At 73.0% G+C, this 56144-nt stretch carries 53 protein-coding genes and 1 pseudogene (2 of these 54 cut by a window edge); 45 read left to right on the forward strand and 9 right to left on the reverse strand.

The annotated features are described in order from the left end of the window. The 15 genes from secY to glmM form a co-directional block, all read left to right on the forward strand. A protein-coding gene (secY, locus tag A6F73_RS19485; protein WP_063348973.1) for a preprotein translocase subunit SecY crosses the window boundary here: on the forward strand, positions 1-499 show its final stretch. Its footprint begins 812 nt before the window's first position; 499 of the gene's 1311 nt are visible here — the last part of the coding sequence; its start codon lies beyond the left edge, outside the window; the stop codon is at positions 497-499. After that, positions 499-1152 carry an adenylate kinase gene (locus A6F73_RS19490; protein ID WP_063348974.1) on the forward strand — a complete coding sequence of 218 codons (654 nt, stop codon included), beginning with the start codon at positions 499-501 and terminating at the stop codon, positions 1150-1152. Before secY ends, A6F73_RS19490 begins: the two co-directional genes overlap by 1 nt. A 108-nt stretch (positions 1153-1260) precedes the next feature. Then, complete coding sequence (gene map, locus A6F73_RS19495; RefSeq protein ID WP_063348975.1) at positions 1261-2100, forward strand: type I methionyl aminopeptidase; 840 nt, start codon at positions 1261-1263, stop codon at positions 2098-2100. A 152-nt stretch (positions 2101-2252) separates the two neighbouring features. Further along, positions 2253-2678, forward strand: a complete 426-nt coding sequence (gene mscL / locus A6F73_RS19500; RefSeq protein ID WP_063348976.1) for a large conductance mechanosensitive channel protein MscL — start codon at positions 2253-2255, stop codon at positions 2676-2678. A gap of 205 nt (positions 2679-2883) precedes the next feature. Then, positions 2884-3105: a translation initiation factor IF-1 gene (infA, locus tag A6F73_RS19505; RefSeq protein WP_014047798.1), complete on the forward strand. Its 222-nt coding sequence runs from the start codon at positions 2884-2886 to the stop codon at positions 3103-3105. Positions 3106-3137: 32 nt separating this feature from the next. Beyond that, on the forward strand, positions 3138-3251 hold the full coding sequence (gene rpmJ, locus A6F73_RS19510; protein ID WP_003956441.1) for a 50S ribosomal protein L36: 114 nt from the start codon (positions 3138-3140) through the stop codon (positions 3249-3251). 178 nt (positions 3252-3429) lie between these two features. Then, complete coding sequence (rpsM, locus tag A6F73_RS19515) at positions 3430-3810, forward strand: 30S ribosomal protein S13 (protein WP_063348977.1); 381 nt, start codon at positions 3430-3432, stop codon at positions 3808-3810. 72 nt (positions 3811-3882) lie between these two features. Continuing rightward, positions 3883-4290 carry a 30S ribosomal protein S11 gene (gene rpsK / locus A6F73_RS19520; protein WP_030232513.1) on the forward strand — a complete coding sequence of 136 codons (408 nt, stop codon included), beginning with the start codon at positions 3883-3885 and terminating at the stop codon, positions 4288-4290. A gap of 146 nt (positions 4291-4436) precedes the next feature. Then, the gene (locus A6F73_RS19525) at positions 4437-5459 is read left to right on the forward strand and encodes a DNA-directed RNA polymerase subunit alpha (protein WP_030232516.1); all 1023 of its coding nucleotides are present in this window, start codon (positions 4437-4439) and stop codon (positions 5457-5459) included. 127 nt (positions 5460-5586) lie between these two features. Next, entirely contained in the window at positions 5587-6060 is a 474-nt protein-coding gene (rplQ, locus tag A6F73_RS19530; RefSeq protein ID WP_063348978.1) for a 50S ribosomal protein L17, read from the forward strand. A gap of 76 nt (positions 6061-6136) precedes the next feature. Next, positions 6137-7048: a tRNA pseudouridine(38-40) synthase TruA gene (gene truA / locus A6F73_RS19535; protein WP_244293441.1), complete on the forward strand. Its 912-nt coding sequence runs from the start codon at positions 6137-6139 to the stop codon at positions 7046-7048. Positions 7049-7089: 41 nt separating this feature from the next. Further along, positions 7090-8748 (forward strand): ATP-binding cassette domain-containing protein, encoded by a 1659-nt coding sequence (locus A6F73_RS19540; protein ID WP_063348979.1) that lies wholly within the window; start codon positions 7090-7092, stop codon positions 8746-8748. A 235-nt stretch (positions 8749-8983) separates the two neighbouring features. Then, positions 8984-9427, forward strand: a complete 444-nt coding sequence (rplM, locus tag A6F73_RS19545) for a 50S ribosomal protein L13 (RefSeq protein ID WP_063348980.1) — start codon at positions 8984-8986, stop codon at positions 9425-9427. Between the two features lie 33 nt (positions 9428-9460). Continuing rightward, positions 9461-9991: a 30S ribosomal protein S9 gene (rpsI, locus tag A6F73_RS19550; RefSeq protein ID WP_107452914.1), complete on the forward strand. Its 531-nt coding sequence runs from the start codon at positions 9461-9463 to the stop codon at positions 9989-9991. A gap of 165 nt (positions 9992-10156) precedes the next feature. Beyond that, positions 10157-11521, forward strand: a complete 1365-nt coding sequence (gene glmM, locus A6F73_RS19555) for a phosphoglucosamine mutase (RefSeq protein ID WP_063348982.1) — start codon at positions 10157-10159, stop codon at positions 11519-11521. 57 nt (positions 11522-11578) lie between these two features. Here glmM and coaA read toward each other — a convergent pair whose 3' ends face one another. Beyond that, positions 11579-12574, reverse strand: coding sequence for a type I pantothenate kinase (gene coaA, locus A6F73_RS19560; protein WP_063348983.1), 996 nt, complete (start codon positions 12572-12574; stop codon positions 11579-11581). Between the two features lie 99 nt (positions 12575-12673). Between coaA and glmS the strand changes: the two genes are divergently transcribed. Beyond that, positions 12674-14530, forward strand: a complete 1857-nt coding sequence (glmS, locus tag A6F73_RS19565) for a glutamine--fructose-6-phosphate transaminase (isomerizing) (protein WP_079135822.1) — start codon at positions 12674-12676, stop codon at positions 14528-14530. Between the two features lie 31 nt (positions 14531-14561). Here glmS and A6F73_RS19570 read toward each other — a convergent pair whose 3' ends face one another. After that, positions 14562-15110, reverse strand: a complete 549-nt coding sequence (locus A6F73_RS19570; protein ID WP_063351334.1) for a Uma2 family endonuclease — start codon at positions 15108-15110, stop codon at positions 14562-14564. 180 nt (positions 15111-15290) lie between these two features. On the opposite strand from A6F73_RS19570, the gene A6F73_RS19575 reads away from it, so the two are divergent. The 5 genes from A6F73_RS19575 (at position 15291) to A6F73_RS19595 (ending at position 20243) form a co-directional block, all read left to right on the forward strand. Then, a complete protein-coding gene (locus A6F73_RS19575) occupies positions 15291-16766 on the forward strand; it encodes an NAD(P)H-hydrate dehydratase (RefSeq protein WP_079135823.1) in 1476 nt (491 codons plus the stop codon). Positions 16767-16948: 182 nt separating this feature from the next. After that, positions 16949-18148: an alanine racemase gene (gene alr / locus A6F73_RS19580; protein ID WP_063348986.1), complete on the forward strand. Its 1200-nt coding sequence runs from the start codon at positions 16949-16951 to the stop codon at positions 18146-18148. Beyond that, the gene (locus A6F73_RS19585) at positions 18145-19338 is read left to right on the forward strand and encodes an alpha/beta hydrolase (RefSeq protein ID WP_063348987.1); all 1194 of its coding nucleotides are present in this window, start codon (positions 18145-18147) and stop codon (positions 19336-19338) included. The genes alr and A6F73_RS19585 overlap by 4 nt, the downstream gene beginning before the upstream one ends. Before the next feature lie 95 nt (positions 19339-19433). Further along, positions 19434-19931, forward strand: coding sequence for a tRNA (adenosine(37)-N6)-threonylcarbamoyltransferase complex ATPase subunit type 1 TsaE (gene tsaE, locus A6F73_RS19590; RefSeq protein WP_063348988.1), 498 nt, complete (start codon positions 19434-19436; stop codon positions 19929-19931). Positions 19932-20048: 117 nt separating this feature from the next. After that, on the forward strand, positions 20049-20243 hold the full coding sequence (locus A6F73_RS19595) for a hypothetical protein (protein ID WP_063348989.1): 195 nt from the start codon (positions 20049-20051) through the stop codon (positions 20241-20243). A gap of 16 nt (positions 20244-20259) precedes the next feature. On the opposite strand, the gene A6F73_RS19600 is transcribed toward A6F73_RS19595, so the two are convergent. Next, positions 20260-20829, reverse strand: coding sequence for a hypothetical protein (locus A6F73_RS19600; protein ID WP_063351335.1), 570 nt, complete (start codon positions 20827-20829; stop codon positions 20260-20262). Between the two features lie 153 nt (positions 20830-20982). Between A6F73_RS19600 and tsaB the strand changes: the two genes are divergently transcribed. The 5 genes from tsaB to A6F73_RS19625 all read left to right on the forward strand — a co-directional run bounded on the left by tsaB (position 20983) and on the right by A6F73_RS19625 (position 24511). Further along, positions 20983-21657 (forward strand): tRNA (adenosine(37)-N6)-threonylcarbamoyltransferase complex dimerization subunit type 1 TsaB, encoded by a 675-nt coding sequence (gene tsaB / locus A6F73_RS19605; protein WP_063348990.1) that lies wholly within the window; start codon positions 20983-20985, stop codon positions 21655-21657. A 23-nt stretch (positions 21658-21680) separates the two neighbouring features. Beyond that, positions 21681-22160, forward strand: a complete 480-nt coding sequence (rimI, locus tag A6F73_RS19610) for a ribosomal protein S18-alanine N-acetyltransferase (protein WP_063351336.1) — start codon at positions 21681-21683, stop codon at positions 22158-22160. Further along, on the forward strand, positions 22153-23259 hold the full coding sequence (gene tsaD, locus A6F73_RS19615) for a tRNA (adenosine(37)-N6)-threonylcarbamoyltransferase complex transferase subunit TsaD (protein WP_063348991.1): 1107 nt from the start codon (positions 22153-22155) through the stop codon (positions 23257-23259). Before rimI ends, tsaD begins: the two co-directional genes overlap by 8 nt. Before the next feature lie 11 nt (positions 23260-23270). Beyond that, positions 23271-23516, forward strand: coding sequence for a hypothetical protein (locus A6F73_RS19620; RefSeq protein WP_244293442.1), 246 nt, complete (start codon positions 23271-23273; stop codon positions 23514-23516). An 80-nt stretch (positions 23517-23596) separates the two neighbouring features. After that, complete coding sequence (locus tag A6F73_RS19625; RefSeq protein WP_063348993.1) at positions 23597-24511, forward strand: polysaccharide deacetylase family protein; 915 nt, start codon at positions 23597-23599, stop codon at positions 24509-24511. A gap of 25 nt (positions 24512-24536) precedes the next feature. Here the strand turns inward: A6F73_RS19625 and A6F73_RS19630 are convergent, their stop codons facing one another. Further along, positions 24537-25703, reverse strand: coding sequence for a class I SAM-dependent methyltransferase (locus A6F73_RS19630; RefSeq protein WP_063348994.1), 1167 nt, complete (start codon positions 25701-25703; stop codon positions 24537-24539). 285 nt (positions 25704-25988) lie between these two features. Here A6F73_RS19630 and groES point away from each other — a divergent pair, with 285 nt between their 5' ends. The 3 genes from groES (at position 25989) to A6F73_RS19645 (ending at position 29162) form a co-directional block, all read left to right on the forward strand. After that, complete coding sequence (groES, locus tag A6F73_RS19635; RefSeq protein ID WP_014136232.1) at positions 25989-26294, forward strand: co-chaperone GroES; 306 nt, start codon at positions 25989-25991, stop codon at positions 26292-26294. Between the two features lie 116 nt (positions 26295-26410). Beyond that, positions 26411-28036 (forward strand): chaperonin GroEL, encoded by a 1626-nt coding sequence (gene groL, locus A6F73_RS19640; protein ID WP_063348995.1) that lies wholly within the window; start codon positions 26411-26413, stop codon positions 28034-28036. 130 nt (positions 28037-28166) lie between these two features. Continuing rightward, complete coding sequence (locus tag A6F73_RS19645) at positions 28167-29162, forward strand: LysR family transcriptional regulator (RefSeq protein ID WP_063348996.1); 996 nt, start codon at positions 28167-28169, stop codon at positions 29160-29162. 89 nt (positions 29163-29251) lie between these two features. Here the strand turns inward: A6F73_RS19645 and A6F73_RS19650 are convergent, their stop codons facing one another. Next, positions 29252-29578, reverse strand: coding sequence for a WhiB family transcriptional regulator (locus A6F73_RS19650; protein ID WP_063348997.1), 327 nt, complete (start codon positions 29576-29578; stop codon positions 29252-29254). Between the two features lie 560 nt (positions 29579-30138). On the opposite strand from A6F73_RS19650, the gene A6F73_RS19655 reads away from it, so the two are divergent. The 4 genes from A6F73_RS19655 (at position 30139) to A6F73_RS19670 (ending at position 34897) form a co-directional block, all read left to right on the forward strand. After that, a complete protein-coding gene (locus A6F73_RS19655) occupies positions 30139-30750 on the forward strand; it encodes a response regulator transcription factor (protein WP_014136228.1) in 612 nt (203 codons plus the stop codon). Positions 30751-31088: 338 nt separating this feature from the next. After that, on the forward strand, positions 31089-31805 hold the full coding sequence (gene shbA, locus A6F73_RS19660; RefSeq protein WP_079135824.1) for an RNA polymerase sigma factor ShbA: 717 nt from the start codon (positions 31089-31091) through the stop codon (positions 31803-31805). Positions 31806-32090: 285 nt separating this feature from the next. Then, positions 32091-33593, forward strand: coding sequence for an IMP dehydrogenase (gene guaB / locus A6F73_RS19665; protein WP_063348998.1), 1503 nt, complete (start codon positions 32091-32093; stop codon positions 33591-33593). 176 nt (positions 33594-33769) lie between these two features. After that, complete coding sequence (locus A6F73_RS19670; protein ID WP_063348999.1) at positions 33770-34897, forward strand: GuaB3 family IMP dehydrogenase-related protein; 1128 nt, start codon at positions 33770-33772, stop codon at positions 34895-34897. A gap of 65 nt (positions 34898-34962) precedes the next feature. Here A6F73_RS19670 and A6F73_RS19675 read toward each other — a convergent pair whose 3' ends face one another. Beyond that, positions 34963-35526, reverse strand: coding sequence for a hypothetical protein (locus tag A6F73_RS19675; RefSeq protein ID WP_063349000.1), 564 nt, complete (start codon positions 35524-35526; stop codon positions 34963-34965). 254 nt (positions 35527-35780) lie between these two features. Between A6F73_RS19675 and A6F73_RS19680 the strand changes: the two genes are divergently transcribed. Further along, positions 35781-37781: a serine/threonine-protein kinase gene (locus tag A6F73_RS19680; RefSeq protein WP_063349001.1), complete on the forward strand. Its 2001-nt coding sequence runs from the start codon at positions 35781-35783 to the stop codon at positions 37779-37781. 10 nt (positions 37782-37791) lie between these two features. Here the strand turns inward: A6F73_RS19680 and A6F73_RS19685 are convergent, their stop codons facing one another. Beyond that, the gene (locus A6F73_RS19685; RefSeq protein WP_063349002.1) at positions 37792-38334 is read right to left on the reverse strand and encodes an SHOCT domain-containing protein; all 543 of its coding nucleotides are present in this window, start codon (positions 38332-38334) and stop codon (positions 37792-37794) included. Positions 38335-38391: 57 nt separating this feature from the next. Here A6F73_RS19685 and A6F73_RS19690 point away from each other — a divergent pair, with 57 nt between their 5' ends. From A6F73_RS19690 to A6F73_RS43220, 8 genes and pseudogenes are all read left to right on the forward strand, one after another. Continuing rightward, positions 38392-39516: a protein kinase gene (locus A6F73_RS19690; RefSeq protein ID WP_063349003.1), complete on the forward strand. Its 1125-nt coding sequence runs from the start codon at positions 38392-38394 to the stop codon at positions 39514-39516. Positions 39517-39676: 160 nt separating this feature from the next. Next, positions 39677-41428, forward strand: coding sequence for a serine/threonine-protein kinase (locus A6F73_RS40475; protein ID WP_063349004.1), 1752 nt, complete (start codon positions 39677-39679; stop codon positions 41426-41428). A gap of 87 nt (positions 41429-41515) precedes the next feature. After that, on the forward strand, positions 41516-43147 hold the full coding sequence (locus tag A6F73_RS19700; protein WP_063349005.1) for a succinic semialdehyde dehydrogenase: 1632 nt from the start codon (positions 41516-41518) through the stop codon (positions 43145-43147). A gap of 168 nt (positions 43148-43315) precedes the next feature. Then, on the forward strand, positions 43316-45121 hold the full coding sequence (locus A6F73_RS19705; RefSeq protein WP_063349006.1) for a GMC family oxidoreductase: 1806 nt from the start codon (positions 43316-43318) through the stop codon (positions 45119-45121). 263 nt (positions 45122-45384) lie between these two features. Then, complete coding sequence (locus tag A6F73_RS41545; RefSeq protein ID WP_063349007.1) at positions 45385-47145, forward strand: hypothetical protein; 1761 nt, start codon at positions 45385-45387, stop codon at positions 47143-47145. A gap of 1093 nt (positions 47146-48238) precedes the next feature. Further along, on the forward strand, positions 48239-49834 hold the full coding sequence (gene guaA / locus A6F73_RS19715; protein ID WP_063349008.1) for a glutamine-hydrolyzing GMP synthase: 1596 nt from the start codon (positions 48239-48241) through the stop codon (positions 49832-49834). Between the two features lie 190 nt (positions 49835-50024). Beyond that, positions 50025-50570, forward strand: a pseudogene (locus A6F73_RS43215) (DoxX family membrane protein); the annotation flags it as partial. A 222-nt stretch (positions 50571-50792) separates the two neighbouring features. Next, positions 50793-51077 carry a Rieske (2Fe-2S) protein gene (locus A6F73_RS43220; protein WP_279634955.1) on the forward strand — a complete coding sequence of 95 codons (285 nt, stop codon included), beginning with the start codon at positions 50793-50795 and terminating at the stop codon, positions 51075-51077. 16 nt (positions 51078-51093) lie between these two features. Here A6F73_RS43220 and A6F73_RS19725 read toward each other — a convergent pair whose 3' ends face one another. Next, positions 51094-51303 carry a hypothetical protein gene (locus tag A6F73_RS19725; RefSeq protein ID WP_063349010.1) on the reverse strand — a complete coding sequence of 70 codons (210 nt, stop codon included), beginning with the start codon at positions 51301-51303 and terminating at the stop codon, positions 51094-51096. Continuing rightward, positions 51300-52736, reverse strand: coding sequence for a PspC domain-containing protein (locus A6F73_RS19730; protein WP_063349011.1), 1437 nt, complete (start codon positions 52734-52736; stop codon positions 51300-51302). The genes A6F73_RS19725 and A6F73_RS19730 overlap by 4 nt, the downstream gene beginning before the upstream one ends. Before the next feature lie 179 nt (positions 52737-52915). Here A6F73_RS19730 and A6F73_RS19735 point away from each other — a divergent pair, with 179 nt between their 5' ends. From A6F73_RS19735 to pcrA, 3 genes are all read left to right on the forward strand, one after another. After that, a complete protein-coding gene (locus A6F73_RS19735) occupies positions 52916-54328 on the forward strand; it encodes an ATP-binding protein (protein ID WP_063351338.1) in 1413 nt (470 codons plus the stop codon). Continuing rightward, a complete protein-coding gene (locus A6F73_RS19740; protein WP_063349012.1) occupies positions 54321-54998 on the forward strand; it encodes a response regulator transcription factor in 678 nt (225 codons plus the stop codon). Before A6F73_RS19735 ends, A6F73_RS19740 begins: the two co-directional genes overlap by 8 nt. 117 nt (positions 54999-55115) lie before the next feature. Then, positions 55116-56144, forward strand: partial view of a DNA helicase PcrA gene (pcrA, locus tag A6F73_RS19745; protein ID WP_063349013.1) — the start only. It continues 1599 nt past the right edge of the window; 1029 of the gene's 2628 nt are visible here — the first part of the coding sequence; its start codon is at positions 55116-55118; the stop codon falls past the right edge of the window.

Consider the following 56144-nt stretch of genomic DNA (forward strand, 5'->3'; position numbering starts at 1 on the left):
CCAGGCCGGTGTCATCCCGGTCATCTTCGCCTCGTCGCTGCTGTACATCCCGGCCCTGGTGGTCCAGCTGACCGGTAGCCAGTCGGGCTGGGCGGTGTGGGTCACCCAGCACTTCGTCAAGGGCGACCACCCGATCTACATGGCGACCTACTTCCTGCTGATCGTCTTCTTCGCCTTCTTCTACGTCGCGATCTCCTTCAACCCCGAAGAAGTTGCCGACAATATGAAGAAGTATGGTGGCTTCATCCCGGGCATCCGGGCCGGCCGACCGACGGCCGAGTACCTGAACTACGTGCTGACCCGAATCACGTGGCCGGGTTCGCTCTACCTGGGCCTGATCGCGTTGATCCCGATGATCGCCCTGGTCGCCTTCGGACAGCAGACCAACTTCCCGTTCGGCGGCACCAGCGTGCTCATCGTCGTCGGCGTCGGACTCGAAACTGTGAAGCAGATCGAGAGCCAGCTCCAGCAGCGCAATTACGAAGGGTTCCTCCGCTGATGCGTATCGTCCTCGTTGGTCCTCCCGGGGCCGGGAAGGGTACTCAGGCGCACCTGCTCGCCAAGACCCTGTCCATTCCCCACATCTCCACCGGCGACCTGTTCCGCGCCAACATCGGTCAGGGCACCCCGCTGGGGCTCGAGGCCAAGAGCTACATGGACGCGGGCCGTCTGGTGCCGGATGAGGTCACCATCGGGATGGCCAAGGACCGCATGCTCCAGGAGGACGCCGCAGGCGGCTTCCTGCTCGACGGCTTCCCCCGCAACCTCGGCCAGGCCAAGGCGCTCGACGAGTTCCTCGTCGAGCAGGGGATCAAGCTGGACGGCGTGCTGGACCTGGAGGTCCCCGAGGACGAGGTGGTCCGTCGGATCGCCGGCCGCCGCCTGTGCCGCAACGACGGGGGCCACGTCTTCCACGTGGACTACAACCCGCCGAAGGCCGCGGGCGTCTGCGACGAGTGCGGCGGCGAGCTGTACCAGCGCTCGGACGACACCGAGGACAAGGTGCGCACCCGGCTGGAGGTCTACCACACGGAGACCGAGCCGATCATCGACTACTACGTCCAGCAGGGCCTGGTGGCGACCATCTCGGCCCTCGGCAAGGTGGACGAGGTCACCCGGCGCGCGATCGAGGCGCTGAAGCAGGACAACTGAGTTTCCCGGCGACGCCGTACGGCCGCGCTCCCCGATCCCGGGCGGCGCGGCCGTACGGCGTCGTACGGTGGTAGGCAGTGGCAAACAGAACGTGGAAGGCGTGACCAGATGGTGGAGATCAAGACCCCCGAGCAGATCGCGAAGATGCGAGCGGCCGGGCTGGTCGTCGCCGAGGCGCTGAAGGCCTGCCGGGAGGCGGTCGCTCCGGGGGTGACCACCCAGGAGCTCAACGACATCGCGGACAAGGTCATCACCGACCACGGTGCGACCTCCAACTTCCGCGCCGACCACGGCGGTCTGTGGTTCCCCGGGGTGATCTGCGCCTCGGTGAACAACGAGGTCGTGCACGGCATCCCCGGTGACCGGGTGCTCCAGGAGGGCGACGTCATCTCGATCGACTGCGGCGCCATCCTGGACGGCTGGCACGGCGACGCGGCGATCACCGTGGCGGTCGGCGAGGTCCGCCCCGAGGTCGAGATGCTGAGCCGGGTGACCGAGGGCTCGATGTGGGCCGGCATCGCCCAGATGAAGAAGAACAACCGCCTGGTCGACGTCTCCAAGGCGATCGAGGGCTTCATCCGCCGCCAGCCGCTGCCCCCCAAGGGTAAGTGGGGCATCACCGAGGGCTACGGCGGCCACGGCATCGGCACCGCGATGCACATGGAGCCGCACGTGCTGAACTACGTCGAGCGCGGCCGCGGCAAGGGCCCGAAGCTGATCCCCGGCACCGTGCTGGCGATCGAGCCGATGGTCTCGCTGGGCACCCCGCACACCGCCGTGCTGGAGGACGACTGGACGGTCGTCACCAACGACGGCACCTGGGCCTCGCACTGGGAGCACTCGGTGGCCGTCACCGAGCAGGGCCCGCTGGTCCTGACGGCCTTCGACGGCGGCAAGGCGGAGCTCGCGAAGCTGGGCATCACCGCCGCCCCGGACCCGCTCGGTTAGTCTCACGACGGTCGGCTGAGCGGCCAACTTCCGCTGCTGACAAGGGATCAGGGCCCTGGGGGTTTGGACCTCCAGGGCTTTTGTCCTATTTTTATCGGCTGGCAGCGGCTTCAGTAGCGGCTTCAGCAGCTTCGATCGATCGGGAGAGTGCAGTGCTCAAGGGATTCCGCGACTTCATGATGCGCGGCAACGTGGTCGACATGGCGGTCGGTGTCGTCATCGGTGCCGCGTTCACCGGCGTGGTGACCGGCTTCGTGTCGGCCTTCCTCACCCCGCTGGTCGGCGTCGTGGTCGGCGCGGCCGGCGACTTCAGCTCGTACAAGGCGACGGTGGCCGGGGTCACCTTCCCGTACGGCCAGTTCCTCAACGTGCTGATCGCCTTCGTGATGACCGCGGCGGTGCTGTACTTCTGCGTCGTGCTGCCGGTCACCAAGGCGACCGCGCGGTACCTGCCGAAGAAGGCGAAGACCCCCAAGCGGCCCTGCCCCGAGTGCCTGACCGAGATCCCCGAGGCCGCCCGCCGCTGCGCGGCCTGCACCGCCCACGTCGAGCCGCTGAAGGTCACCGCCGGGTTCTGACCCGCCGGGACCAGCCGGAACGTCACGGTGGCCGCCTTCGGGGGATCTCGTTTTGGCCCACCGGACGCGCTGGCGTAGGATGGACCGTCGGCTCACTCGTAGCGTGCTTCAGCACGCCCTCTTCCCTTCGGGGGCGGGGTGAACCCAGGTTCGCACGAGCGTGCCGCATACGGTAGCCGGTCCCGGAAGGTGGATCTCGCAGTTCATGGCTAAGAAGCAAGGCGCCATTGAGATCGAGGGCACCGTGATCGAGTCTCTTCCGAACGCGATGTTCAGGGTCGAGCTGCAGAACGGTCACAAGGTCCTCGCGCACATCAGTGGCAAGATGCGCATGCACTACATCCGCATCCTGCCGGACGACCGGGTCGTCGTGGAGCTCAGCCCCTACGACCTCACGCGCGGGCGGATCGTCTACCGCTACAAGTAAGAACGTCAGATCTAGACCCGGAGAACCTGAACATGAAGGTCAAGCCGAGCGTCAAGAAGATCTGCGACAAGTGCAAGGTGATCCGCCGCCACGGCCGGGTCATGGTGATCTGCGACAACCTGCGCCACAAGCAGCGCCAGGGCTGATCTCTCCCCAGCATTTCTCGTAGTACTTCGCGCGACGCGAAAACGTCATAAGCGGGCTACCCGATCCGTCCCCACGAAGGGACGGACTGCCACCCCCGGTCAGAGGCCGGGGCTCCATCGTCGAGAGGCGAAGGAGTAGGTAGCACGCAAGACCTCTGAAAAAGCACAGGAGCCTTGAATGGCACGCCTCGCCGGCGTTGATCTCCCCCGTGAGAAGCGGATCGAGATCGCCCTTACCTACGTGTACGGCATCGGCCGTACCCGCGCCCAGCAGACCCTGGTCGAGACCGGTGTCAACCCGGATGTCCGCGTTCGCGACATCTCCGAGGAAGACCTCGTGAAGCTGGGCCAGTACATCGACGCCAACTACACGGTCGAGGGTGACCTCCGCCGTGAGGTGGCCGCCGACATCCGCCGCAAGGTCGAGATCGGCTGCTACGAGGGTCTGCGTCACCGCCGTGGCCTGCCGGTCCGCGGTCAGCGCACCCACACCAACGCGCGTACCCGCAAGGGCCCGCGTCGCGCGATCGCCGGCAAGAAGAAGCCGGGCAAGAAGTAGTCCGTCCCGTAACCGGACATCCCTCCGGCCCGCGGGTCAGCGGACCGACCACCTCAGTAGGAGAACAGACTTATGCCCCCCAAGGGTCGTCAGGCTGCCGGCGCGAAGAAGATCCGCCGCAAGGAAAAGAAGAACGTCGCTCACGGCCACGCGCACATCAAGAGCACGTTCAACAACACCATCGTTTCGATCACCGACCCCGCGGGCAACGTGATCTCCTGGGCCTCCGCCGGTCACGTCGGCTTCAAGGGCTCGCGCAAGTCCACCCCGTTCGCCGCGCAGATGGCCGCCGAGGCCGCTGCCCGTCGCGCGCAGGAGCACGGCATGCGCAAGGTTGACGTCTTCGTCAAGGGTCCGGGCTCCGGCCGCGAGACCGCGATCCGCTCGCTCCAGGCCACCGGCCTGGAGGTCGGCTCGATCCAGGACGTCACCCCCACCCCGCACAACGGCTGCCGTCCGCCGAAGCGCCGCCGCGTCTGACGCAGCGCCTTCGGGCTCGCAGTACCTGCTTTGAACCTTCGTACGGGGTCCCACGCGGTGATTCGTCGCTGTTCGCGGGACCCCGTACGCTTGGTCCTGTCGGCATCAAATAGTGGGTGCCGAAGACAACTGGAGGAATACCCCCCATGCTTATCGCTCAGCGCCCCTCGCTGACCGAAGAGGTCGTCGACGAGTTCCGCTCGCGGTTCGTGATCGAGCCGCTGGAGCCGGGCTTCGGCTACACCCTCGGCAACTCCCTGCGCCGCACGCTCCTGTCGTCGATCCCGGGTGCCGCTGTCACCAGCATCCGCGTCGACGGCGTCCTGCACGAGTTCACCACCGTGCCGGGCGTCAAGGAGGACGTGACCGACCTCATCCTCAACATCAAGCAGCTGGTCGTCTCCTCGGAGCACGACGAGCCGGTCGTGATGTACCTGCGCAAGCAGGGCCCGGGTGTCGTCACCGCCGCCGACATCGCCCCGCCGGCGGGTGTCGAGGTGCACAACCCGGAGCTGGTCCTCGCCACGCTGAACGGCAAGGGCAAGCTGGAGATGGAGCTGACCGTCGAGCGCGGTCGCGGCTACGTCTCCGCCGTCCAGAACAAGGCCTCCGGCCAGGAGATCGGCCGCATCCCGGTCGACTCGATCTACAGCCCCGTGCTGAAGGTCACCTACAAGGTCGAGGCCACCCGTGTCGAGCAGCGGACCGACTTCGACAAGCTGATCGTCGACGTCGAGACCAAGCCCGCCATGCGTCCGCGTGACGCCATGGCCTCGGCCGGCAAGACCCTGGTGGAGCTGTTCGGTCTCGCCCGCGAGCTGAACATCGACGCCGAGGGCATCGACATGGGCCCGTCCCCGACGGACGCCGCCCTGGCCGCCGACCTGGCGCTGCCGATCGAGGAGCTGGAACTCACCGTCCGCTCCTACAACTGCCTCAAGCGCGAGGGCATCCACACCGTGGGTGAGCTCGTCGCCCGCTCCGAGGCCGACCTGCTCGACATCCGCAACTTCGGTGCGAAGTCGATCGACGAGGTCAAGGCGAAGCTGGCCGGCATGGGCCTGGCCCTCAAGGACAGCCCGCCCGGGTTCGACCCGACCGCCGCCGCCGACGCCTTCGGCGCCGACGACCTGGACGACGCGGGTTACGCCGAGACCGAGCAGTACTAAGAGATTTGGCCGCGGGGGCGGTTCCACCGGACCGCCCCCGTCGTCGTGAAAGTCGTCCGGGCAACAGTGCCCGGACGCCCGCTGCGGTACCTGATACGGCCGTAGTCGGAGATTCAAGGAGTCATCCATGCCGCGTCCCACCAAGGGTGCCCGCCTCGGCGGCGGCCCGCACCACGAGCCGCTGCTGCTCGCCGGTCTGTGCCGGGAGCTGTTCCAGTACGGCCGCATCACCACGACCGAGGCCAAGGCCCGTCGGATGCGCCCGCTGGCGGAGAAGCTGATCACCAAGGCGAAGAAGGGCGACATCCACAACCGTCGCCTGGTGCGCAAGACGATCACCGACATCGCCGTGCTGCACACCCTCTTCACCGAGATCGCGCCGCGCTACGAGAACCGCCCGGGTGGTTACACCCGTATCACCAAGATCGGTCCCCGTCGTGGCGACAACGCCCCGATGGCCGTGATCGAGCTGGTCGAGGCGCTGACCGTCGCGCAGACCGCCGTCGGCGAGGCCGAGGGCGCCACCAAGCGCGCCGTCAAGGAGGCCGACGCCAAGGTCGAGGCCAAGGCCGACGAGGCCGTCGAGGCCGAGCAGGCCTGACACCGCTAGGTGTGGTCGCGGGCCCGCTCTCCCATCCGTGGGGGAGCGGGCCCGTTCCTTCTGTCTGGAGTGGATTGTGGTCAACGATTGCGCCGAGCAGCCGCCGGTGAAGGACGGCCCGGCCGACGGGTGCGTCCGGGTCCGGCTCGATCTCGCCTACCAGGGCGCCGAGTTCTCCGGCTGGGCCCGCCAGCGCGGCGGCCGCCGGACGGTCCAGGAGGAGATCGAGAGCGCGCTGCAGATCGTCACCCGCAGCCCCGAGCTGTTCCCGCTGACCGTGGCCGGGCGCACCGACGCCGGGGTGCACGCCCGCGGCCAGGTCGCGCACGTCGACCTGCCGGCCGAGCTGTGGGAGGCGCACCGCGAGAAGCTGATGCGCCGGCTGGCCGGCCGGCTGCCCGGGGACATCCGGATCTACCGGGTCGGCGAGGCGCCGGCCGGGTTCGACGCCCGCTTCTCGGCGATCTGGCGCCGCTACGCCTACCGGGTCGCCGACCACCCCGGCGGGGTCGACCCGCTGCTGCGCGGGCACGTGCTCTGGCACGACCGCCCGCTGGACGTCGACCGGATGAACGAGGCCGCGAAGCTACTGCTCGGCGAGCACGACTTCGCCGCGTACTGCAAGAAGCGCGAGGGCGCCACCACCATCCGCACCCTGCTGGAGCTGCACTGGGACCGCGTCCCGGTGGACTCCTACGCCGCCCAGGAGGGCTCGCTGGCGGTCGCCACCGTCCGCGCCGACGCGTTCTGCCACAACATGGTCCGGGCGCTGGTCGGGGCGATGCTGCTGGTCGGCGACGGGCACCGGCCGGTGGAGTTCCCCGGCGAGGTGCTGGCCGGCGGGGTCCGCAACTCGGCCGTCAACGTGATCCGGCCGTACGGGCTCACCCTTGAGGAAGTCGGCTACCCGCCGGACGACCAGCTCGCCGAGCGGAACCGCCAGGCCAGGCGGCTGCGCACACTGCCCGGTCAGCCGCCCGTCGGGTAATCCGTTTGGGCCAGGCGCATCGGCTTGGGACAATCGTCCGCATGGGACACGTCGAGATTTCGCACCTGGAGTACTACCTGCCGGACGGGCGGGTGCTGTTCGACGACGCGTCCTTCCGGGTCGGCGAGGGCGCCGCGGTCGCCCTGGTCGGCGCCAACGGGGCCGGCAAGACCACCCTGCTGCGGATGATCGCGGGGGACCTCCAGCCGCACGGCGGCACGGTGACGATCAGCGGCGGGCTCGGCGTGATGCGCCAGTTCGTCGGCACCACCGGCCGCGAGGACGAGCGGGCCACCCCGGGCGCGCTGGCGCCGGACGCCTCGGTCCGCGACCTGCTGGTGTCCGTCGCCCCCGCGCGGATCGCCGTCGCCGCCCGCGCGGTGGACGCCGCCGAACTGGCGATGATCGCCCAGGACGACGAGAAGACCCAGATGGCCTATGCCCAGGCGCTCTCCGACTGGGCCGACGTCGGCGGCTACGACTACGAGACCGACTGGGACGTCTGCACCATGGCGGCCCTCGGGATGCCCTTCGACAAGGCCCAGTGGCGCGGCCTGAACACCCTCTCGGGCGGCGAGCAGAAGCGGCTCGTCCTGGAGGCGCTGCTGCGCGGCCCCGAAGAGGTGCTGCTGCTCGACGAGCCCGACAACTACCTGGACGTCCCGGGCAAGCGCTGGCTGGAGGAGGCCCTCAAGGCCACCTCGAAGACCGTCCTGTTCATCTCGCACGACCGCGAGCTGCTCTCCGAGGCCGCCGACAAGATCATTGCCGTCGAGTCCGGCGCGGCCGGGAGCAGCGTCTGGGTGCACGGCGGCGGCTTCGACAGCTTCCACGAGGCCCGCAAGGACCGCTTCGCGCGCTTCGAGGAGCTGGGCCGGCGCTGGGACGAGGAACACGCCAAGCTCAAGAAGCTGGTCGTCACCCTGCGCCAGGCGGCCTCCGTCAGCCACGCGCTCGCCACCCGCTACGCCGCCGCCCAGACCCGGCTGAAGAAGTTCGAGGAGGCCGGCCGCCCGGAGGAGCCCCCGCGCGAGCAGAGCATCACCATGCGGCTCAAGGGCGGGCGTACCGGCGTGCGCTCCTTCACCGTGGAGCAGCTGGAGCTCACCGGCCTGATGAAGCCCTTCGACCTGGAGGTGTTCTACGGCGAGCGGGTTGCCGTGCTCGGCTCCAACGGCTCCGGCAAGTCGCACTTCCTGCGGCTGCTGGCGGGCGACGAGAGCGTCGCGCACACCGGCACCTGGAAGCTCGGCGCCCGGGTCGTCCCCGGCCACTTCCGGCAGACCCACGCCCACCCGGAGCTGTTCGGCCGGACGGTGCGCTCGATCGTCGAGGAGGAGCACGCGCTCAGCCGCAGCGCCGCGATGGGCGCGCTGCGCCGCTACGAGCTGGACCGGCAGGAGGAGCAGAAGTTCGAGTCGCTGTCCGGTGGGCAGCAGGCCCGGCTGATGATCCTCAAGCTCGAACTCTCCGGCGTGACGGCCCTGTTGCTCGACGAGCCGACCGACAACCTGGACCTGGACAGTGCCGAGGCGCTGCAGGCCGGGCTGGAGGCCTTCGACGGCACCGTGCTGTGCGTCACCCACGACCGCTGGTTCGCCAAGACCTTCGACCGCTACCTGGTGTTCGGCGCCGACGGCCGGGTCTACGAGTCGCCCGAGCCGGTCTGGGACGTCAGCCGGGTGGAGCGCGAACGCTGAGTGACGGCGGGGGTGGGGGAAGCCGATTTTTGACCCCCACCCGCCCGCCCGGTAACCTGGACGCTTGATGTGCGTATTGGCTCGCTCTATCTCACGTGAGAGGTCGGTACGCCGGAGACATCAGGTTCGACGACCAGCGGTCCCCCTTGAATTGCGTCCAAGGTTGACCAGGCTGCTCTGCCGTCCCAGGTGCTCCTGTCAGGACTCACTCACTGAAAAGCGAAGGCATACGACCGTGCGTACGTACAGCCCCAAGCCCGGCGACGTCCAGCGTCAGTGGCACGTCATCGACGCGAACGACGTCGTGCTCGGCCGCCTGGCTTCCCAGGCCGCCAACCTCCTCCGGGGTAAGCACAAGGCGATCTACGCGCCGCACGTTGACACTGGTGACTTCGTCATCATCATCAACGCCGACAAGGTGCACCTGTCCGGTAACAAGAAGACCCAGAAGCTGGCCTACCGCCACTCTGGCTTCCCGGGTGGTCTGCGGTCGGTGCGCTACGACGACCTGCTGGCGAACAACCCGGAGAAGGCCGTCGAGAAGGCCATCAAGGGCATGATCCCCAAGAACAGCCTGGGCCGCCAGATGCTCTCGAAGCTGAAGGTCTACTCGGGCGACCAGCACCCGCACGCTGCCCAGCAGCCGGTGCCGTTCGAGATCACCCAGGTCGCGCAGTAATTCGGCCACCAAGCCCCCCAACACTGAAAAGAGCTGAGGAACACCGTGGCCGAGACCACTGAAACCACCGAGACCCTTGAGGTCGACTTCGACGAGGCCGTTGAGGCTGTCGAGGGCGAGTACACCTCCGAGGGCGAGTACACCTCCGAGTCGCTGGCCGGCCGCTTCGGCGAGGCCATCCCGGGCGCCGGCCTCGGCCGTCGCAAGGAGGCGATCGCCCGCGTGCGCATCGTCCCCGGCACCGGCCAGTGGAAGATCAACGGTCGCACCCTGGAGAACTACTTCCCCAACAAGGTGCACCAGCAGACCGTGAACGAGCCCTTCAAGCTCCTCGAGCTTGACGGCCGTTACGACGTCGTCGCCCGCATCTCCGGTGGCGGCGTCTCCGGCCAGGCCTACGCGCTGCGCCTCGGCGTGGCCCGTGCCCTGAACGAGGCCGACGTGGACAACAACCGCGGCGCGCTGAAGAAGGCCGGCTTCCTGACCCGTGACGCCCGCGCCGTCGAGCGCAAGAAGGCCGGTCTCAAGAAGGCCCGCAAGGCGCCGCAGTACAGCAAGCGCTAATCGCGCCCCTGGGGGTGCGGCCCGCCCTGGCGGCGCACCCCCTGGTTGCGCGAACCGTCGCCCCGGAGTACCACGTGTACTCCGGGGCGACGTGTTCCCCGGCTATCGTGCGGCGGCCGGGTGCCATCGGTTGGGTTCCGAGCAGTGGTGATGGAGGACGGGACAGTGGGACGACTCTTCGGTACGGACGGCGTGCGCGGGGTGGCCAACGTGGGCCTGACGGCCGAGCTCGCGCTCGGGCTGTCGGTCGCGGCGGCCCATGTGCTCGGCGAGGCCGGCGCCTTCGAGGGCCACCGGCCGGTCGCGGTGGTCGGCCGGGACCCGCGTGCCTCGGGCGAGTTCCTGGAGGCCGCCGTCATCGCCGGCCTGGCGAGCGCCGGCGTCGACGTGCTCCGGGTCGGCGTGCTGCCGACCCCGGCCGTGGCGTACCTCACCGGCGCGCTCGGCGCCGACTTCGGCGTGATGCTCTCCGCCAGCCACAACGCGATGCCCGACAACGGCATCAAGTTCCTCGCCCGCGGCGGCCACAAGCTGGACGACCGCATTGAGGACGCGATCGAGGCCCACTACCGCACGCACACGCTCGGCAGCGAGGACTGGAACCGGCCGACCGGCGCCGCCGTCGGCCGGGTGCGCGAGTACACCGAGGGCTTCGACAAGTACGTCGCCCACCTGATCGGCGTGCTGCCCAACCGCCTCGACGGCATCAAGGTCGTCATCGACGGCGCCCACGGCGCGGCCGCCTACGTCGCCCCCGAGGCCTTCGCCCGGGCCGGCGCCGAGGTCGTCCACACCCTGGGGGCGGAGCCCACCGGCCTCAACATCAACGACGGCGTCGGCTCCACCCACCTGGACCGGCTGCAGGCCGCCATGACGGAGTACCGCGCCGACCTCGGCATCGCCCTCGACGGCGACGCCGACCGCTGCCTGGCCGCCGACGCCGACGGCAACGAGGTGGACGGAGACCAGATCATCGCCATCCTGGCCGTCGCGATGAAGGACGCCGGCACCCTGCGCCGCAACACCGCGGTGGCCACCGTGATGTCCAACCTCGGCTTCAAGCTGGCGATGGAGCGCGAGGGCGTCGACCTGGTGGAGACCGCCGTCGGCGACCGCTACGTGCTGGAGGCGATGAAGGAGCACGGCTTCGCGCTGGGCGGCGAGCAGTCCGGCCACGTCATCCTGCTCGACCACGCCACCACCGGCGACGGCACCCTGACCGGCCTCATGCTGGGTGCCCGCCTGGCCAGCACCAAGCAGCCGCTGGCCGACCTGGCCGCCGTGATGACCCGTCTGCCGCAGCAGCTGATCAACGTCAAGGGCGTCGACAAGAGCCGGGTGAACACCAGCGTCGAGCTGGCCGCCGCGGTCGCCGAGGCCGAGGCCGAACTGGGCTCCACCGGCCGGGTGCTGCTGCGCCCGTCCGGCACCGAGCCGCTGGTCCGGGTCATGGTCGAGGCCGCCGACCCGGTGCAGGCCGAGTCCGTCGCGCAGCGGCTGGCCGAGGCCGTGCGGACGCACCTGGGCTGAGCCCGGCACGACGGAAGGGGCCCCGCCGCCGGCGGGGCCCCTTCCGTCGCATCGGTGTCAGAGCTTGCGCAGCAGCGCCCGGCGGACCTTGTGGTCCGCCCCCTTCTGGAGGATCAGGGTGGCCCGGCCGCGGGTCGGCAGCACGTTCTCCAGCAGGTTCGGCTTGTTGATGGTGCGCCAGACCTGCCGGCCGTACTCCATCGCCTCTTCCTCCGGCACCTCGGTGAAGCGGCGGAAGTAGGAGTTCGGGTCCTGGAAGGCGGTCTGCCGCAGCTTGCGGAAGCGGTCCAGGTACCAGTGCTCGATGTCGTCGGTGCGGGCGTCGACGTAGATCGAGAAGTCGAAGTAGTCGGCCACCGCCAGCCGGGTGCGCCCGTCGCTGCCGGGCAGGGCCGGCTGGAGCACGTTCAGGCCCTCGACGATCAGGATGTCCGGGCGCTCCACGGTGAGCCGCTCGCCCTGCACGATGTCGTACACCAGGTGCGAGTACACCGGCGCGGTGACCCGCTCCTTGCCCGCCTTCACGTCCGCCACGAAGCGCATCAGCGCCCGGCGGTCGTACGACTCCGGGAAGCCCTTGCGGGCCATCAGGCCCCGGCGGCGCAGCTCGGCGTTGGGCAGCAGGAAGCCGTCCGTGGTCACCAGCTCGACCCGCGGATGCTCGGGCCAGCGGGCGAGCAGGGCCTGGAGCAGGCGGGCCGTCGTCGACTTGCCGACCGCGACCGAGCCGGCCACCCCGATGATGAACGGGGTGCGGGTGCGCTCGGTGTCCGGCGTGTCCAGGAAGGTGCCCAGCGTGCCGCGCAGCTCGTGCGTGGCGTGGATGTACAGGTTCAGCAGCCGGGACAGCGGCAGGTAGACGTCGCGGACCTCGTCCAGGTCGAGGGCGGTACCGAGGCCGCGTAGCCGTTCCACCTCCTCGGCGGTCAGCGGCAGCGGCGTACGCTCGCGCAGTGCGCTCCACTCGGCCCGACTGAGGTCCACGTAGGGGGACGGCGACGGGCCGGGCGTGGCGGCGCCCCGCGTACAGAGTTCGGTCAGCACATGCTCCATTGTGAGCCGTGGCGGCGTTCACCGTGGTTGTGGTGTCGGTCACGCACTGTTCGCGGGAATCGGGAAAAGGGCCTCAGAACCGCCCTTATGCTGGCACGCATGTGCGGAATTGTTGGATACGTGGGCGCGCAGTCCGCCCTCGACGTAGTAATCGCAGGCCTGCAGCGACTGGAGTACCGGGGCTACGACTCGGCCGGTGTCGCGGTGCAGGCGCAGGACTCCGACGGGCAGTGGAGTCTGGTCACCGACAAGCGGGCCGGCAAGCTCGCCAACCTGGAGAAGTCGCTCGCCGAGACCCCTCTGCCCGGCGGCACCACCGGCATCGGCCACACCCGCTGGGCCACCCACGGCGGCCCGACGGACGCCAACGCCCACCCCCACCTGGACGACCACCTCCGGGTGGCCGTGGTGCACAACGGCATCATCGAGAACTTCGCCCAGCTGCGGGCCGAGATCGCCGAGCGCGGCCACACCCTCCGCTCCGAGACCGACACCGAGGTCGTCGCGCACCTGCTCGGCGAGGCCTACGACGGCGACCTCGCGGAGGCCATGCGCGTGGTCTGCCGCCGCCTCGACGGCGCCTTCACCCTCGTCGCCGTGCACGCCGACGCGCCGGACGTGGTCGTCGGCGCCCGCCGCAACTCGCCGCTGGTGGTCGGGCGCGGCGAGGGCGAGAACTTCCTCGCCTCCGACGTCTCCGCGTTCATCGCGCACACCCGCGAGGCCGTCGAGCTGGGTCAGGACCAGGTCGTCGAGCTGCGCCGGGACGGCGTCACGGTGACCAACTTCGACGGCACCCCGGCCGACGTGCGCGAGTACCACGTCGACTGGGACGCCTCGGCCGCCGAGAAGGGCGGCTACGACTACTTCATGCTCAAGGAGATCGCCGAGCAGCCGAAGGCCGTCGCCGACACCCTCCTCGGCCGGATCGGCACCGACGGCCGGCTCATCCTCGACGAGCTGCGCATCTCCGACGCCGACCTGCGCTCGGTCGACAAGGTCGTCATCGTCGCCTGCGGCACCGCCTTCCACGCCGGCATGATCGCCAAGTACGCGATCGAGCACTGGACCCGCATCCCCTGCGAGGTCGAGGTCGCCTCCGAGTTCCGCTACCGCGACCCGATCATGGGCCCGGGCACGCTGGTCATCGCCATCTCCCAGTCCGGCGAGACCATGGACACCCTGATGGCCCTGCGGCACGCCCGGGAGCAGGGCGCCAAGGTACTGGCGATCTGCAACACCAACGGCTCCACCATCCCGCGCGAGTCGGACGCGGTGCTGTACACCCACGCCGGCCCCGAGGTCGCCGTCGCCTCCACCAAGGCGTTCCTGACCCAGCTGGTCGCCTGCTACCTGGTCGCCCTCTACCTGGGCCAGGTGCGCGGCACCAAGTGGGGCGACGAGATCCTCGCCGTCATCAAGGAGCTCAGCGACGCGCCCAAGCAGGTCGAGCAGGTCCTGGAGACCATGGAGCCGGTGCGCGAGCTGGCCCGCTCGCTCGCCGACGCGCGCTCGGTGCTGTTCCTCGGCCGTCACGTCGGCTTCCCGGTGGCCCTGGAGGGCGCGCTCAAGCTCAAGGAGCTGGCGTACATGCACGCCGAGGGCTTCGCGGCGGGCGAGCTCAAGCACGGCCCGATCGCGCTGATCGAGGAGGGGCTGCCGGTCGTCGTGGTCGTCCCCTCGCCGCGCGGGCGGTCGATCCTGCACGACAAGATCGTCTCCAACATCCAGGAGATCCGGGCCCGTGGCGCCCGCACCATCGTGATCGCGGAGGAGGGCGACGAGGCGGTCGTCCCGTACGCGGACCACCTGATCCGCATCCCGGTCACCCCGACCCTGCTCCAGCCGCTGGTCTCCACCGTGCCGCTCCAGGTCTTCGCGTGCGAGCTGGCGACGGCCAAGGGCCACGAGGTCGACCAGCCGCGCAACCTGGCCAAGTCGGTCACCGTCGAGTAGTACGGCGTGGCGCCCCTGCGGTGGCTGTGCCCTACCGCAGGGGCGCCGTGTCGAGCGTGAAGGAGAAGGGGGCGGGCAGGTCGATCGGCTTGCCGAACTCGACCTGCGTGCGGGTGATGTAGTCCTCGCCCTCGGGTTTGGTGAACAGCGTGACCATGCCCTCACTGCGGTCGACCAGCAGGTAGCACGGGATGCCTGCGGCGGCGTAGCCGCGGCGCTTGGGTTCGCGGTCCTTGTGCGGGTTGATCGAGGTGACCTCGAAGACGAGGAGGACGCCTTCAGTCGGGGCCCAGGAATCCAGATGGTCGAAGTGGCCGGCCGGTACCACCGTGCCGTCGGGGATGAGCCGGCCTTTGGGAGTGACAAGCCCCTTGGTGCCTGCGATGTCCAGATCGATCGCGGCGTTCCGGAAAAACTGCTTGTTGAGCTTCGATACCGCACCGTCGTGCGGTCCGTCCGGCGGCGGCGTCACGACGATCTCCCCCTCGATGAATTCGGCCTTGCTCCCCAGCGGGGTGTCCAACTCCAGAAACGGCTGGAGAAGACTGTCCTCGCTCAGCGGGTACTCGACTGCCGGCATGGCGACCATGGCCCTTCCCCCTCCTGTGGGTCCGTGTCGAGCCACAAGCTAGGCGTACGGACCGGCACCGGTGGGGGATCGAAGTGGTTGTCACTCGAAAGTGTCCCGCAGCTCGGCCTGCCGTGGGGCGGTGGCGCGGGCTAGCGTCGGCGGTACGTCGACTGCTGAAGGAGCCCTCGCATGCGTCATGCCCATCGGGTGGAAGTCGTCCGGGCCGCCGAGGCCGCGCTGATGGCGCGGCTGCCGGAGGGGACGCTGATGCAGCGGGCGGCCGCCGGGCTGGCGGCGACCTGCGCCCGGCTGCTGGCGGGGCGTCGGGGGCGGGTGTACGGCAGTCGGGTGGTGGTGCTGGCCGGCAGCGGGGACAACGGGGGTGACGCCCTGTACGCCGGGGCGGCGCTGGCCCGGCGGGGCGCGCGGGTGACGGCGGTGCTGCTCGCGCCGGAGCGTGCGCACGCGGGCGGGCTGGCCGCGCTGCGGGCTTCCGGCGGGCGGGTGGTGCTGGATCAGGAAGTCGGCCTGGCCGACTTCTCGCGCGCCGACCTGGTGCTGGACGGCATCGTCGGCATCGGCGGCCGGGGCGGGCTGCGGGACGGGGCCCTGCCGTACGCGCGGGCCGGGCGGCGCGGGGTCGTGGTGGCCGTGGACCTGCCCAGCGGGGTCGACGCCGACACCGGCGAGGTGCCGGGCGAGGCGCTGCGCGCGGACGTCACGGTCTGCTTCGGCACGTACAAGCCGGGCCTGCTGGTCGACCCGGGAGCCTCCTACGCGGGCGCCGTCCAACTGGTCGGGATCGGACTGGAGCCGCCCGCGCCGGAGGTGACGGCCCTGCAGCACGCGGACGTGGCGGCGCTGCTGCCGCTGCCGGGCGCCGAGAGCGACAAGTACCGGCGGGGCGTGGTCGGGGTGGCGGCCGGTTCGGCGACGTACCCGGGCGCGGCGCTGCTGGCGGTCGCCGGGGCGCTGCACGGCGGCGCGGGCGCCGTCCGGTACGTCGGCACGGCGGCCGAGGAGGTGGTGCGGCGCTTCCCGGAGGTGCTGGTCACCGAGGGCGGGCCGGCCGGGGCCGGGCGGGTGCAGGCCTGGGTGGTCGGGCCGGGCGGCGGCGAGGGGGCGCGGCAGGCGCTGGCCGAGGCACTGTCGAGCGACGTCCCGGTCCTGGTGGACGCGGACGGGCTGACCGAGCTGGCCCGGCTCGGCCCGGACGCGCTGGCCGGCCGGACGGCCCCCACCCTGCTCACCCCGCACACCGGCGAGGCCGCCCGGCTGCTCGCGGGCGCCGACGGCGCCGCGCCGCCGTCCGCCGACTCGCTGGCCGCCGCCCGGCTGGCCACCGCCCGTCGGCTGGCGGCCGCCTACCGGGCGACGGTCCTGCTCAAGGGCTCCACCACGGTGATCGCCGACCCGGGCGGCGCCGTCCGGGTCAACCCGACCGGCACGTCCTGGCTGGCCACCGCCGGCAGCGGCGACGTCCTGGCCGGCCTGGCGGGCTCCCTGCTGGCGGCCGGCCTGGCGCCGCTGGACGCCGCGTCGGTCGGCGCCTACCTGCACGGCCTGGCGGGCCGCCACGCGGCGGGCGACCCGGGCGCGCCGGTGACGGCGCCGGCGGTGGCGCAGGCGCTGCCCGCGGTGTGGCGGGCGGTGCGGGAGGCGTAGGCCCGGGGCGGGCGGTGCGGTGGGGACGGGCGGTGCGGAACCGATCGGTCCTGCGTGCGCGTCCGGAACAGGGTGACGAGCGGTGCGCCGCAGGTCGGCGCGGTGCCGGGGGCCCTGGCACCGGCCGCCGCACGGACGGGCCGTTCGGCGAGGACTCCGGGATGTCTGGGAGACTGACCCTGATGACAACTGCGAACACGACCGGCACAGCCACCCTGACCGACGGCGTAAGGGCCGAGGCGACCATCGATCTGGCCGCCCTGCGCGGCAACCTCGCCGCGCTGCGCGAGCGCGTCGGCAGCTCGGCGGTGATGCTCGCGGTCAAGGCGGACGCCTACGGCCACGGCGCCGTCGAGTGCGCCCGCGAGGCGGTCGCGAACGGGGTCGGCTGGCTCGGCTGCGCGACGCCCGAGGAGGCGCTGGCACTGCGGGCCGCGGGCATCCGCCCGGAGCAGGCCCGCGTCCTGTGCTGGCTGTGGACGCCGGGCGGGCCGTGGCGGGAGGCGCTGCGCGCGGACATCGACATCTCGGTGAGCGGCCAGTGGGCGCTGGACGAGCTGCTGCCGGCCGTCCGGGAGACCGGCATCCCGGCCCGGGTGCACCTGAAGGCGGACACCGGTCTGGGCCGCAACGGCTGCCAGCCGCACGACTGGCCGCACCTGGTGGCCGCCGCCCGCCGCGCCGAGGCGGAGGGGCTGCTGACCGTGGTCGGCGTCTGGTCGCACTTCGCCGCCGCCGACGAGCCGGGCCACCCGTCGATCCAGGCCCAGCTGGACTCCTTCCACGCGGCGCTGGCCCGGGCCGAGGCCGCCGGGCTGCGCCCGGAGGTGCGGCACCTGGCGAACTCGCCGGCCACCCTGCTGCTCCCGCAGTCGCACTTCGACCTGGTCCGCACCGGCCTGGCCGCGTACGGGCTGTCGCCGGTGCCGGAGGTCGGGTCGCCGGCCGACTTCGGGCTGCGCCCGGTGATGGCGCTGACCGCGCGGCTGGCGCTGGTCAAGCACGTTCCGGGCGGGCACGGGGTCAGCTACGGCCACCACTACGTGACGCCGGGCCCGACCACGCTGGGCCTGGTCCCGGTCGGCTACGGCGACGGCATCCCGCGGCACGCCAGCGGCACCGGCCCGGTGCAGATCGGCGGCAAGTGGCGCACGATCGCCGGCCGGGTCGCGATGGACCAGTTCGTCGTGGACCTGGGCGGGGACACCCCCGCGGTCGGCGACGAGGTGCTGCTGTTCGGCAACGGCGAGCAGGGCGAGCCGACCGCCGAGGACTGGGGCCGGGCCTGCGGCACCATCTCGTACGAGATCGTGACCCGGATCGGCGCCAGGGTCCCGCGCCGCTACCTGGGCGGTAGCCGCACCGAGGGCCCGGGCGCATGACGGAGGGACCGGCCGAGAGCGGCCCGGTCGCGGCGGTGGCCAAGGCGGCCGGCGCGGCCTCCGGGGTGAGCCGGGCCGGTGTGATCGGGATCTCGGTCGGCGTGCTGGCGGCCGGGGCGGCCGCCGGGGTGGCGATAGAGCGGCTGACCGTCGGCCGGGCGACCCGCCGCCGGGCCCGGGCCGAGCTGGACGCCGACGCCCCGTACGGCTCGCTGCGCGGGCGCCCGCGGACGGTGGCCGCGCCGGACGGCACCGAGCTGTACGTCGAGCTGGACGGCACCGGCCCCGAGCCGGACGGCGGCACCTCCGGCGCCGAGCCGCTGACCGTGCTGTTCTGCCACGGCTACTGCCTCAACCAGGACAGCTGGCACTTCCAGCGGGCCGCGCTGCGCGAGGGACTGCGGCTGGTCTTCTGGGACCAGCGCAGCCACGGCCGCTCCGAGCGCTCCCGCTCCTTCCTGGCCGGCGAGCCGGCCAGCATCGACCAGCTGGGCGGCGACCTCAAAGCGGTGATCGACGCCGTCGCGCCGACCGGGCCGCTGGTGCTGGTGGGCCACTCGATGGGCGGCATGACGGTGATGGCGCTGGCCGACCAGCACCCGGAGCTGTTCCGGGAGAGGGTCGCCGGGGTGGCGCTGATCGGCACGCTGGCGGGGGACTGGAACGAGGTCAGCCTCGGCCTGCCGTCGGCCGGCGCGAAGCTGTTCAAGAAGGTCGCGCCCGGGGTGATGCGGCTGCTGGGCCGTCAGGTCGAGCTGGTGGAGGCGAGCCGGCGGCTGGGTGCGGACGTCGCCGCCGTCTTCTACCGGAGGTTCTCCTTCGGCGGGCGGGACGTCGACCCGGGCGTGGTGCGGTTCGCCGAGCAGCTGCTGGACGCCACCCCGATCGACGTGGTCGCCGAGTTCTACCCGGTGTTCGCCGCGCACGAGAAGTACGCGGCGCTCGCCGCCCTGAGCGGCCTGCCGACGCTGGTGCTGGCCGGTACGAAGGACCTGCTGACGCCGTCGGCGCACAGCGAGGCGATGGCCGAGCGGCTGCCCGGCGCGGAGCTGGTGCTGGTGGAGGGCGCCGGGCACCTGGTGATGCTGGAGCGCCCGGAGCTGGTCGACCACGAGCTGGTGGCGCTGCTGCGCCGGGCCGCCGGCTTCGCCGCCGCCGCGCCGCCCCCGGCGGTCCTGGACGGCCCCTGACCCCTTCCGGCGCGCGCCGGGCCGGCGATGTGGCACGGTAGCGGTGGCGGCCGGCGGTCGGCACGCCGGTACGGACCGAAGGGCAAGACACGCGCATGGGCTCGCACGCCACTCTCACCGTCCCCACCCCGGAGCGGATGGGCCGGCTCGGCCGGGAGCTGGCCGCGCTGCTGAGGCCCGGGGACCTGGTGCTGCTCTCCGGTGAACTGGGGGCGGGGAAGACCACGCTGACCCGGGGTCTGGGGGAGGGGCTGGGAGTCCGCGGGGCGGTGACCTCGCCGACCTTCGTGATCGCCCGGGTGCACCCGTCGCTGGTCGGCGGCCCGGCGCTGGTGCACGTGGACGCGTACCGGCTCGGCGGGGACCTGGACGAGATGGAGGACCTCGACCTGGACGTCTCGCTGCCGGAGTCGGTGGTCGTGGTCGAGTGGGGCGAGGGCAAGGTCGAGCGGCTGTCCGAGGACCGGCTGGAGGTGCGGATCGAGCGCGCCCTCGGTGACACCGCCGACGAGGACGACCTGGACCCGCGCCGGGTGGTGCTGACCGGCCTCGGTCCGCGCTGGGCGGGTGTCGCGCTGGAGGCGCTCGGCTGAGGCCCGCGCCCGGGTGTGCGCCGTTTTGCCGACAGGCTGTCGGGAAGTGTTGCGGGCGGGGTGCCGGGCGTGGTGGGATGGGTGCTGCGGTTAGGTCTGCCTAACTAGGGAGGCGCCATGTCGAGCACCACCCCCGCCCCGAAGCGCGCCGGGCACGGCGCCGGGGCCGGAGAGTCCGCCCGCCGCGTCCAGGGGGCGCCGATGCGGGCGCTGCTGGCCGCCTGTGCGGCCGCCGAGGCGGTGTCCACCCCGCCCGAGCCGGAGCCCCGGCGGGCCGAGGAACCGGAGACGGGCACACCCCGCGCGGCCTGACACGCCCGAGCCGGGCTCAGGCGACCACGACCACCTTGGTGCCGTTCGGCGCGAAGTCCCAGAGCAACTGGCCGTCCGGGCGGCCGCTGCGGATGCCGCCGGTCTTGGCGTTCGGCTCGGTGGTCGGGGTCGCGCCGTCCACGGCGGCGCTGAAGCCGAACACCACGCCGTTCTGCTGCGCGAAGCGCACCACGTGCTCGATCTGCTTGCCGTCCGTCCCGGTGGTCGTCGGGGTGCGGCTGTAGACCGAGTAACTGCCCGGAGCCGGCTCGACCGAGCCCGGGGTGACCGGGAAACCGGGCGTGACCTGCGGGTTCTTCTTCGGGTCGATCAGCCAGACGTAGTGGCTGCTGATCGAGTAGACCACCCTGGTCCCGCTGCCCGAGATGGTCGGCAGCGGCGGGACCGTCGGGGTGGCCGAGGCGCTCGGCGTCGCGGAGGCGGCCGGCCCGCTGGACGTCGTGGTGCTGGCGGTCGGCTTGGCGCCGGCCGCCCGGTCCTGAGCGCCGTTGGCCTGGAAGGCCAGCAGGCTCACCACCGCCAGGGCCCCCAGGGTCAGCCCCGTGACCACCACACCAGGACCCATCTTCGCCACGTGCCGCTCCCGCCGCCGTCCCTTTACGTACGGCCCCATCGTGCCAGGTCCGTCCGGCCGGGTCGCGGCGCCCCGGATGTGTGTTCCTGGATGGCACACCTGGTCGATCGGCCGGTCGGACGAACGGCGGTCTAACCTTGACCCGTGCTGCTGCTCGCGTTCGACACCGCTACCCCCGCCGTCACCGCCGCCGTCCACGACGGCACGGCCGTCCTCGCCGAGACCCATCAGGTCGACGCCCGGCGCCACGGCGAACTGCTCCTGCCCGCGATCGACCAGGTCCTGCGGGCGGCCGGCGTCGACAAGCACCGGCTCACCGGCATCGCGGTGGGCGTCGGCCCGGGCCCGTACACCGGCCTGCGGGTCGGCCTGGTGACCGCCGCCGCGCTCGGCCACGCCCTCGGGCTGCCGGTGCACGGTGTCTGCACCCTGGACGCGATCGCCCACCAGGCCCGCGCCGAGGGCCTGGCCGGGCAGCCGTTCACGGTGGCCACCGACGCGCGCCGCAAGGAGGTCTACTGGGCCTCCTACGACGCCGACGGCCACCGCACCGAGGGCCCCGGCGTGGACCGCCCCGCCGAGCTGGCCCCGCAGCCGCGCTCGGTCGGCGCCGGCGCGCTGCTCTACCCCGAGAGCTTCCCCGGCGCGCACGGCCCCGAGCACGTGTCGGCCGGCGCTCTGGCGGGCTTCGCCGCCGCCGAGCTGGCGGCCGGCCGCGAGCTGCTGCCGAACGTCCCGCTGTACCTGCGCCGCCCGGACGCCCAGGTGCCGGCTGCCTTCAAGAATGTTCTAGGGGGCAAGGCGGTGCTCCCGGCGTGAAGCACGGCACCACCCTGCGCCCGATGCGCTGGTGGGACATCGCGCCGGTGATGGAGCTTGAGCTGCGACTCTTCCCCGAGGACGCCTGGTCCACCGGGATGTACTGGTCCGAGCTGGCCGAGACCCACCCCGGCGGCACCCGCCACTACACCGTCGCCACCACCGCGGACGGCGCCATCGTCGGCTACGCCGGGCTGATGGCGATCGCCGGCGAGGGCGACGTCCAGACCATCGCCGTCGACCAGCGCCACCAGGGCGCCGGCCTCGGCGCGGCGCTGCTCACCGACCTGATCCGGGAGGCCGCCCGCCGCGGCTGCGCCGAACTGCTGCTGGAGGTGCGGGTGGACAATCCGCGCGCCCAGCAGTTGTACGAGCGCTTCGGCTTCCAACCGGTGGGCATCCGGCGCGGCTACTACCAGCCCGCCAACGTCGACGCGCTGGTGATGCGCCTCGACCACCCCAGCACTGACCCGAAGGACCTTAAGGACACCCGCCATGGCTGACGAACCGCTCGTCCTCGGCATCGAGACCTCCTGCGACGAGACCGGCGTCGGCATCGTGCGCGGCACCACGCTGCTGGCCGACGCGGTCGCCTCCAGCGTCAACGACCACGCCCGCTTCGGCGGCGTCGTCCCGGAGATCGCCAGTCGCGCCCACCTGGAGGCGATGGTCCCGACCATCCAGCGCGCGCTGGACACCGCCGGCGTCAAGGCGAGCGACCTGGACGGCATCGCGGTCACCGCCGGCCCCGGCCTGGCCGGCGCGCTGCTGGTCGGTGTCAGCGCCGCCAAGGCGTACGCCTGGGCGCTGGACAAGCCGCTGTACGGGGTCAACCACCTCGCCTCGCACATCTGCGTCGACCAGCTGGAGCACGGCCGGCTGCCGTCGCCGACGATGGCGCTGCTGGTCTCCGGCGGGCACTCCTCGCTGCTGCTCAGCGAGGACATCACCAGCGACGTCCGCCCGCTCGGCGCGACCATCGACGACGCGGCCGGCGAGGCCTTCGACAAGGTCGCCCGGGTGCTCGGCCTGGGCTTCCCGGGCGGCCCGGTGGTCGACCGCACCGCCCGTGAGGGCGACCCCAAGGCGATCGCCTTCCCGCGCGGCCTGAGCGGCCGCAACGACCCCGCGTACGACTTCTCCTTCTCCGGCCTGAAGACCGCCGTCGCCCGCTGGGTGGAGGCCAAGCGCCGGGCCGGCGAGGAGGTGCCGATCGCCGACGTGGCGGCGTCCTTCCAGGAGGCCGTCACCGACGTGCTCACCCGCAAGGCCGTCAAGGCGTGCCGGGACAACGGCGTCGACCACCTGATGATCGGCGGCGGGGTGGCCGCCAACTCGCGGCTGCGCGAGATGGCCCAGCAGCGCTGCGACCGGGCCGGCATCCGGCTGCGGGTGCCCCGGCCGGGCCTGTGCACCGACAACGGCGCGATGGTGGCCGCGCTGGGCTCCGAGATGGTGTGGCGTGACCGCACGCCGTCCGCGCTCGACCTGTCCGCCGACTCCTCGCTGCCGGTGACCGAGACGCACGTGCCGGCCGCGGACGTCCGGCACGGCGACGTCCACGGCCAGGCGTACCAGGCCCTCACCGGCGGCGCCGAGTGACCGTCGCCGCGATGTGGGAGGCCCGCGCCGCCACCGGCCGCGGGGCCGAACTCGCCTCCTGGGTACGGGAGGTGGCGCTGCCCGCGGTGCGCGGTTCGGCCGGACTGGTCCGCACCGAGCTGCTCGGCGCGCCCGGCGAACGGGTGCTGCTGATCACCTGGTGGACCGGCGAGCCGGTGCCGGTCGCCGACCCGCCGGCCGACCTGCTCGGCCGCCCGGTGCACCGCTGGTCCTTCACCAGCGAGCACGTCGAATAGGCGCTGTCCGGGAACCGCCGCCCCGACCGCTACCGTGCATAGCTGAGAAGAAGCTGGACGGGAACCGGGAGCGCGCTGCGGTGAACAGGGACGGTCGGAGCAGGACCAGGACGTACGCGGTGGGGGCGCTGGCCCTGCTGGCCCTGGCCACCGGATGCGGCGACAACGGGGGCGGCGCCGCCCCGGCGGCGGCCGGCGGCAGCTCGGCGGCCACGCCCCAGCCCGCCGGCGGCGGCGCCGTGCCGACCAGCCCGGCTGGCACGCCCACCACCGCGGCCCCGGCCGGCGGGGACCCGGCGGCCTGGGCGAAGTGGAACCTCAAGCCGCTGGCGCCGGCCCCCGCGCCGCCCGCGGACAAGCCCATCAAGCTCGAACGGACCGGCCCCGTACCGGTGTTCAGCGAGGTGAAGACGAGCGACAAGGTCGTCTTCATCACCATCGACGACGGCGCCGAGAAGGACCCGAAGTTCGTCGAGATGCTGACCGAGCTCAAGGTGCCGATCTCGATGTTCCTGACCCGGGACATCGTCAAGAACGACTACGGCTACTTCAAGCCGCTCCAGGCGCTCGGCAACCACATCCAGAACCACACCGTGGACCACCCGGTGATGAGCAAGATCCCGGCGGAGAAACAGAAGTCCGAGATCTGCGACGCGCAGTCCGCGCTCACCCAGCAGTACGGCACCGCCCCGCTGCTGTTCCGCCCGCCGTTCGGGGACGGCGCCAACACCCCGACGCTGAACAACTCGGTCCAGCAGTGCGGCCCGCGCGCGATGGTGCTCTGGCGTGAGTCGATGCAGATCCACGACATGCAGTACCAGGCGGCGGACAAGAAGCTGAAGTCCGGCGACATCATCCTGGCGCACTTCCGCGGCCCGAAGGAGCTCAAGGGCGCCACGATGACCCAGATGTTCGGCGACCTGCTGGCCCGGATCCAGGAGCAGGGCTTCTCGGTGGCCCGGCTGGAGGACTACATCCAGGCGCCCGCCTCGTAGTCCGGGCGCCCGCCCCGTAACCGCCTCAGGCGGGCCGGCCGAGCATCATCAGCGGCCCGTTGTCGGTGCGGCTGAGGATCACCGTGACGGCGTTCGGCCCGGAGGGCTTGAGCTGGCGGCGCAGCTCCTCCGGGGTGATCGCCATCCCGCGCTTCTTGATCACCACCGTGCCGACCCCGCGCTCGCGCAGCAGCGCCTTCAGCCGCTTGATGTGGAACGGCAGCACGTCGGTGAGCTCGAAGGCGTGCGCGTACGGGGTGGCGACCAGCCGGTCCGAGGTGAGGTAGGCGATCTTCGGGTCGATCAGCCGGCCGCCCACCTGCTCGGCCACCTCGGCCACCAGGTGGGCCCGGATCACCGCGCCGTCCGGCTCGTACAGGTAGCGCCCGACCGGGCCGGCCGGCGGGTCGGGCAGGTCGCCGCCGGTGAGGCTGGCGGCCTGCGGCAGCAGGGTGGCGCGGTGCGGGCGGGCGGCCCCGGTGCCGAACCAGAGCACCGCCTCCTTCACGTCGCCGTGGTCGGAGACCCACTCCGCCTCGGCGTCGGCCGGGACGGCCTCGTGCGGGATGCCCGGGGCCACCTTCAGCGCGCCGATCGGGGTCCGGCGGCCGGCCTCGATCGCCCAGGAGAGCGGCGGGGCGTACGCCTCCGGGTCGAACACCCGGCCGCGCGCCGTCCGCCGCGCCGGGTCGGTGAACACCGCGTCGTAGCCGGTGACGTCCACCTCGGCGACGTCCGCGCAGCGCACCCGGACCAGGTCGGCCAGGCCCAGCGCGGCCGCGTTGGCGGCGGTGGCGGCGCAGGCCGCCGGGTCCTTGTCGACGGCCAGCACCTCGATCCCGGCCCTGGCCAGCGCCAGCACGTCCCCGCCGATGCCGCAGCACAGGTCGGCCAGCCGGCGGACGCCCAGCTCGGCGAAACGGCGCGCCCGCCACTCGGCCACGCTGCGCCGGGTGGACTGCTCGACGCCGTTGGGCGTGAAGTACATCAGGTCGGCGTCCGCCCCGAACTTCGCCCGCGCCCGCTGCCGCAGCCGGGCCTGCCCGAAGGCCGCCGAGACCAGCTCGGCCGGGTGCCCCCGCCGCAGCCTGGTGGCCAGCGACAGCTCCTCCTCGGGCGTGAACTCGCGCAGTTCGGCGAGCAGGGCCTGGCCCTCGGGGGTCAGCAGGGGTTGGAGGTTCTCGGTGTCCACGGGGCCATTCTGGCGGGTTGGCCGCCCCACCGGCTCCGACGGTGCCGGCGCGGTGGGGCGGGGCGGTCGCACGGGTGTACGGCTCCGTGCCCGCGGTTCGGGATGCCCGGGCGCGCCGTTGGCACTCTGGTTGACTGAGTGCTAACACCGGCCTATGGTCGTCCTTGGCACTCCCCACTGGGGGAGTGCTAACGCGAAGACGTGTGCCTGACCCCCGCGACGGCAGGCCCGCAGGTTCGCTCCTACCCGTTAGAAACCCCGTAATCTCCGAAGGGGAGCTCGGACGTGACCACCAGCAGCAAGGTTGCCATCAAGCCGCTTGAGGACCGCATCGTGGTCCAGCCGCTCGACGCCGAGACCACCACGGCCTCCGGCCTGGTTATCCCGGACACCGCCAAGGAGAAGCCCCAGGAGGGCGTCGTCCTGGCCGTCGGCCCGGGTCGCTTCGAGGACGGCCAGCGTCTGCCGCTCGACGTCGCCGTCGGTGACATCGTCCTGTACTCGAAGTACGGCGGCACCGAGGTGAAGTACCAGGGCGAGGAGTACCTGGTTCTCTCCGCTCGCGACGTTCTCGCCATCATCGAGAAGTAAGTCGTTCCGACCCGCCCCGGATCCGTGTCCCAAGTGACAGGGGCCCGGGGCGTGGTTGTTGGTTCACGTAGTCCGGCGGCCGGTGGGCCGGCCGAAGCCCCGAGGGAATAGGGAACATGGCGAAGATCCTGCAGTTCAACGAGGACGCCCGCCGCTCGCTGGAGCGCGGTGTCAACAAGCTGGCCGACACCGTCAAGGTGACCATCGGCCCCAAGGGCCGCAACGTCGTCATCGACAAGAAGTTCGGCGCCCCGACCATCACCAACGACGGTGTCACCATCGCCCGTGAGGTCGAGCTGGACGACCCGTACGAGAACCTTGGCGCGCAGCTCGTCAAGGAGGTCGCCACCAAGACCAACGACGTCGCGGGTGACGGCACCACCACCGCCACCGTGCTGGCCCAGGCCCTGGTCAACGAGGGTCTGCGCAACGTCGCCGCCGGTGCCGGCCCGGCCGCCCTGAAGAAGGGCATCGACAAGGCCGTCGCCGCCGTCTCCGAGCACCTGCTCTCGGTGGCCCGCGAGATCGAGGGCAAGGACGACGTCGCCGCCGTCGCGTCCCTCTCCGCCCAGGACACCCAGGTCGGCGAGCTGATCGCCGAGGCGATCGACAAGGTCGGCAAGGACGGTGTCATCACCGTCGAGGAGTCGAACACCTTCGGCGTGGAGCTGGACTTCACCGAGGGCATGCAGTTCGACAAGGGCTACCTGTCGCCGTACTTCGTCACCGACGCGGAGCGGCAGGAGGCGGTCCTGGAGGACCCGTACATCCTGATCAACCAGGGCAAGATCTCCTCCATCCAGGAGCTGCTGCCGCTGCTGGAGAAGATCCTCCAGGGCGGTGCCTCCCGGCCGCTGCTGATCATCGCCGAGGACGTCGACGGCGAGGCGCTGTCCACCCTCGTGGTGAACAAGATCCGCGGCACCTTCAACGCGGTCGCCGTCAAGGCCCCGGGCTTCGGCGACCGCCGCAAGGCGATCCTCGGCGACCTGGCCACCCTGACCGGCGGCACGGTCATCTCCGAGGAGGTCGGCCTCAAGCTCGACCAGGTCGGCGTGGACGTGCTGGGCACCGCCCGCCGCGTGACCATCACCAAGGACGAGACCACCGTCGTCGACGGTGCCGGTGACACCGAGGCCGTGGCCGGCCGCGTCGCCCAGATCAAGGGTGAGATCGCCGCCACCGACTCCGACTGGGACCGCGAGAAGCTGCAGGAGCGCCTGGCCAAGCTGGCCGGCGGCGTCTGCGTCATCAAGGTCGGCGCCGCCACCGAGGTGGAGCTGAAGGAGCGCAAGCACCGCCTGGAGGACGCCATCTCGGCGACCCGTGCCGCGGTCGAGGAGGGCATCGTCGCCGGTGGCGGCGCCTCCCTGGTGCACGCCGCCAAGGTGCTGGACGGCGGCCTGGGCCTGTCGGGCGACGAGGCGACCGGTGTCGCGGTCGTCCGCAAGGCGCTGCACGAGCCGCTGCGCTGGATCGCCCAGAACGCCGGCCTGGAGGGCTACGTCATCACCTCCAAGGTCGCCGAGCTGGAGATCGGCCAGGGCTACAACGCGGCCACCGGCGAGTACGGCGACCTGGTGAAGGCCGGCGTCATCGACCCGGTCAAGGTCACCCGCTCCGCCCTGGAGAACGCGGCCTCGATCGCCTCCCTGCTGCTCACCACCGAGACCCTCGTGGTGGAGAAGAAGGAAGAGGAGGCCGAGGCGGGCCACGGCCACGGTCACGGCCACTCGCACTGACGCCTGACGGTCGACCGGAGGCCCGGCCGCGCCCCTCGGGGTGCGGCCGGGCCTCCGGCGTGTCCGGCGTTTGAGGCTTCAATCATCAGTGGAATTTTGCCATTGGCAAAGATTGCCTTATAACTAAGGCATGATCGAGGCCCGTCACCTGCGCGTCCTGCGTGCTGTCGCCCGCACCGGCTCCTTCTCCGCCGCCGCTCGCGAGCTGGGCTGTACGCAGCCCGCCATCAGCCAGCAGATGAAGGCCCTGGAGAAGTCGGTGGACACCCCGCTGGTGGTCCGCTGCGGCCGGGGCATGCAGCTCAGCGAGGCGGGGAGGGTGCTGCTCAAGCACGCCACCGGGATCCTGGCCGGGCTCTCCGCCGCCGAGGAGGAGATCGCCGCGATCGCCGGGCTGCGGGCCGGCCGGGTGCGGCTGGTCTCCTTCCCGACCGCGAGCTCCACCCTGGTGCCGCCCGCGGTCGCCCGGCTGCGGGACAGCCATCCGGGGGTGCGCGTGTCGCTGGTCGAGGCGGAGCCGCCGGAGTCGCTGGCGATGCTGCGCGGCGGCGAGTGCGAGATCGCGCTGGCCTTCCGCTACCCGCAGTCCGACGGCGGCGCCGCGCTGCCGGCGCCCGCGCACGGGACGCCGCGCGAGGCGCGGGCCGAGGCCAACCTGGAGGCGCAGCAGCTGAGTGCCGGCTCCGACTGGTCCGATCTGGTGGTCACCCCGCTGCTGGATGACCCGCTGGTGGGCCTGCTGCCCGCCGCGCACCGGCTGGCGGGGCGCGGCAGGCCGGTGGAGCTGGCCGAGCTGGCGGGGGAGCAGTGGATCGCGGGCTGCCCGCAGTGCCGGGGGCACCTGGTGGAGCTGTGCGCGGCGGCGGGCTTCGAGCCCCGGATCGACTTCGCGACCGACGACTATCCGGCGGTGGTCGGCCTGGTGGCGGCCGGACTGGGGGTGGCGGTGCTGCCCCGGCTGGCGCTGCAGTCGGTGCGCCCGGACGGGGTGTCGACGGTGCCGGTGCGGACGGCCGCGGGGGCGCCGGCGGTGCGGCAGGTGGTCGCGCTGACCCTGCCGGATCTGGCCGAGGTGCCGGCCGTGGCGCTGATGCTGGAGCGGCTGGCGGGGTCGGCCGGGCGCTGACCTCTGGGGCCTGAGCGTTCTGGACCGGGCTTGAACAGCCCGAAACGCCGCGAGGAAACGTTTCTTCACGGCGCGCCGTGGAGGCGGGGCTAGCGCCGGGCGATCGCCGGCGGGGTCAGCGGGACCTCCACCAGCCGGTGCCGCGAACGCCCCAGCATCTCCTCGCGCTCGTCCTCGGTCATCCCGCCCCAGACGCCGTACGGCTCGCGGACCGCCAGCGCGTGCGCCGCGCACTCGGTGATCACCGGGCAGCGCATGCAGACCTCCTTGGCACTGGCCTCGCGTGAACTCCGCGCGGCCCCGCGTTCGCCCTCGGGGTGGAAGAAGAGCGAACTGTCCACGCCACGGCAGGCTGCGGAGAGCTGCCAGTCCCAGAGGTCCGCGTTGGGACCTGGGAGGCGGGAGAAATCTGCCATGGCTCATTCCCTTCAGAGGCTCGTCGGCCGTGGGCCGGCGCTCAGCGGGCTGCTGCTGGGCGGCGCGGCGGGCGTCGATGCACTGGTGTGGACACCTGGAAATATGACTTACGGCAACTCCATGGACAAGTCACCCACAGAGTGGCACAACAGTCAATGACCATACGAAAGCTATAAAAACGGGCAAAGTGGGCAAGGGGTTCGGCGGGCGCGGGCGTGGCATTCGGGTGGCCGACGGGCGCGCGACACTCCGCACCGGTGTGCGGGTCGTGCGCCCACCGCGCGCGAGCTGGGCAAAAGTGCGGCGTGTGCACCGCGATGCGGCTGATCGGTAATGGGTTGGCCACGTACAGTGGTGGAGATGGCCCCGAAGGCCGTAACTCATTCGAGTGACGGTCGTTGGAAGTGCGGAGGCGGTTAGCGGGCGCCGGACGTCGGGAACGATCGCGGGGAATTTGAGGCGATCAGCACGGACTCTGTCGCCGATCGGCCGTGTCGGAGAGGTTCGTACCAGCCAGGAGGCTCAACGTGACGCGGATCAGCTGCGGAGGACGACGGTCATGACTTCCGTTCTCGTTTGCGACGATTCCCCGCTCGCCCGCGAGGCGCTTCGCCGCGCGGTCGCGACCGTACCCGGTGTGGACCGGGTCACCACCGCGACGAACGGGGAGGAGGTCCTCCGCCGCTGGGTGGCCGACCGCTCCGATCTCGTTCTGATGGACGTCCGGATGCCCGGCCTCGGCGGGGTCGAGACGGTCCGGCGGCTGCTGTCCGCCGATCCGGGCGCGCGGATCATCATGCTCACCGTCGCCGAGGACCTCGACGGGGTCGCGCTCGCGGTGGCCGCGGGCGCCCGCGGGTACCTGCACAAGGACGCCTCGCGCGCCGAACTGCGGGCCACCGTCACCCAGGCCCTCGCCGACCCGACCTGGCGGCTCGCCCCGCGCCGGCTGCGCAGCCCCGACATGGGCGCGGCGCCCACGTTGACGGCGCGTGAGATCCAGGTGCTGGAGGGCATGAGCCACGGCCGCAGCAACGCCGAGATCGGCCGCGAGCTGTTCCTGTCCGAGGACACCGTCAAGACCCACGCCCGACGGCTGTTCAAGAAGCTCGGGGCCTCCGACCGCGCGCACGCGGTGGCGCTGGGTTTCCGCTGGGGCCTGGTCCGCTGACCGCCGGTGGCGCCGCCGGCTGCGGCGCGCCGCCGGCGGTTCCCGGGACGGACGCCGTCCGGGCGTGTGACGTTACGGTCCCGAGGTTGCACCATGGAGTAGTGGAGCACCTCGGGGACCAGCGGACAGGCACTGCGGCGAACCACACGGCCGCAGCACATTCGGCGGACGGCGCGAAGGACGGGACCACCGACGGCGGCGGGGCGGGAGGCGGCACGGTGCAGGAGGGGCCGGTGGTGCGCGGCGGCACGCCGTACGGCACCGCAGCGCATAACGTTCCGGTGCACAACTCCGGACGCGGTGCCGCGTTTTCCCGCGCGACCAGGCACCATGGACCGATGCGTGACGACGTCGCCGGTGCGGCCGGCCAGGCGGACCCGGTGGAGGCCGAGCCCTCCGGCCCGGGTGGCGATCCGTCGTACGCCGACCCCGGCGGCCCCGGCGCGGTGCCCGGCCCCGGTCGACCGCCGGTGCTCGGCGCGGGCGGCTCCCCGCTGGTGGGCGAGCTCGTCGCGGCCGCCGTCCGCGGTGAGGGCCCGGCCATCGACGCCCTGCTCGCCTACGTCCATCCGCTGGCGCTGCGCTACTGCCGCGGCCGGCTCGTGCGGCTGCCCGGCGGCGCCCGGCACCACGTGGACGACGTCGCGCAGGAGGTCTGCGTCGCGGTGCTGTGCGCGCTGCCCCGGTACAAGGACCAGGGGCGGCCGTTCGAGGCCTTCGTCTACGGCATCGCCGCGCACAAGATCGCCGATCTGCAGCGGGCCGCGATGCGCGGGCCCGGCTCGACGGTCGTCCCGCAGGACGACCTGCCGGAGGTGCCGGACGAGGCGCTCGGCCCGGAGGAGCAGGCGCTGCTGAGCAGCGACGCGGCCTGGGCCAAGGAACTGCTCTCCAACCTGCCGGCCCGTCAGCGCGAACTGGTGCTGCTGCGGGTGGCCGCCGGGCTCTCGGCGGAGGAGACCGGCGAGGTGCTGGGGATGTCCCCGGGCGCCGTCCGGGTGGCGCAGCACCGGGCGCTCAGCCGGCTGCGGGCGCTCGCGGAGGAGTCCTCCTAGGTCCTGTCCGGCAAGATCCGCCGGTCAGGACCTAAGTCCTGACCGGCCGGAATGAGCCACGGGGGGCCGGTGTTGTCAAGGGCACACGAGGACACATTCGCCGTGCCAGTACCATGGGGTATCGGCGCCTGGGCGGGTTGCCAAAGTTTCGCGGGTGCGCGCGGGGTTCCCCTGGAGGTTCCTCCAAAACCACCCGGCTTCGGCGGTCTGCTGCGAGTGAGCGATGAACGCGCCCCACCCTCAGGGCGTGAGCGGAATAGGCCGGCCACGGAAGGTACCCCCCAAATGTCTTACAACGCCGCAGGCGTACCCGAGAAGTTCGCCATGCTCGGGCTCACGTTCGATGACGTCCTGCTGCTGCCCGGGGCTTCCGCGGTGCTGCCGAACCAGGTCGACACCTCCTCGCGGGTCTCCCGGAACGTGCGCGTCAACATCCCGCTGCTCTCCGCCGCGATGGACAAGGTCACCGAGGCGCGGATGGCGATCTCGATGGCCCGCCAGGGCGGCGTCGGCGTGCTGCACCGCAACCTGTCGGTCGAGGACCAGGCCAACCAGGTCGACCTGGTGAAGCGCTCCGAGTCCGGCATGGTCACCGACCCGATCACGGTCGGCCCGAACACCACGCTGGCCGAGGCCGACGCGCTGTGCGCCAAGTTCCGCATCTCCGGCGTGCCGATCGCGGACGAGGCCGGCAAGCTGCTCGGCATCGTCACCAACCGTGACATGGCCTTCGAGTCGGACCGCAGCCGCCAGGTCCGCGAGATCATGACCCCGATGCCGCTGATCACCGGCAAGGTCGGCATCTCCGGGGTGGACGCGATGGCGCTGCTGCGCCGCCACAAGATCGAGAAGCTGCCGCTGGTCGACGACGAGGGCCGGATCAAGGGCCTGATCACCGTCAAGGACTTCGTCAAGGCCGAGCAGTACCCGAACGCCGCCAAGGACGCCGAGGGTCGTCTGCTGGTCGGTGCCGCCGTCGGTGCCAGCGCCGAGGCGTTCGACCGGGCCCAGGCCCTGGTCGAGGCCGGTGCGGACTTCCTGGTCGTGGACACCTCGCACGGCCACAGCCACAACGCGCTGGCCTGGATCGGGAAGATCAAGTCGGCCGTCGGGATCGACGTGGTCGGCGGCAACGTGGCCACCCGTGACGGCGCCCAGGCGCTGATCGACGCCGGCGTGGACGGCGTCAAGGTCGGCGTCGGCCCCGGCTCCATCTGCACCACCCGCGTGGTCGCCGGCATCGGCGTCCCGCAGATCACCGCCATCTACGAGGCCGCGGTGGCCTGCCAGGCGGCCGGCGTGCCGGTCATCGGCGACGGCGGCCTGCAGTACTCCGGCGACATCGGCAAGGCGCTGGCCGCCGGCGCCGACACCGTGATGCTGGGCTCGCTGCTGGCCGGCTGCGAGGAGTCCCCGGGTGAGCTGATGTTCATCAACGGCAAGCAGTTCAAGTCCTACCGCGGCATGGGCTCGCTGGGCGCGATGCAGTCCCGCGGCCAGGGCCGCTCGTACTCCAAGGACCGCTACTTCCAGGCCGAGGTGGCCTCGGACGACAAGCTCGTCCCCGAGGGCATCGAGGGCCAGGTGCCCTACCGCGGCCCGCTGTCGGCCGTGCTGCACCAGCTGGTCGGCGGCCTGCGCCAGACCATGGGCTACGTCGGCGCCGCCACCATCGCCGAGATGGAGAGCAAGGGCCGCTTCGTCCGGATCACCTCGGCGGGCCTCAAGGAGAGCCACCCGCACGACATCCAGATGACCGTCGAGGCGCCGAACTACTCCAACCGCTGAGTCCGCGCTTCCCAAGGGCCCGTCGCCGCACCGCGGCGCCGGGCCCTTCGGCGCGCCCGGGGGCGGGGGCGGGCCCCGCGCCCCGGAGGCGAGCGCGCGAGGCAACCGGGGTGCGGGATACTGGGGGCGGCCGGGGTGACCCGGCGGGCATGAGCAACAAACCAGAAGGGCTCGAAGTGACTGAGATCGAGATCGGGCGAGGCAAGCGCGGCCGACGGGCGTACTCCTTCGACGACATCGCCGTCGTCCCCAGCCGCCGTACCCGGGACCCGAAGGAGGTCTCGATCGCCTGGCAGATCGACGCCTACCGCTTCGAGCTGCCGTTCCTGGCCGCCCCGATGGACAGCGTGGTCTCGCCGCAGCAGGCCATCGCCATCGGCCGCCTCGGCGGCCTCGGCGTGCTGAACCTCGAAGGCCTCTGGACCCGCTACGAGGACCCGCAGCCGCTGCTCGACGAGATCGCCACGATCACCGACGAGGCCGCCGCGACCCGCCGCCTCCAGGAGATCTACGCCGCGCCGATCCGCGCCGAGCTGATCAAGCAGCGGATCCAGGAGGTCCGCGACTCCGGTGTGGTCACCGCCGCCGCGCTCTCGCCGCAGCGCACCGCCGAGTTCTCCAAGGCCGTCGTGGACGCCGGCGTCGACGTCTTCGTCATCCGCGGCACCACCGTCTCGGCCGAGCACGTGTCCAGCGGCGCGGAGCCGCTCAACCTCAAGCAGTTCATCTACGAGCTGGACGTCCCGGTGATCGTCGGCGGCTGCGCCACGTACACCGCGGCCCTGCACCTGATGCGCACCGGCGCGGCCGGCGTGCTGGTCGGCTTCGGCGGCGGCGCCGCCCACACCACCCGGGGCGTCCTCGGCATCCAGGTGCCGATGGCCACCGCCGTCGCCGACGTGGCCGCCGCCCGCCGGGACTACATGGACGAGTCCGGCGGCCGCTACGTGCACGTGATCGCGGACGGCGGCGTCGGCTACAGCGGCGACATCCCGAAGGCCGTCGCCTGCGGCGCCGACGCGGTGATGATCGGTGCCGCGCTGGCCCGCGCCACCGACGCGCCCGGCAAGGGCTTCCACTGGGGCATGGAGGCCGTCCACGAGGAGCTGCCGCGCGGCAAGCGGGTGGACCTCGGCACGGTCGGCACCACCGAGGAGATCCTGACCGGTCCCTCGCACACCCCCGACGGCACCATGAACCTGTTCGGCGCGCTGCGCCGCGCGATGGCCACCACCGGCTACACCGAGCTCAAGGAGTTCCAGCGGGTCGAGGTGACCGTCAACCCGGCGCTCAACCACCGCTGAGACGCGTCGTGGTGAAGGCCCCCGTCGGTTTCGCCGGCGGGGGCCTCGGGCTGTCCGGACCGGCGTCAGCCGCGGTTGGCGGTGCGGCGGGTGAGGAGGAAGCCGCCGACCAGGGCGATGCCGTAGAAGGCGAGGTCGAGTGCGCGCAGCTCGGCGCGCCAGTGCGCCAGGGCGTCGTGCGGCAGGCCGCGCGGGCCGGGGCCGGCCGCGTGCACCCGGCGGAGCTGGCCGGTCAGCTGGCCGAGCAGCAGCGCGCAGGCCGCGAGCAGCGCGCCGAGCAGCGGCAGCACCCGGCTGCGGCCGCCGAGCCGGCCGAGCGGTAAGGCGACCAGGGCGGCGAGGGCGATGGCCAGCCAGCCGAGGCTGTCCGCGGCCCGGGCCGGCGCGCAGCCGTAGGCCAGGCCGCCGAGCAGCATGGCGAGGACGGCGAGGGCGACCGCCAGGGCGGTGCGGCGGCGCGGGCCCGTCCGGTGGGAGCGGACGGTGGGGACGTATCCGGCCACCGGGACACCGGGCATACCGGGCGCGACGTAGCCCTCGGGGGAATCCAGGGTGGGTGTGACCGAGTAGTGCTGGGCGGTGCGCGGCCGGCCCGACTGGCCGTCAGCGCCCGGTGCGGGTGCGGTCATGGGCGTCGGATCCCCCCGGAAAGACGATGAGCTGCCGAACGGTAGCAGCGCCCCGGCCAGATCTTGGCGAGTTTTCGATCACAGATCGGGCACGGAGCGCCGAGCCCGATCCGGTATGCCCCGGATCGGGTGCGGGGGTCGGGTGGTCCCGGCCCCCGGGGACAGGGGATGATGGAGACTTGGGCGTTCGGGCCTGAGGCCGGGCCGACACGCCGTCACCACGACCGCCAGCAGCACATGGGGGAACGTTCCGAATGACCCAGGCGCAGGGTTCCACCGGCCGCCTCCTGGCCGGCCGCTACCGGCTGAACGGCGTGCTCGGGCGCGGCGGCATGGGCACCGTCTGGCGCGCCGAGGACGAGATGCTGGGGCGGACCGTCGCGGTCAAGGAACTGCGGATGAACGCCAGCGTCGAGGAGGAGGAGAAGCACCGGCTGATTGTCCGGACGCTGCGCGAGGCCAAGGCCACCGCGCGGATCCGGCACAACTCGGCGGTCACCGTCTTCGACGTGGTCGACGAGGACGACCGGCCGTGGATCGTCATGGAGCTGGTCGAGTCCCGCTCGCTGGCCGACGTCATCCGGGAGGACGGGCCGCTGGCCCCCGCCCGGGCCGCCGAGATCGCGCTCGACGTGCTCGGCGTGCTGAGCGCCGCGCACGCGCTGGGCATCCTGCACCGGGACGTCAAGCCGTCCAACGTGCTGATCGGCGACGACGGCCGGGTCGTGCTCACCGACTTCGGCATCGCCAGCGTGGAGGGCGACGCCTCGGTCACCTCCACCGGCATGCTGGTCGGCGCCCCCTCGTACATATCTCCGGAGCGGGCCCGCGGGCAGAAGCCCGGGCCGCCGGCCGACCTGTGGTCGCTGGGCGGCACGCTGTACGCGATGGTCGAGGGCCGGCCGCCGTACGACCGGGGCTCGGCGCTGGCCACCCTGACCGCGGTGATGACCGAGGAGCTGACCGCCCCGGTGAACGCCGGGGCGCTGCAGCCGGTGATCGAGGGGCTGCTCGCCAAGGACCCGGCCGAGCGGCTGGACGCCTCGCAGACCCGGTCGATGCTGAAGCGGGTCGTCGCGGAGGCCACCTCGAAGGCCGAGTCGACCACCGTGCACGCGCTGCCGGTCGAGAGTCCGGCCGCCGCCGCGGAGCCCGAGGAGGCCCCGGCCGAGGCCGAGGAGGGCCGCAAGCGGTCCATCGGGGGGCTGCTGGGGACGGTCCGGGTGGGCAGCCGGGCCAAGGACGAGGAGCCCGCCGCCGTGGCGGAGCCCGTCGTGGAGCCGGCGCCCGAGCCTGCCTCGCCGTCCTCGGACGTGGCGTCGGGCTCGGCTTCGGGTTCGCTCGCGGCGTCGGGTTCGGCTCCGGCGGCCGAGCCGATCCGGCCGGTGACCAGCGAGTGGACCCTGGGCGCCACGCAGGCGGCCGGCGCCGACCCGCGCAACGGACGGCGGCGGCTGGCCGTCGTCACCGTGGTGCTGGTCCTGCTGCTGATCGCCGGGGTGGTCGCGGTGCTCCAGGCCGTCGGCAACGGGGACGACTCGTCGGCGAACGGCGCGGGCGCCACCTCGTCGGTCTCGACCAGCTCCGAGGCCGGGCCGAGCGGGACCCCGGCCGCCTCCGTTCCGGCGGCGGAGCCGGAGCCGGGCACCGACAAGCCCGCCCCGGACAAGCCCGCCCCGGACAAGCCGGCCACCGACACACCGGCCCCCGACAAGCCGGCCGACACGCCCGGCCCCTCTGCGGCCAACCCGCCGGCCGCCGGCGCGCCCGCCACCACCCCCGCGCAGAGCCCGACCCCGCCGGGGGCCGCCGTCCCGGCCGGTTACCACGAGTACAAGGACCCGACCGGCTTCTCGGTCGTCCTGCCGGACTGGCTCCAGCCGGCCGGTTCGGAGGGCGTCCGCCGGATCTTCAAGGGCAACGGCAGTACCCTGACCATCGAGTGGACCACCACCCCCGGCCCCAGCGCCGTCGCCGACTGGCAGGACTCCGAGCCGGGCCTGCGTTCGAAGGTCACCAACTACCAGCGGGTCAACCTGGCCGCGATCAACTACCGGCAGTGGAGCAACGCGGCCGACTGGGAGTGGATCAGCGGCACGCCGCGCACGCACTCGCTCAACCGGGGCTTCGTCACCGGGAACCCGGCCAAGTACGGCTACGCGATCTACTGGATCACCCCGGACGCGGACTGGGGTGCCCCGGCCAACTCCCAGGCCCGGGACACGGCCTTCGCCACCTTCCAGCCCGCGCCGTAGGGCGCTAGGCCTAGCCGATCAGGCGGGCCTTGGCCCGGGTGAACTCCTCGTCGGTGAGCGCGCCGGAGCCGTGCAGGGCGGCCAACCGCTCCAGCTGGCCGAGGAGTTGGTCGCCCGCGCCGAGTTCGGCGGGGGCGGTGTCGGCCGCCGGCCCGGCGGCCGACGCGGCCTTGCGGGCGAGCCGGGCGGCCTCCCGGAGCTGCTCGGCGAAGACGTCGGCCTTGGCCACGTCCTCGAACCGGTGCGAGCCGGTCAGTGCGACGATCGTGAGCACGTCGCCGTTGAGCTTGGTCCTGGCCACGGTCGCGTCCGTGACCGCCGTAAGCGGAACCGGGACCGGCGGTTTACCGTCCTTGAGAAAGAGCAGTCGGTGGGTGGTGAGAACGAGCACGCCCTTGCGGAAGTGGTCGGGATGGCGCCCGGCCGTCGAGGCGACCGGATTCTCGCCGTCGATGACGACCGCCTCCACCGTGCGCACGGCCTCGGCCTGATTGGCTTGGCTGTTGTTTCCCGCCACCTTGAAGGCGGTGTCGATCAGATCGGTCCAGTCCATGGGACCGAGCGTAAAGGAGCCGCTCAGTAGGCTGCTCGGCGAGCGAGAGGAACTGGCATGCGAGGCGGCCCGGAGCAGTTGCTGGCGGGGCGGTACCGGCTGACGGACCGTCCCGAACTCCTGCGGGCCCTGGCGGTGGACGACCGCACCGGGGAGTCCGTGCTGCTGCGAGCCCTGGAGCTGCCGGCGCTGCTGACCACCGGTCAGGACCTGGACGGCGAGGTGCCCGCGCACGCCGACCGGCTGGTCCGCCGGGTGGCGGCGGTCGGCTCGGCCGCGCCGACCGGGCACCCCCGGCTGCTGCGCGGGCTCGGTGCCTTCGTCGAGGGCGAACTGCTGTGGACGGTGGAGGAGCGGTCGGGCGCCATGACGCTGGCGGACCTGGCGGCGGCCGGACCGGTGCCGCCCTACCGGGCGGCCGAGCTGGCGGCGGACCTGGCCGGCGCGCTGCGGGCGCTGCACGAGGACGGACTCGTCCACGGGAACCTGACCGCCGAGTCCGTGCTGGTCTGCGAGGACGGCGCGGCGATGCTCGGCGGGCTGCTGTCCGGGGTGGCGCAGGAGGCGCTGGCCGAGGACCTCGGCGGCCCGGGCGGGCGCCGCCGGTACGAGGTGCGGGCCACCCTGGTCGGCCCGGTGGCGGAGCGCTGGCCGCTGGACGGCGGCCCGGCGGGCGACTGCTGGGCGCTCGGGGTGCTGGTGCAGCGGCTGGTCACCGGCCGCTCGCCGTTCCCGGACGGTGGCGTGCCGGAGCTGGTGTCGGCGGTCCGGGACGGGCGGCGGGAGCCTGCGGCGGCCTGCGGGCCGCTGGCGCCGCTGGTCGAGCGGCTGCTGCAGCCCGACCCCTCGCTGCGGCCGACCGCCGAGGAGGCCCGCCGGGAGCTGGCGGCGCTGCTCGCGGGCGCGCCGGAGCCGGTCGACGAGGAGTGGGCGGCGCGGGCGCTGGTGCTGAGACCGGAGGCCCCGCTGGTGCGGCGCCGGCGGGGGCGGGGTGGTGGACGAGGGCGGTCGGAGGTCGTCGTGGGCGCGAACGCCGGCGCGAACGCCGGGGCGGGCGCCGGGCGGCCGGACGAGGTGCGGCCGCCGCGGATACCTCCGGCGCTGTTCGGCCCGTTGCTGGTGGGGGGCGTGTTCCTGCTGCTGGTGCTCGGGGTGGCCGCGGTGGTGCTGTTCGCAGGCTGACGGCCCCGGAGTGTCCCGGACCGTCGGTCCGACGGGTGAGCGTGATTACCGGGGCTGGCAAGGTGCGCCTAATGTGTGCGTGGGATTTGTTCGAACAGTGGTCTGCACCAGGCCCTCCGTCGCTGTGACGGCAGACGGATGTGAGGGGGAGTGGTCGCCGATGGGCGTGCAGGACCGGCCGGAGACGGCCGAGACGGAGCGGCTGCTGGCCGGGCGGTACGAGCTGGGCGACCGGCTCGGCCGCGGCGGGATGGGGACCGTCTGGCGGGCCTGGGACCGGATGCTGAACCGCGAGGTCGCGGTGAAGGAACTGACCGTCAACCACCTGCCCGAGGACGAGCTGCAGATCCTGCACGCCCGGATGAAGCGGGAGGCCAGCGCGGCCGCCCGGATCAAGCACCCCGGCGTGATCACGGTGCACGACGTGCTGGAGCAGGACGGCCGGCCGTGGATCGTGATGGAGCTGGTGGACGGCCGCTCGCTGGCCGACGTGATCAGCCAGGACGGCACCCTGCAACCGCGCGCCGTCGCCGAGGTCGGCAGCCAGGTGCTCGCCGCACTGCACCGCGGCCACCAACTCGGCGTCCTGCACCGCGACGTGAAGCCGGCCAACGTGCTGCTGGAGCGCGGCACCGGGCGGGTGGTGCTGCTGGACTTCGGCATCGCGACGTACGAGGGCTCGGCCGAACTGACCCGGCCGGGTGACCTGGTCGGCTCGCCGGACTACCTGGCGCCGGAGCTCGCCCAGGGCGAGCGGCCCGGGCCGGCCTCCGACCTGTGGGGCCTCGGGGCGACGCTGTACGCCGCGGTGGAGGGCCAGTCGCCGTTCCGCCGGACCTCGCCGATCACCACGCTGGCCGCCGTGGTGGGCGAGCCGCTGCCGGAGCCGGTCCGGGCCGGGCCGCTGGGCCCGGTGCTGGCCGCGCTGATGGCCAAGGACCCGGCCGAGCGACCGAACGCGGACGAGGCCGCCCGGATGCTGGCCGAGGTGCAGGCCGGGCACACGATCGGCCTGAAGCCGGTCGCGCCGCTGCGCGCGCCCACCCAGTCGGTGCCGGTGGTGGACCGCAGCGAGCGCCCGGCGGCGGAGGAGGATCCCGAGGAGGAGGACGCGCCGGGGGCGACGGCGGCGGAGGCCGAGGAACCGACCGGGGCGCGCTCGGGGGCCGTTCCGGACACCACCGGGGGCGTGGCCGCCGAGGCGGCAGCGCCCACTGCCGAGGTCGCGCCGGTGGCGCACCCCGTCACGCCCGCGCGCGGGCCGGCCAAGCGCCGCAGCACCCTGAAGATCGTCGTGATCGCGGTGGCCGTCGGCCTGCTGGCGGCCGGCGCGACCTTCCTCGCCACCCGGCACACCACCACCGGGCACGTCGCCGCCCCCACGGCCGACGATCCCGTCCCGACCGCCTCCACCAGCCCGGACCCGACCAGCGACGCCAGCCCGGGACCGGCGGCGCCCAACGGCTACCACTGGGTCGACGACCCGGCCGGCTTCCGCTTCCCGCTGCCCTCGGTCAGCCCGGCCTGGCAGCGCAGTGCCACGCCCGACAACCAGGTCTACTACAGCCCCGACAACAAGGTGCACTACCTGCAGTTCGCGGTCACCGTCGGCCAGTCGGTCAAGCCGCTGGAGCACCTGCGGCAGATGGAGGCCACCGTCTCCAAGAACCTGAAGGACTACAAGCAGCACAAGATGACCGGCGTCGCGGTGAACGGCCACGAGGCGGCCGTCTGGGAGTTCAGCTACCTCGCCAAGGAGGGCGGCCGGCGCCGGGCGGTCGAGGCCGAGTTCATCGACGACGACGGCACCAGCTACGCGATCTACTCGTCCAGCCCGGACCGGGGCAACGAGTGGAACGAGGCGGAGCAGCGCTTCAACGCGGTGCTGCACTACTTCACGCCGACCCGCTGACCGGGGGGCGCCCGCTCCGCCCGGCCGCGGCAGATTCTTGTTACCGACGGGTACCGGACCGGCCGCCGAGCGCCTAGGCTGCGCCGTATGTCGGACCTCACAGCAGGCGCAGCGGCCACCGAACACCCCGCGACCGGGAACCCGCCCGCCCCCGGCGGGGGCCGGACCGTCGCGGCGGCCGTCCCGCCGTCCCTGGTCGCCCGGTTGGCCGCCGGCGTCACCGCCACCGGCGAGCCCAGCCTGGTGGAGACCGTCGCCCCGCTGACCGGCGAGCGGCTGGCGAGCCTGCCGCAGTCCACCCCGGCCGACGTCGAGGTCGCCTTCGAACTGGCCCGCCGCGCCCAGCCGGCCTGGGCCGCGCTGCCGGTGCGCCGCCGCGCGGCCGTCCTGCTGCGCTTCCACGACCTGCTGCTCAAGCGGCAGGACGAGGTGCTGGACCTCGTCCAGGCCGAGACCGGCAAGGCCCGGCTGCACGCCTTCGAGGAGGTGCTGGCCACCGCCATGGCCGCCCGGCACTACGGGCGGGCCGCGCACGGCTACCTCCGGGACAAGCGGCGCGGCGGGGCGCTGCCGGTGCTCACCCACGCGGTCGAGGCCCGCCGGCCCAAGGGCGTGATCGGCCACATCTCGCCCTGGAACTACCCGCTGGAGCTGTCCGTCGGCGACGTCCTGCCCGCCTTCGCGGCCGGCAACGCCGTGGTCAACAAGCCGGACACGCAGACCGCGCTGACCGCGCTGTGGGCCCGCGAGCTGCTGATCGAGGCCGGGCTGCCGGCCGACCTGTGGCAGGTCGTGCTCGGCGACGGCCCGGTGATCGGCCCCGCCGTGGTGGAGCACGCCGACTACGTCTCGTTCACCGGCTCCACCCGCACCGGCCGCGAGGTCGCCCAGCGCGCCGCCGCCCGGCTGGTCGGCGCCTCGCTCGAACTCGGCGGCAAGAACGCCATGCTGGTCCTCGCCGACGCCGACCTCGACCGGGCCGCCGCGGGCGCCGTGCGGGCCTGCTTCTCCTCCGCCGGGCAGCTGTGCATCTCGATCGAGCGGCTGCTGGTGCACCGCTCGGTGGCCGACGACTTCCTGGAGCGCTTCGCCGCCCGCACCCGGGCGCTGCGCCTCGGCGGCGGCCTCGCCTACGGCGCCGACATGGGCTCGCTGGTCTCCGTCCGCCAGCTGGAGGCCACCACCCGGCACGTGGAGGAGGCGGTCAAGGCGGGCGCCACCGTGCTGGCCGGCGGCCGGGCCCGGCCCGACCTCGGCCCGTACTTCTTCGAGCCGACCATCCTCGACGGGGTGACCCCGGACATGGCGGTCTGCGGCGAGGAGACCTTCGGCCCGGTCGTCTCCGTCTACCGCTTCGACACCGACGACGAGGCGGTGGCCGCCGCCAACTCCACGCCGTACGGCCTGAACTCCAGCGTCTGGACCAGGGACACCCGGCGCGGCCGGGCGGTCGGGGCCCGGCTGCGCACCGGCACGGTCAACGTCAACGAGGCCTACGCGGCCGCGTACGGCTCGATCGGCTCGCCGATGGGCGGCATGGGCGACTCCGGGCTCGGCCGCCGCCACGGTGCCGAGGGCATCCTGCGCTTCACCGAGGCGCAGACCGTCGCGACCCAGCGGCTGATGCCGATCGCGCCCTCGTTCGGCCTGGACGACCGGCAGTTCGCCGCGGTGATGACCGGCGGGCTGCGGGTGCTGAAGGCGCTGCGGTTCAAGTAGCCGTCCCGGACCGGGGGTCCAAGTAGCCGTCCCGGCCCGGTGGTTCGCCCCCGTGTCCGGAGTCGGCCCGGCCGGTGGTCCGATCCGCTCGTCCTGTGGTCGGGTTCCGTCCTGTGGTCAGGTTCACCCGTCCCGTAGTCAGTTCGCGTCCCGAAGGAGCAGTGGCAGATGGTGGAGTCCGGCGGTGCGGCGGAGTTCGACTACGACGTGGTCGTGGTCGGCTCCGGCTTCGGTGGTTCGGTCGCCGCGCTGCGGCTGACCGAGAAGGGCTACCGGGTCGCCGTCCTGGAGGCCGGCCGGCGCTTCGAGCGGGACGAACTGCCCAGGAACTCCTGGGACCTGCCGAACTACCTGTGGGCGCCGAAGCTCGGCCTCTACGGCATCCAGCGGATCCACCTGCTGGCCAACGTGCTGATCCTGGCCGGCGCCGGGGTCGGCGGCGGCTCGCTGAACTACGCCAACACCCTGTACGTGCCGCCGAAGGCCTTCTTCGAGGACCGTCAGTGGCGCCACATCACCGACTGGCAGGAGGAGTTGGCGCCGTTCTACGACCAGGCGCAGCGGATGCTCGGGGTCCGGCTCAACCCGACCGTCACCCCCTCCGACGTGCACCTCAAGGCCGCCGCCGAGCAGATGGGGGTGGGCGACACCTTCCACATGGCGCCGGTCGGGGTCTTCTTCGGGGACGGCCAGGACGCCGGCGGCAGGGCCGAGGCGGCGCCCGGGGACGAGGTCGCCGACCCGTACTTCGGCGGCGCCGGGCCGGCCCGCAAGGCCTGCGTGGAGTGCGGCGAGTGCATGACCGGCTGCCGGCACGGGGCGAAGAACATGCTCACCGAGAACTACCTGCACCTGGCCGAGCGGGGCGGCGCCGAGATCCACCCGCTCACCACGGTGGCCCGGATCCGGGAGCTCCCCGGCGCCGACGGGAGCCGCGGCTACGCGGTGGACGTGCGCCGGACCGACTCCCGCTCCCGCACCGACCGGGTGAAGGCGGGCGCGCGGACCATCACCGCCGCCCGGGTGGTGGTCGCGGCCGGGACGTACGGCACCCAGTCGCTGCTGCACCGGATGCGTGACGGGGGGCACCTGCCCCGGATCTCCGGCCGGCTCGGCGAGCTGACCCGCACCAACTCCGAGGCGCTGGTGGGCGCGCAGACCACCGACCGGCGCTACGGCACCCGGGTGGACTTCACCAAGGGCGTGGCGATCACCTCCTCGATCCACCCGGACGCCAGCACCCACATCGAGCCGGTCCGCTACGGCAAGGGCTCCAACGCGATGGGTGCGCTGTCGATAGCCCAGGTCAAGGGCGGCGGACGGGCCCCGCGCTGGCTGCGCTACCTGGGTGGGTCGGTGCGCCACCCGGTGACCTTCGCCCGCTCGATGAACCAGCACCGCTGGTCCGAGAAGACGATCATCGGCCTGGTGATGCAGTCGCTGGACAACTCGATCACCGTCTCGCTGAAGAAGGACCTGCTCGGCAAGAGCCGGCTCACCTCCGCCCAGGGCCACGGCGCCCCCAACCCGACCTGGATCCCGGCCGCCGAACAGGGCGCCCAGGCGCTGGCCGAGCAGATCAACGGCTTCGCCGGCAGCAGCGCCGGCGAGATCTTCGACATCCCGATGACCGCCCACTTCCTCGGCGGCTGCCCGATCGGCGACGCCCCCGAGACCGGCGTGGTCGACCCCTACCACCGGCTGTACGGCCACCCGGGGATCAGCGTGGTCGACGGCGCGGCCGTCTCCGCCAACCTCGGGGTGAACCCCTCGCTGACGATCACCGCGCAGGCCGAGCGCGCCATGTCGATGTGGCCCAACAAGGGCGAGGCGGACCGCCGCCCGGCCCAGGGCGAGGCCTACCGGCGGGTCGCCCCGGTGGCGCCGGCCCGGCCGGCCGTCCCGGAGGACGCGTTCGGCGCGCTCCGACTGCCGCTGCTGCCCGTCCCGGAGGTCCCGAAGAAGCGCGGCTGAGCAGGCCCCGACGGGCCAACCCGCCCGGCTCGGTACCCGGTTGACATTCGTTCGGATCCGATGGGATAAACGGGCTTTCTGGGGGACCAGGAACTCGTCGAGCGGGGGGAAACCGGTCCATGGCCATCTGCGCATCGTGCGGCGCGGCATCGGTGGAAGGGGCGCCTGCGTGCGTCTCGTGCGGGCGGCCGCTGACGCCGCCCCCGCCGGCGGCCGCCATGCCCGCGGTACCTCCCGCGGTACCTCCCGCGGTACCTCCCGTCGTGCCGCCCGCCGTTCCGCCCCCGCCGGCGTACGGTCCGCCGTCCGCCGCGCCCGGGTACCCGCCGCCGCTTCCGCCTTCGCCGCCCGGCTACGGGCCGCCGCCCGCGCCCGGGTACGGCCCGCCGACCGGGTACGGCCCGGGCCACCCGCAGCCCGCCGGGCCGCCCACGCTGGGCAGCTGGGGCGCCGGGCAGCCGTATGACCCGCGGGCCGGCCGGCCGAACGTGCTGAGCCGGCTGCTCGGCGCGGACTGGCGCCCGGCGCTCCTGGTCGCCATCGCCCCGACCGCCGTGCTGCTGCTGGCGGCGCTGATCGTGGCGGTCCCGAGCGACTACCAGTACGCCTACCTGGTCCGGGCGCCCGGGTTCGGCGAGCGCTTCGGCGCCGCCCTGTCGATGGCGCTGAGCGCGCTCGGTGCGCCGTTCAAGCTCGGGTACACCACCGCGCTGCGACGCGGCGACGCGGCGGGCATGGACGCGCTGCTCCGGGCGGTGCCGCTGACGGTCACCGTGCTGTGGGCGCTGGCGCTCTGGCTCGGCCTGCGGACCGCGGCACGCCGCCGCCGGGCCGCCGGCCTCCAGCTCACCCGGGCCCAGGCCGCGGGCGAGGCGCTGCGCACCGCGGTGGTCCTGGCCGCGGTGACCGCGCTGCTCGGGTTGGCCGGCGGGACGTCCTGGGAGCCGCAGCGCACCGGCCTCGTCGGCCGCGCCCTCGGGGTGACGTACACCGTGGACTCCGGCTGGCTGGAGGCGACCGGCTGGACGGCCCTGCTCGCCGCGCTGACGGCCTTCGCCGTCCACGGCACCGACGCGCTGCGCTGGGCCGCCTGGCGCAGCCGGGCGGTGCGCGGCTGGGCGGTCGCCGCGCTCACGGCCGGCCGGGCGCTGGCACTGTCACTGGGACTGGCCTCGGTGACGGGCTTCGTGCTGGTCGCCGTCAACAGCGACGAGGGCTGGCAGACCCCGGTCTCGGCGGCCTTCCTGCCCAACCTCGGCCTGGGCCTGCTCGGCCTGGGCTCGGGGGCGACCTTGCAGGCGTTCAACGGGGCGAGCGACGCGGCGGTCGCGATCGGCGGCGACTGGCGGGACACCCCCGACAGGGGGGAAATCTCCTTCTTCGACCTGCACGACCAGACCGCCGACTGGCGCTGGACCGGCCTGCTGGCCCTCGCCACGGCGGGCGTCCTCGGCTGGTCGGCGTACCGGCGGCGGCTGGACGCGGCCGACCGGTTCCGGCTGGCGGCCGTCCACGCCGTGGCGCTCACCGCGCTGATGGCGGTGGGCGGTGCGCTGATGACGACCTCGACGTCCTCGGCGGTCGCGGGGTGGGACACCTTCGCCAACCAGACGGAGGTGTCCCGGGACACCTCGATCAACCTGGGCTTCGCCAGCGTGCTGGTGGCCAACCTGGTCTGGGCGGCGATCGGCGCGCTGCTGGTGCCGCCGCTGCTGGCGGCCGTCCGCGGCCGGGGCGCGGTGGCCCGCGAGGACGCCTACGGCGCGCCCCCGTACGGTGCGCCCCCGTACGGCGCGCCCCCGTACGGCGCGCCCCCGTACGGCGCGCCCCCGTACGGTGCGGTGCCGCACGGCGCGGTGCCGCCGCCGGGGGCGCCGTACGAGGCCGGGCCGGAGCTGCAGCCGTACGCCCCCGGGGCGGGGGTGGGCGACGTGGTCGGCTCGGACGACGCGCCGCTGGTGCCGCCGCCCGGGGCGTCGGCCGAGGAGCCGGTCGATCCGAGCGTCTGGCGCAAGCAGCCCTGAGCCGGGCAGCCGTGGGCGGAGCGGTCTGAGCGGAGCGGCCCTGAGCCGGGCGGCCCGGACAGGGCAAAGGGCCCCGCGGGGGAACGGGGCCCTTTGTCGCTCAGCACGCGGCGTCAGGGCTGCGCCGGTGCTGGGGGTGACGGCGCCGGGGGAGGGGCGCCGTCGGGTCGGTCGGCTTCGGGGTCGCGCCGTCGCGGCCCGGCGTGGGTGGCCGGTGGCGCGGGGCGCGCACGCTCGCGGTGCGGCGGGTCGGCGCGCAGGTCTGCGCCGGGCCTTCGCTCACGGAGCGTGAGGTGGCGTACGGGGCTGCCGCCCAGTGCGGCGGCATCGGTCGGGGCCTCCACGGTGAGCCTGCCGGCCGCCGGGAGAACCGCTTCCACGCAGCATCGTGCTGGACGAAGGGCTTGCTCTGCAACCGATTCAGCACAGTTCGACCCGGCACATTTGGTGCGGGTGCCGACTCCCGGGTGTGGCCCGGGCGCGGGTGCAGGCCTCGTTCCGCCCCGTCGGGCGGTTGTGGGCAGGTGTCGACACGAGGCGTCGATGATCACGGTGCGTAGTGGCGTGAGTGGCTGCGGCGCACGGGGACGCGCGTAGCGGCGCGGGACGGGAAAGGGTGTGCGCCCGGGCGTGCCCGGCTCGCGACGGGGGTGCGACGACCGGCCCGGGCGTCCCCGGGGACCGGCCGTCCCACCTCTCGGTCCAGTCGCGGCCGGGGTCGCTGTCCCCTGCTGTCCGGCCGCGGCACCCGCGCACGGTCCCACGGCGCCGCACTCCCGGCGGGGCCGGGGCGGCGGCGCCACATGCGCCGGTGGACTGGGATGAAGCTCCACGCGTGGTCCTGCAAGTCCGTACGGCGGCGCCCCTGGCCGGGGCGAAGGCGGCGCGTCTGGCGGGCGCGGCGCGGTCGTACGGTCGTCTGAAGCAACGAAAGGCGGCCCCGCCCGGTCACGGTCGTTTGGACGGGCAGACGAGTGAAACCGGACAGCCCGGTAGAATCGGTGTCCAGACACCCCCACCCGTCGCCGCCGCGGCCCCCGCCGGGGAAGCGGTTCGGTGTGACACCTCTCGTACCGCTGCCGGAAGGCCGTCTGTGTCCTCTGCAATTCCCGTCCAGTCCGCGCCGGACAACGACACCGTCCTGGTGGTCGACTTCGGCGCCCAGTACGCCCAGCTCATCGCCCGTCGGGTGCGTGAGGCGCGGGTCTACAGCGAGATCGTGCCGAGCAGCATGCCGGTCGCCGAGATGCTCGCCAAGAACCCGAAGGCGATCATCCTCTCCGGCGGTCCGTCGTCGGTCTACGAAGAGGGCGCGCCGCAGCTCGACCGCGCGATCTTCGAGGCCGGGGTCCCGGTCTTCGGCATGTGCTACGGCTTCCAGCTGATGGCCAAGACCCTCGGCGGCACGGTCGACAACACCGGCGCCCGCGAGTACGGCCGCACCCCGCTGACCGTCAGCCGCACCGGATCCACCCTGTTCGAGGGCGTTCCGGCGGAGCACTCGGTGTGGATGTCGCACGGCGACGCCTGCTCCGCCGCCCCGGAGGGCTTCACCGTCACCGCGTCCACCGCGGTGGTCCCGGTCGCGGCCTTCGAGAACGACGAGGCCCGCCTCTACGGCGTCCAGTACCACCCCGAGGTGCTGCACTCCGACCACGGCCAGCAGATCCTGGAGCACTTCCTCTACCGCGGCGCCGGCCTCGCCCCGACCTGGACCACCGGCAGCGTGGTCGAGGAGCAGGTCGCGCTGATCCGCGCCCAGGTCGGCGAGAAGCGCGCGATCTGCGGCCTCTCCGGCGGTGTGGACTCCGCGGTCGCGGCGGCCCTGGTCAACAAGGCCATCGGCTCCAAGCTGACCTGCGTGTACGTCGACCACGGCCTGATGCGCAAGGGCGAGACCGAGCAGGTCGAGAAGGACTTCGTGGCGGCCACCGGCGTGCAGCTGAAGGTGGTCGACGCCGCGGAGCGCTTCCTGAACGCGCTGAAGGGGGTCACCGACCCCGAGGAGAAGCGCAAGATCATCGGCCGGGAGTTCATCCGGGTCTTCGAGCAGGCGCAGGCCGAGATCGTCGCCGAGGCCGGCGAGCACGGCGAGTCGGTCGACTTCCTGGTCCAGGGCACCCTGTACCCGGACGTGGTGGAGTCCGGCGGCGGCACCGGCACCGCCAACATCAAGTCCCACCACAACGTCGGCGGCCTGCCCGAGGACCTCCAGTTCCAGCTGGTCGAGCCGCTGCGCAAGCTGTTCAAGGACGAGGTCCGGATGGTCGGCCAGGAGCTGGGCCTGCCGGAGGAGATCGTCCAGCGCCAGCCGTTCCCGGGCCCGGGCCTGGGCATCCGGATCGTCGGCGAGGTCACCCAGGAGCGGCTGGACCTGCTCCGCGACGCCGACGCGATCGCCCGCGAGGAGCTGACCGCGGCCGGCCTGGACCGCGAGATCTGGCAGTGCCCGGTCGTGCTGCTCGCCGACGTGCGCAGCGTGGGCGTGCAGGGCGACGGCCGCACCTACGGTCACCCGATCGTGCTGCGCCCGGTCTCGTCCGAGGACGCCATGACCGCCGACTGGTCGCGCCTGCCGTACGACGTGCTGGCCAAGATCTCCACCCGGATCACCAACGAGGTCCGCGACGTGAACCGCGTCGTCGTCGACGTCACCAGCAAGCCGCCGGGCACCATCGAGTGGGAGTGAGCACTCCCGCCGGCCGCTGAGCCGCTGCTGAACGGCCGTGCCGTCGTTCCCGTACCAGGGAGCGGCGGCACGGCCGTTCGCGGTGGGGCGGCCGCCCGGGTGGGGACCTCCCACCGAAAGCGATCGGGAGCGGGCAGAATGCGGACCGGACCTGTCAGGGAGTGGCGGGCCGCGAGGGAAGGTGTGAGCGATGTCGGAGGCTGGCAACTCCGTGGCGGGTGACGGGGAAGCGGGCGTCGGGGGAGCGGGTGTCGGGGGAGCGGCCGGTCTGGCCGACCGGGCGGCGCAGTGGCGGGCGTCCGCGTCCCGGTACGCGCTGCTGCCGCTGCGGCTCTTCCTCGGCGTCACCTTCGTGTACGCCGCCCTCGACAAACTGTCCGACGCGCACTACCTGGCCGGGGCGGCCGACCCGGCGTCGTTCGTCTCGCAGGCCCAGGCGGTCAAGGGCGGCAGCCCGATCTCCTTCCTGCTCGGCGCCGCCCTGGACGCGCCCACCCTGTTCGCGCTCGCCGTCGCCTTCGGCGAGCTGGCGGTCGGCCTCGGCACCCTGCTCGGCCTCTGGGGCCGGGTCGCGGCGCTCGGCGGCGCGATGATCAACCTCAGCCTCTGGCTGTCCATCAGCTGGAGCGTCTCGCCGTACTACCTGGGCAACGACCTCGGCTACCTGATGGCCTGGACACCGCTGCTGCTGGCCGGCACCCCGGACCTGTCGGTGGACGGCTACCTCGCCCGGCGGGCCGGCCGGGACCGGGGGCGCGGGCTGGGCGAGGACCGCGTCAGGCGCCGGGCGCTGGTGGACGGCGGGATCGCCGCCGTCGCGATCGGCGGCGCCGGGCTGCTCACCGGCTCGCTCACCCGGACCTTCGGCCGGGCCAAGCACTCCGCGCCCAAGCAGTCCGCGGCCCCGGCCACCACCCCGGCGCCGTCCGGACCGGCCCCCTCGGTGGCCGCCGCGAGCGTGCCGGTCGGCGGCTCGGCCCAGGTCAAGGACCCGGCCACCGGGGACGCCGTCTACATCGTGCAGCCCAAGGCGGGCCAGTACTGCGGCCTGTCCGCGGTGTGCACCCACTCCGGCTGCGCGGTCGACGCCCCGAAGAACGGCCAGCTGTACTGCCCCTGCCACGGCTCCCGGTTCGACGCCGCCACCGGCGCGGTGGTCAACGGGCCGGCGGTCAAGCCGCTGCCGAAGTACACCGTCACCCAGGCCGGCGACAAGCTGAACCTCGGGCCGTTGCAGAGCTGAGCCTGATCGGGCGGGTTCAGTCCCGGCGGTCGGTGCGGCCGCGCCGGGTGACCGCCGCGACCGCGCCGGCCAGGCCGCCGAGGCCGAGCACGATGAAGGTGACCGGGATGACGATCCGGCCGTTCACCGCCTGGTCGTTGAGCGCCGCGACCAGGTAGACCACCGCGATCGTGCTGAACAGCGCCCCCGCGATCAGCGAGAACAGGTCGAGCCGGTGCTTCCTCACTGCTGGACCACCTTGATGTTGCCGATCCCGACCGCGAGTTCGAGATCGAATGTGCCCTTGGACGGATGGCCGCTGCCCGGTGGCAGCAGGTAGGTGTGGCGGCCGGTGCCGTCGTTGCGGTCACCGGGGGCGGAGACGTCGCCGAGGCCCACCCGGGCCACCAGGTTCACCGTCACGTCCGGCGGCAGGATGACGGTCAGCTCGCCGGCGCCGAGTTCGACCTTGCTGGTGAGGGTGGTCCCGGCCGGGTCGAGCCCGCTCAGGTCCAGCCGGAGCTGGCCGGCCCCCAGGGAGTACCGGGGCTGGAGGTCGGCCGAGGCGACGACGGTGAAGTCGCGTTGGCCGACGGCGTTGCGCATGGAGTCCGGGGAGTGTCCGACGAAGACCAGCGCCAGGGTGAGCATCAGGCCCGTCACCGCGAGCTTGCGGGCCCGGCCGAACTTCGAGCCGATCAGCAGCGTCAGGCCGATCACCAGCAGCGCGGTGGCCAGCACGGTCGCACTCAGCACGGTGACGCTGGTGTGGCCGGCCGAGACGGACCAGACCGCGGCACCCGCGCCGATCGCCAGCAGCAGGCCGAAGAAGCCGAGCGCGGACCGCTCCCGGGGGTGCCGGGCGGTGGCGGGCCGGGGCCGGTAGGCCGGGCCGTCCTTGCGCAGCGGGTCGCCCGCGGGCAGGTCGACGCGCTGCCACCAGGGCTGGGTCGGGCCGCCCGCCGGCGGCACCGGGGTGCCGAACGGCGGGGTGGGGCCGGCGCCGTACGGGTTGCGCTCGGGGTGGCGCGGGTCCCACAGGTAGCCGGTCGGGCCGGGGGCCGGGGAGTCGGCGGGCACCGTTCCGGCGGCGCGCTCGGCCGCGTGCCGGGCGCGGGCGGCCTCGTCGTCCTCCGCCCCGGACCACGGGGACGGGCCGTACTGCTCCCCGTCGGGGTAGTGGCGGTCGTACGGGCCGCCGGGGCGGCGTCGGCGCGCCCGGCCGCGACGGCGGTCCGGGTCGTAGCGCACCGCCAGGAAGACCAGTCCGGCGAGCAGCAGCAGCGGGAACAACTGGTCGTCCTGGCCCATCGAGGAGAAGAACACCCCGGTACCGATCACGGCCAGCAGCACCGCGCCGACCGACTGGCCGTCCACCCGGCCGGTGAGCACCCGCTGGAGTTCGGTGCGCCCGTGCCGGGTGCCGCCCCGGCCGTCCGGCACCGGCTCGGTGGGGACGATCAGCCAGGCCAGGCCGTACAGGAACAGCCCGAGGCCGCCGGAGAGGCAGAGCACCACGGTGACCACCCGGAAGACCACCGGGTCGATGTCCAGGTGCCGCCCGAGGCCGCCGCAGACGCCGGCCACCACGCGGTGGTGCTCGGTCCTGGTCAGCGGGGGGCGTTCCGGTTCCGGCGGGGCGGCGGGCCCGGTCTCCTGGATGCGGTGGTCGTCGGTCATGGGCACCATCCTCCCGGCTGCCCCGGCCCGGCCCAACCGGTGCGAGCCCTGCCCGGACCCTGACTTGTCCCTGAGAAGGGGTCAGGGACACACCCTGATGCGTCCGCGTGCGCGGGCGTGGAACCATCGGTGGCGTGGCAGCACCCGGTTCCGACCCCCGACCCCTCGCCCCCGACGCCGTGCCGTCGGGCGGCACCGACCCGACCGCGCCCGACGGCGGACGGCCGCCGTACCGCCGGCTCTACCGCAGCCCGCAGGGGCGGATGCTCGGCGGCGTCGCGCAGGGGCTCGCGGTGCACCTCGGGCTCCCGGTGCGGTGGGTGCGGCTCGCGTTCGTGCTGCTGTTCTTCGCGCAGGGGATCGGCACCCTGCTGTACGCGGCGTTCTGGTTCGTGGTGCCGATCGGCATCGGCGAGCCCGCGCAGCGCGGCGCCGCCCACTGGGTGTACGTCAACGGCGCCTTCGTCCCGACCGGGTCGGGGCAGCAGCCGGGCGGCGCGCTGAACAAGGGCCGCGGCGGCTGGCTCGGCCGGCTGCGCGAACTGCTCCAGCACGCCCTCCAGGGCGAGCCGGCCGCGGCCCCCGCGGAGGGGGAGGACAGCGCGGCCGGCAAGACCGGGCAGGGCGGCCTCGGCCAGCTCGCCGCCCTGGTGATGATGGTGATCGGCATCACCGCCCTGCTCAACGCGCTCGGCCTGCAGACCGCCAAGCCGTACACCTGGCCGCTGCTGGCGATCGGCGTCGGCGTCGCGCTGGTCTGGCGGCAGGCCGACGACTCGCGCTGGCAGCGCTGGTTCGGCCTGGAGGAGGGCGACAAGCGGCGCGGCGCCTACACCCGGGTCGGCACCGGCGTGCTGCTCGTGGTGGCCGGCACCATCGCCTTCCTCGCCATGCAGGGCAGCGGCTCGACGCTCGGCTCGGTGGTCGAGGCCTCGCTCGCGGTGCTCGCCGGGGTGCTGGTGCTGCTCGGCCCGTACGGGCTGCGCCTGTGGCAGGACCTCGGTGCCGAGCGCACCGCCCGCATCCGCGCCCAGGAGCGGGCCGAGATCGCCGCGCACGTCCACGACTCGGTGCTGCACACCCTGACCCTGATCCAGCGCCGGGCCGAGGACCCCAAGGAGGTGCTGCGGCTGGCCCGTGCCCAGGAGCGCGAGCTGCGGCTGTGGCTGTACCGCCCGGAGGCCGCCGCCGAGGCCGCTCCCGACACCATGGCGGAGAGCCTGCGCGCCGTCGTCGCCGAGGTCGAGGACCGGCACGGCGTCCCGGTCGAGGTCGTGATCGTCGGCGACTGCCCGATGGACGACCGGATCGCGGCCCAGATGCAGGCCGCGAGGGAGGCGACCGTCAACGCGGCCAAGTACGGTGGCGGGGGACCGGTCCAGGTCTACGCCGAGGTGGAGGGGAAGACGGTGTCGGTGTTCGTCCGCGACCACGGTCCCGGCTTCGACCCCGACACGGTGCCCGAGGACCGGATGGGCGTACGGGAGTCGATCATCGGCCGCATGAAGCGCAACGGCGGCACCGCACGGGTGCGGCCCGCGCCGGACGGCGGGACCGAGGTCGAGCTGGAGATGGAGAGAACGAATGACTGAGGCAGCGCCGGAGCGCACCGCGAGAGTCGTCCTGGTGGACGACCACCGGATGTTCCGCACCGGGGTCCGGGCCGAGATCGGCCGCACCGAGGCGACCGGCATCGACGTGGTCGGCGAGGCCGACGACGTCGAGTCGGCGGTGCGGGTCGTCGCCGAGACCCGGCCGGACGTGGTGCTGCTCGACGTCCACCTGCCCGGCGGCGGCGGTGTCGAGGTGCTGCGCCGCTCGGCCGGGCTGATGGGCGAGCAGGGCGGGGTCAAGTTCCTCGCCCTGTCGGTGTCGGACGCCGCCGACGACGTGATCGGCGTCATCCGCGGCGGCGCGCGCGGCTACGTCACCAAGACCATCACCGGCACCGACCTGGTCAACGCGATCTTCCGGATCGCCGACGGCGACGCGGTGTTCTCGCCCCGGCTGGCCGGCTTCGTCCTGGACGCCTTCGCCGCCACCGACACCCCGCCGGTCGACGAGGACCTGGACCGCCTCACCCAGCGCGAGCGCGAGGTGCTCCGCCTGATCGCGCGCGGCTACGCGTACAAGGAGATCGCCAAGCAGCTCTTCATCTCGGTGAAGACGGTCGAGAGCCACGTCTCCGCCGTCCTGCGCAAGCTCCAGCTGAGCAACCGGCACGAACTGACCCGCTGGGCCACCGCCCGCCGGCTGGTCTGAGCCCTGGCCCGGGCGGCCGAGCCCATGTGCTGCTGAGCCCCGGTCGCGAGCCCGTCCGGTCCGGTTTTCTCCGGGCCGGGCGGGCTTGTCGGTGGGTGGCCATAGACTCGGAGTGCCATGAGTAGCCTCTTTGACGACCTCCCGCTCCCCGGTTTCGAGGCACCCGCCGCCGGGTCGAAGCAGCCCGCCGTGCCCCTCGACGAGGAGCCCCCGCCGTACGAGGACGACGCCCCGTACGAGGCCTACGAGGAGGCCATCCCGGAGGGGCTGTTCCAGACCGACCACGCCGCCGAGACCGCGCGGGACGCCTGGTACCGCAACGGCGCCGCCCGCACGGTGGTGGATCCGGCACAGCTGCTGGAGGGCATGAACGACCCGCAGCGCGAGGCGGTGCTGCACGCGGGCTCGCCGCTGCTCATCGTGGCCGGCGCCGGCTCCGGCAAGACCCGGGTGCTGACCCACCGGATCGCCCACCTGCTGGGCGCCCGCGGCGTGCAGCCGGGCGAGATCCTGGCGATCACCTTCACCAACAAGGCCGCCGGCGAGATGCGCGAGCGCGTCGAGGCGCTGGTCGGCCCGCGGGCCCGGGCGATGTGGGTGTCCACCTTCCACAGCGCGTGCGTGCGGATCCTGCGCCGCGAGTCCAAGGTGCTGGGCTTCACCTCCAGCTTCTCGATCTACGACTCGGCCGACTCGCAGCGGCTGATGTCGCTGGTCTGCCGCGACCTCGACCTGGACCCGAAGCAGTTCCCGCCGAAGTCCTTCACCGCGAAGATCAGCAACCTGAAGAACGAGCTGATCGACGAGGAGACCTTCGCCGACCAGGCCGCCAACCCGATGGAGAAGAAGCTCTCCGAGGCGTACACGCTCTACCAGCGGCGCCTGCGCGAGGCCAACGCGCTGGACTTCGACGACATCATCATGACGACGGTGAACCTGCTCCAGGCCTTCCCCGACGTCGCGGAGCACTACCGGCGCCGGTTCCGGCACATCCTGGTCGACGAGTACCAGGACACCAACCACGCGCAGTACATGCTCGTCCGCGAGCTGAGCGGCGGATCCGTCGCGGCCGCGCCGAAGCGCACCGTGGACGGGGAGTTCGTGAACCAGGCCGCCGGGCGCCTGTCCGAGGTGCCGCCGGCCGAG

The sequence above is a fragment of the Streptomyces sp. MJM8645 genome, assembly GCF_001625365.1.
Lineage (GTDB): Bacteria > Actinomycetota > Actinomycetes > Streptomycetales > Streptomycetaceae > Kitasatospora.

Bases quoted from the DNA above. Each gene is read 5' to 3' on its own strand.
- A6F73_RS19540 (WP_063348979.1), top strand. From the start codon at position 7,090: ATGGGACACGTCGAGATTTCGCACCTGGAGTACTACCTGCCGGACGGG.
- A6F73_RS19680 (WP_063349001.1), top strand. From the start codon at position 35,781: ATGACCCAGGCGCAGGGTTCCACCGGCCGCCTCCTGGCCGGCCGCTAC.
- A6F73_RS40475 (WP_063349004.1), top strand. From the start codon at position 39,677: ATGGGCGTGCAGGACCGGCCGGAGACGGCCGAGACGGAGCGGCTGCTG.
- guaB (WP_063348998.1), top strand. From the start codon at position 32,091: ATGTCTTACAACGCCGCAGGCGTACCCGAGAAGTTCGCCATGCTCGGG.
- A6F73_RS19570 (WP_063351334.1), bottom strand. From the start codon at position 15,110: ATGCCGGCAGTCGAGTACCCGCTGAGCGAGGACAGTCTTCTCCAGCCG.
- A6F73_RS19595 (WP_063348989.1), top strand. From the start codon at position 20,049: ATGTCGAGCACCACCCCCGCCCCGAAGCGCGCCGGGCACGGCGCCGGG.
- A6F73_RS19685 (WP_063349002.1), bottom strand. From the start codon at position 38,334: ATGGACTGGACCGATCTGATCGACACCGCCTTCAAGGTGGCGGGAAAC.
- A6F73_RS19690 (WP_063349003.1), top strand. From the start codon at position 38,392: ATGCGAGGCGGCCCGGAGCAGTTGCTGGCGGGGCGGTACCGGCTGACG.
- tsaE (WP_063348988.1), top strand. From the start codon at position 19,434: ATGGGCTCGCACGCCACTCTCACCGTCCCCACCCCGGAGCGGATGGGC.
- alr (WP_063348986.1), top strand. From the start codon at position 16,949: ATGACAACTGCGAACACGACCGGCACAGCCACCCTGACCGACGGCGTA.
- tsaD (WP_063348991.1), top strand. From the start codon at position 22,153: ATGGCTGACGAACCGCTCGTCCTCGGCATCGAGACCTCCTGCGACGAG.
- rimI (WP_063351336.1), top strand. From the start codon at position 21,681: ATGCGCTGGTGGGACATCGCGCCGGTGATGGAGCTTGAGCTGCGACTC.
- A6F73_RS19525 (WP_030232516.1), top strand. From the start codon at position 4,437: ATGCTTATCGCTCAGCGCCCCTCGCTGACCGAAGAGGTCGTCGACGAG.
- map (WP_063348975.1), top strand. From the start codon at position 1,261: ATGGTGGAGATCAAGACCCCCGAGCAGATCGCGAAGATGCGAGCGGCC.
- A6F73_RS19620 (WP_244293442.1), top strand. From the start codon at position 23,271: ATGTGGGAGGCCCGCGCCGCCACCGGCCGCGGGGCCGAACTCGCCTCC.
- A6F73_RS19655 (WP_014136228.1), top strand. From the start codon at position 30,139: ATGACTTCCGTTCTCGTTTGCGACGATTCCCCGCTCGCCCGCGAGGCG.
- A6F73_RS19585 (WP_063348987.1), top strand. From the start codon at position 18,145: ATGACGGAGGGACCGGCCGAGAGCGGCCCGGTCGCGGCGGTGGCCAAG.
- A6F73_RS19490 (WP_063348974.1), top strand. From the start codon at position 499: ATGCGTATCGTCCTCGTTGGTCCTCCCGGGGCCGGGAAGGGTACTCAG.
- A6F73_RS19740 (WP_063349012.1), top strand. From the start codon at position 54,321: ATGACTGAGGCAGCGCCGGAGCGCACCGCGAGAGTCGTCCTGGTGGAC.
- rpsM (WP_063348977.1), top strand. From the start codon at position 3,430: ATGGCACGCCTCGCCGGCGTTGATCTCCCCCGTGAGAAGCGGATCGAG.
- A6F73_RS19705 (WP_063349006.1), top strand. From the start codon at position 43,316: ATGGTGGAGTCCGGCGGTGCGGCGGAGTTCGACTACGACGTGGTCGTG.
- A6F73_RS19645 (WP_063348996.1), top strand. From the start codon at position 28,167: ATGATCGAGGCCCGTCACCTGCGCGTCCTGCGTGCTGTCGCCCGCACC.
- infA (WP_014047798.1), top strand. From the start codon at position 2,884: ATGGCTAAGAAGCAAGGCGCCATTGAGATCGAGGGCACCGTGATCGAG.
- A6F73_RS19730 (WP_063349011.1), bottom strand. From the start codon at position 52,736: ATGACCGACGACCACCGCATCCAGGAGACCGGGCCCGCCGCCCCGCCG.
- glmS (WP_079135822.1), top strand. From the start codon at position 12,674: ATGTGCGGAATTGTTGGATACGTGGGCGCGCAGTCCGCCCTCGACGTA.
- rplQ (WP_063348978.1), top strand. From the start codon at position 5,587: ATGCCGCGTCCCACCAAGGGTGCCCGCCTCGGCGGCGGCCCGCACCAC.
- A6F73_RS19600 (WP_063351335.1), bottom strand. From the start codon at position 20,829: ATGGGTCCTGGTGTGGTGGTCACGGGGCTGACCCTGGGGGCCCTGGCG.
- rpmJ (WP_003956441.1), top strand. From the start codon at position 3,138: ATGAAGGTCAAGCCGAGCGTCAAGAAGATCTGCGACAAGTGCAAGGTG.
- A6F73_RS19650 (WP_063348997.1), bottom strand. From the start codon at position 29,578: ATGGCAGATTTCTCCCGCCTCCCAGGTCCCAACGCGGACCTCTGGGAC.
- shbA (WP_079135824.1), top strand. From the start codon at position 31,089: ATGCGTGACGACGTCGCCGGTGCGGCCGGCCAGGCGGACCCGGTGGAG.
- coaA (WP_063348983.1), bottom strand. From the start codon at position 12,574: ATGGAGCATGTGCTGACCGAACTCTGTACGCGGGGCGCCGCCACGCCC.
- groL (WP_063348995.1), top strand. From the start codon at position 26,411: ATGGCGAAGATCCTGCAGTTCAACGAGGACGCCCGCCGCTCGCTGGAG.
- A6F73_RS19675 (WP_063349000.1), bottom strand. From the start codon at position 35,526: ATGACCGCACCCGCACCGGGCGCTGACGGCCAGTCGGGCCGGCCGCGC.
- A6F73_RS19700 (WP_063349005.1), top strand. From the start codon at position 41,516: ATGTCGGACCTCACAGCAGGCGCAGCGGCCACCGAACACCCCGCGACC.
- rpsK (WP_030232513.1), top strand. From the start codon at position 3,883: ATGCCCCCCAAGGGTCGTCAGGCTGCCGGCGCGAAGAAGATCCGCCGC.
- A6F73_RS19575 (WP_079135823.1), top strand. From the start codon at position 15,291: ATGCGTCATGCCCATCGGGTGGAAGTCGTCCGGGCCGCCGAGGCCGCG.